This window comes from Rhizobium oryziradicis, from assembly GCF_001939045.1.
GTDB classification, from domain to species: domain Bacteria; phylum Pseudomonadota; class Alphaproteobacteria; order Rhizobiales; family Rhizobiaceae; genus Allorhizobium; species Allorhizobium oryziradicis.
This window is the reverse complement of record NZ_MKIM01000023.1, coordinates 1-56,724: the sequence shown is the minus strand read 5'-3', so window position 1 is coordinate 56,724 and position 56,724 is coordinate 1. Positions and strand designations below refer to the sequence as shown.

Sequence of the window (56,724 nt, the reverse complement as noted above, 5' to 3'; positions counted from 1 at the left end):
CGAATGGTCAGCGGACGGCGCAAGAATGCTGCGAGAACGAGATACAACACAGGAAAACTTGCTGCGACAATGGCAATGGTGGCAATTGCGCCCCCGCCCAGCCCTGTCAGGGCTTCTGCATCCTGCGGACGCAGCACCAGTGCCGCTGCACCGAGCGTGGAGAGGCCCAACACCACCGTGGTGCCGCAAAAGATGACAACCAACCCCACATCACCGGATGAAAATCCCCAGCGGGAATAGAACCGATAGCGGATGGCAGCACTGCTCAAGGCCGCCATGCCAACATTATGGCCAATGGAAAGGCTGATAAATGAGGTGAGGCCGGTTTTCCAAAGCGGCAGAGGCTTGCCGATATAGCGAGTTGCCAGCCCATCAAACAGCGAAAGCGACGCATAGGAAAGGCCCGCAAACAGAAATGCCAGCCCCAGACTGCCAAGAGGCAGTGCAAAAAGCGCATTGATGATCTGTGCGACGCTATAGTGCTGTACGGTTTGAAACAGCAGATAGGCCGCAACCCCGATGCTGATCACAATAACCGCTTTGAAAATCATGTTTAAAAACATCGTGCTGCCATTTGTTTGTTCCTGGTGGGAACGAAAAGGCGAAGGAATAGTTCCCCTTCCATGAGCCAAATATCTTGCGATCCATCCGATGCTGCGACCTTCTCAGTGCTGACCTATAATGTGCACAGTTGCATTGGCACGGATCGGCGACTGGACATCCGGCGTGTTGCCGATGTCATTCTTGAAAGCCGGGCCGATATTGTGTTGCTTCAGGAACTGGATGTGGGACGCATCCGCACCGGGCGGATGGACCAGGCCGCCGAAATCGCCGCCTTCGTGAGTATGAGCCCGCATTTTCATGCCGCCCTGCATGTCGAGGAAGAGCAATATGGCGACGCCATTCTGACGGCTTTGCCGTCACGCAGGGTTCGCGCCGCAGCCTTGCCCTCTCTGGGCGAACAACGCGGGGCCATTTGGGTAGAGGTGGAGGTGTGTGGACAGCCTGTTCAAGTGATCAACACGCATCTTGGGCTGAGCCGCAAGGAACGGATGATGCAAGTCAATCACCTGCTGGGCGATGATTGGCTGGGGCATTCCACGCAACGCGGCAAGCCGAGGATTTTTGGCGGCGATCTGAATGCCGTGCCATCTTCCGCCGCTTTCAAAACCGTGAGAAAAGTGCTGCACACGGGGGACAAGCCGAACGGCTTACGCCCGACCTTTCCGTCGCGCTTTCCTCTTTTACGGCTTGATCACCTGTTTTGCGACAATGGCGTGGAGCTGCTGGACATCGCCGTTTTATCAACGCCACGAGCGCGCGTCGCATCGGACCATCTTCCGCTTTTGGCGAGGTTTCGATTGCGAACGTGAACAAAAGCACGGCGCGATGTCATTTCCGGACATCAGCCCTCATTGCGCGCCGTTTCGGCGTCCGATCGCCCCGACGGGATGCGGCGATAATGCCTTTCGACAAAATTAGAAAAACGTTATTGTTTATATTCGATACTCCACATGCGTGTGCATTTAACGAGCCATACGAGGGGGACCAATGCGCAATTATCTTGAGCATATTTTGGAAAATCTTGGTCAAGGTATTGTTTTGCTCGACTCTCGTAACGTTGTTACATTTTTCAATTCGACCGTTTTAGAGATGATCCAGCCATTGAAAGCCACCCTCCGTACGGGAATGATGGGGGAGGTCTTGCTAAATGCGGAGAGTTACCAATCTCCAAGAATTGAAATGCGCGATGGGCACATCGGTTTTCTTGAAAAATTGAAAGAAAAATACGGAATAGTTCTAAAAAAATTCGAAGATTCGCATAAAAAAACGCAGGATAGTGACACTTCAATGTCCTACGCCGCCTATCTGGAGAAACAGATATCGCGCTCGTTTCAGTTTTCTCTTCCAGACGGGCGAACCATTTCCTTAGCCTGCGTTCCTCTGCAGGACGGAGGATGGCTTTTAACCTATGATGACGTCTCGACACTCACCCGCAGTCAATCCAATTTGGCCCGGCAAAACAGCAGGTTCGATGCTGCGTTAAACAACATGCCGCATGGATTGTGCATGTTTGATGCGGACACAAAACTCATCCTGTGCAATGCCTCTTACGCACGAATGTATCGCTTGCCAAAAAGGTTGACGCGGCCCGGCACAGCATTGGCCGACATTCTGGCCCACCGCCATCAGATTGGCAACGGCCCGGCCAATAGTGCGCGCTATTTTGATGTTGTTGCCGAAGCCGCCTTGAAAGGCATGTCCGCCAGCCAGAACACGGTGTTGGAAGATGGACGGGTGATCAAAATTTCGCATACGCCCATGCAAAGCGGCGGCTACGTCGCAACCCATGAGAATGTGACCGAAACTGTGCGCATGTCGGAAAAATTGATGGAGCATCGCAGCGAACTCGAAGCAACCGTTCGCGCCCGGACAGCCGAAATAGAGCGACAGGCGCAAGAGTTGGAACGAATGCTGGATCATGAGCGCAGCATCAACGAGTTGCAGCGACAATTTGTAGCCATGGCGTCGCACGAGTTTAGAACGCCGCTGGCAATCATAGACGCCGCAGCACAGAGACTGGATCGCAAAAAGAAAGACCTGACGCCTGAATTCGCCAGCCAGAAGATCGAGCAAATCCGCACATCGGTGTCTCGCCTTGTTGATCTGATGGAAAGCATTCTGGCAGAAGGCCGTTTGGACAGCGGCAAGATCACCATACGTCACGACGCTTGCGCCTTGGCACCCCTGATAAAAAAATGTTGCGACCGTCAGGCAACAATCAAAAACACCCATAAATTCCTTTTGGACATCAAGCACTTGCCGGACTTTATCGAGGCCGATCGCCAGGCGCTGGAACAGGTGGTTACCAATCTTTTGTCAAATGCCGTGAAATATGCGCCCGGCGCACCTGATATCCGCATTGCTGGCTGGCAGGAGGGGGAAACTGTCAAAATCGCAATCAGCGATCAGGGCCTTGGAATCGATGAAGACGACATTCCCCAATTGTTTCAGCGCTATTTCAGGGCAAGAACATCGGTAGGCATCGCAGGTACGGGCCTCGGTCTCCATCTGGTGAAACACATTATCGAATTGCACCAAGGTTCCATTGCGGTTTCAAGCACCCGCGGCTCTGGCACCACATTCACAATCACACTTCCTGTCAAAGCAGGAGGCCCATCAGCGTCGGTGTCTTCGCATATCGATGCAGCCTAAAATGAGGGTATTATAAATGGTTACCATTCTGTGCATCGACGATGAAGTCGACATCCGCAAGCTAATTGTTGAAGAACTGGTGGATGCCGGTTTCAACACGCTGGAAGCCGCCAACGGTCGCGAAGGGCTGGAGATCATCACCACGAAATGGCCGGACATTGTCATCTGTGACATCACCATGCCGGAAATGGATGGCCACGCACTTTTGGCCGAAATTCAGATCAACTACCCGGAACTCAGCAATATTCCCTTCATCCTTTTGACAGCGTTGGCAGATCGCGACAACATGATCGCAGGTCTGAAAGGCGGTGCCGCCGATTACCTCACCAAGCCTATTGATTTTGACGTGCTACTGGCAAAAGTTGCAGGTTGCGTGGTCCGGCTCGAGAATGATCATAAAACCGGCCGGAGTTTTTGAAAGTGTTTTTAAAAATGGCGCGGGCCTTTTGCCCTCAATGGCCCGCTACGGATTTCATCAGCTTGCGCATGGCGCTGGTTTAAAGCCTATCGGGCAACAGAGCCATGCGTTTTATCAAAGATAAAATCATGGCATAACGCCTTGAATGAAATGGGTAATTTACACCGTCAACTCCGATTCACGACATTCCGCAGCCGAAAGCGCAGGCGTGATCAGCATGATCGTCAACACAATCTGCCGCTCAATTGCAATCTCATCATCGGTGCCGGTCAGTCGCCAATAGCTCCAATTGGCATTCACCAGCGTGTAGAGGCTGATTCCGAGATCAAAGAGTTGCTCCTGCGCCCAGCAAGACCCCAGCCTGCGCAACAATCTGACATAGTTTGAGGCAATCAGCCTCGCATGTTGCTGGGCAATTGGAAACAATGCCTCGTAGTAATAGGCGGCATCCACAATGGTGCGGTCCAGGCCGATGGATAATTGATACGCCCATGTCTTGCGAATGACGGTTGCCAACTGCATTTGCCAATCATCGGCCTCGATTTCTTCAAAGCCGGATTCAAAAAAACTGCGCACCTGCGCCAGCTTTTCCTCGTAGATTTCGGCAATGATCGCTTCCTTGTTGGGAAAGTAATCATAGATCGATCCGACTTTGATGCCCGAATGCGCAGCCACGGCATTGGTTGTCACCGCCCGCACCCCTTGCTCGCGCATCACAGCATGGGTCGCTTCTTTAATCGCCGTTCTGGTTTTTTGCGATCTTGCCTGAACCGGCCTGCGTTTGATGTCTGCATTCGTCACCATCCCCTCCTCCGTCATCATCACTTTTGCTGAAAAACATCGGATAAATATCCGCCTTGCGCAAATGAAAAAACCGGATAATCATTCGGATTATATCAACGAGGTTTTGTGCTGGAGATCCAAACATTTTTTCAAAAAAGCGTGATGCTGCGTATCCTGGCAAAATACAGCCAAATTAATTGGAAATGAATGCATACATCATCCATGCATCTGAACCTTCGTTACTTTGCGACCACTAAAATAAAAAAAGGGGAATAAAATTGAAAAAAATCCTTCTGCTCACAACATGCCTCGCCTTTTCATTGAACGGTCTTGCTTTTGCAGATACGGGCATGAAAAATGGCGAAAAACTTGCTGAAAATCAAAATTATACCTATCGCGAGCTGGATTCCTTCAAGACGCTGGATCCGCAACTCAACGCCGACACCAGCGGCTCAGATGTCATTCGCAACCTGTTTGAAACCTTGATGAATGAGGATTCGCAAGGCAATCTGGTGCCCGGCGCAGCATCGAGCTTTGATGTCTCCAGCGATAAATTGACGTACACGTTTCACCTTCGTCCCGAGGCGAAATGGTCTGACGGCACGCCTGTTACCGCAAACGATTTTGTTTACGCATGGCAACGGCTGGCCGATCCCAAGACGGCGTCCGAATATGCATCCTATCTTGAAATGATGCAGGTGGAGAACACCAAGGATATTATTGCCGGTAAAAAGCCGCCGCAGGACTTGGGTGTGAAGGCGGTGGACGACCATACATTTCAGGTCAAGCTCATAGCGCCCATCCCATATTTTGTGAAAATGACCGTGAATGCGTCCATGGCCCCGGTCAAGAAATCGGTCATCGACAAGTTTGGTGATGACTGGACCAAGCCCGGCAATCTGGTCGGCAATGGTGCCTATGTGTTGAGTGAGCATGTGCCCGGTGAAAAGCTGGTGATGAAGCGCAACCCGAACTATTGGCACAATGCCAATACCGGACTGGATATCGTCACCGCCCTGATTATCAATGATAGCAATCAGGCCATGACCCGCTATCTTGCGGGTGAGGTGGACAAAACCGACATTCCGGCTGGTCAGTATCCGCGCCTGAAAAAGGAATATCCGGATCAGGCGATTTCCACTCCAAAATCCTGCACTTATACCTATTTGTTCAACGTGTCTGAAAAAGGCCCGGCAGCGTTGAAAGACGTGCGCGTGCGTCAGGCTTTGTCCTACGCCATCAATCGCGATGTGATTGTGAACAATGTCCTGCAAGGTGGCCAAAAGCCAGCCTATAACTGGGTGCATTGGGCCACCGCTGGCTTCAAAATGCCAGACATCCCAGCCGCGCATATGAGCCAAAAGGAGCGCGACGAAAAAGCCGTCGAGTTGCTGAAAGAAGCGGGCTACAGCCCCTCACATCCGCTCAATCTGACCTTGAGCTACAATACGGATGAAGGCCACAAGAAGATTGCCATTGCTGTTGCGCAGTTTTGGAAAAAAGTCGGCGTCAACTTGACCCTCACCAATATGGAATGGAAGGTTCTGACCGATAAGTTGAACCATCAGGATTTTGACGTCGCCCGCTACGCATGGTGCGGTGATTACAACGAAGCGTCGACCTATCTGGACGTCTTTACCACCACCTCCAGCAACAATTATGTCAAATATTCCAACCCTGCCTATGACAAACTGATGAGCGAAGCCAAGAGCGCCGCCGATCCTCAACCGCTTTACACCCAGGCAGAGGAAATTCTGGCAAAAGATGCACCGCAAGCGCCGATCTATCAGTATTCTGCGGTGATGATGCTGAAGCCGGATATTCACGGCTATCCAGAAAAGAGCGTGATGGGCAATTGGTACGCCAAGGACATGTACCGCGTTGCAAAGTGATGCGGTAATGTGACGTCGTCGCGTCGGATCTTTCCGACAACCGGCTTTTCCGACGCGATCCGATGCTTTACAGCGCCGTGCGCCATATATGGCGCACAAAGGACGCTGTGTGCTGCCCCTCATGCCAAGGCGATCCAGAATGTTTTTATACATCATAAGGCGGCTGGCCATTGCCGTACCGACGCTTCTTATCCTGATTGTTGCCTCTTTCCTGCTGATGAAAGCGGCACCGGGCGGTCCCTTCACCATGGAACGGGCGGTTCCACCGGAGGTTCTGGCCAATCTCAATGCCAAATATGGGCTTGATGCGCCCCTTTGGCAGCAGTTGGTCAATTACGTCTGGGGCGTCATTGCCCATTTCGATTTCGGCCCATCCTTTGTTTACAAGGATCGCACCGTTAACGAAATCATCGCCCAAGGGTTTCCCGTCACCTTGACCTATGGTGCCATTGCCTTTGTGGTGGCCGTGCTGGTTGGCGGCGCACTCGGCATTTGCGCAGCCGTGTGGCACAATAGCTGGCTGGATTATCTGGCGGTCGGCGTGGCCATCGGCACCCATGTGTTGCCGAGCTTTGTGCTGGCCCCCATTCTGGTTCTGGTCTTCACCCTTTGGCTCGGCTGGCTGCCGGGCGGTGGCTGGGAGGGCGGGCAATGGCCTTATGTGATCATGCCGGTGATTTCGCTTTCCGTGTTGTTCATTGCCTCCATCTCAAGGCTCACCCGCTCGTCCATGCTGGAAGTGCTGAACACCAATCACATCCGCACGGCGCGGGCCAAAGGCATTCCGGCAAGAGTGGTGATTTTCCGCCATGCGCTCATTCCGGCGCTGCTTCCGGTGATTTCCTATCTAGGCCCCGCCTTTGTCAGCATGATCACCGGCTCGGTGGTGATTGATATGTATTTTTCCACCGGCGGCATTGGCAAATTTTTCGTCGATGCGGCATTGAACCGCGACTATGCCGTGATGATGGGGATCACCATTCTCGTCGGCGGCCTGACAATTCTGTTCAACCTTGTGGTCGATCTTCTCTATGCGTGGATTGATCCGAAAATCCGGTATTGATGCGATGATGGTTGAAAGAGCACAGCTGCAAAAGCTGGCAGAACACATGACGGAACAAGCCGTCAAAGGTCGCTCGCCCTGGGCCGATGCAAGACGGCGCTTCATGCGCAACAAGGCCGCCGTTGCAGGCCTGATCGGCCTCTGTCTTGTCGTCCTCTTTGCCGTTTTCGGCTCCTATCTCGCCCATTGGTCCAATGACGAACTGGATTTTTCGGTGATGGGTCAGGTCGCGGATCTGGGCGGGCCATCCTTTGAAAATGGCCATTATTTTGGCACCGACGATCTGGGACGCGATCTGTTTGCCCGCACGGTACAGGCAACCCAGGTGTCCATGTCGGTCGCCTTGATCGGCAGCTTCATCGCAGTGGTGGTTGGCACGCTCTATGGCGCGATCTCGGGCTATGCAGGCGGCATTGTCGATAGCATCATGATGCGCATGGTCGATATTCTGATGGCCATTCCTTACATGTTTGTGCTGATCCTGCTTCTGGTGATGTTTGGTCGTTCCACCACCATTTTGTTTGTCGGCATTGGGCTGATGTCCTGGTTGGATATGAGCCGCATTGTGCGCGGCCAAACGCTGAGCATCAAATCCAAGGAATATATCGAGGCGGCACAAGCCACGGGCGTATCCTCCATCAAGATCATTTTGCGGCATATCCTGCCCAATCTGATGGGGGTTGTGACCGTCTATGCCACCCTGCTGGTGCCGATCATGATCATGACCGAAAGCTTTATCAGCTTTCTCGGCCTTGGTATTCAGGAGCCGCTGACAAGCTGGGGTGCCATGATTTCCGAAGGGGCGGGCAGCATGACCCATGGCACTTTGTGGCAGCTGGCGGCACCGCTGTTTTTCTTCGTTATCACGCTGTTCTCCTTCTATTTCGTTGGAGACGGCTTGCGCGACGCGCTGGACCCGAAGGATCGTTGATATGACGCTTTTGAACATTACCGATCTCTCCGTCAGTTTCGACACGTCAGACGGTCAGGTGCAAGCCGTACACGGTTTGAATCTCACACTGAACAGGGGCGAAACACTCGGAATCGTGGGCGAAAGCGGCTCTGGCAAAAGCCAGGCGTCTTTCGCCATCATGGGCCTTCTGGCCCGCAATGGCCGGGCCAGCGGTTCGGTTCTGTTTGACGGTCAGGAAATTCTCAATGCGCCGTCTTCAATGCTCAACCCTATTCGCGGGGCGCGCATTGCCATGGTGTTTCAAGACCCGATGACGTCGCTCAACCCTTATATGCGCATCTCCGATCAGATGGCGGAGGTGCTGATCTATCAAAAGGGCATGTCCAAACGCGACGCTATAGTGGAATGCACCCGCATGCTGGACGCGGTGAAAATCCCTGATGCCAAATCTCGCATCCGGCTTTATCCGCATGAGTTTTCCGGTGGCATGCGCCAGCGGGTGATGATTGCCATGGCGCTGCTCTGTCGCCCCGATCTGTTGATTGCCGATGAGCCAACGACCGCCCTCGATGTGACCGTGCAAGCCCAGATCATGCGGCTGTTGCGCGATTTGCAGGCCGAATTTGGCATGGCGATGATTTTGGTCACCCACGATCTCGGCGTGGTAGCAGGCTCGTGCGAGCGGGTTCTGGTGCTGTATGGCGGGCGCGTCATGGAGACGGGGCCAGCGGAGGCGCTGTTTGCATCCCCATCCCATCCCTATACCCAAGGCCTGCTGCGCGCCATTCCTCGGGTAGACCGTGAAGATCAGCGGCTGCGCACCATTCCCGGCGTGCCACCCAATATGATGAACATGCCGCGTGGCTGCCCGTTTTCGCCGCGCTGTGATTATGCCATTGCCACCTGCAATGAGGCACCGCGCCCGTTGGAAAGTTTCGCGCCAGACCGCGCACGGGCTTGCACTCGTCCTGTGGAGGAACTCGTATGACCGCCCCTCTTCTCAAGGCTGAGAATCTGCATGTGTCCTTTGCACTCAAGGGTGGCGGTTTGCCGTGGCAAAAGCCGCGCACACTTCATGCCGTCAATGGCGTCAATTTCGAGCTGCGCGCTGGCGAAACGCTGGGCATTGTCGGCGAATCCGGCAGTGGAAAATCCACTCTCGCCCGCGCCATTATCCGCATGCTGGATGCCACCGGCAGCGTGATCTGGCAGGGCAACACAGATCTTCTGCGCCTCTCACCACGCGAAATGTTAAAACATCGCGCCGACATCCAGATGATCTTTCAAGACCCTCTGGCCAGCCTCAACCCGCGCATGACGGTTGGCCAGATCATCTCTGAGACGCTGATCACCCATCACCACGGCCTGTCCTCCAAGGAGATCAAGGCGCGGGTGCAGGCGGCGATGGATCAGGTCGGCCTGCTGCCCAGCCTGATCAACCGTTATCCGCACGAGTTCTCCGGCGGCCAGTGCCAGCGCATCGGCATTGCCCGCGCGCTGATTGTCGAGCCAAAGCTGATCATCTGCGATGAGCCGGTCTCGGCGCTGGATGTGTCCATTCAGGCGCAGGTGATCAACCTGTTGATGGATTTGCAGAAAAACTTGGGCCTCGCGCTGGTTTTCATTGCCCATGACCTCAGCGTGGTCAAACATATCTCTACGCGGGTGATGGTGATGTATCTGGGCCGCACGGTCGAGATTGCTGATCGGGATGCGCTCTATGCCAACCCGCAACATCCCTATACGCAGGCGCTGCTCTCGGCGATTCCCATTCCAGACCCCAAGCTGGAGCGCGAAAAAATCGTCATTCCGCTGGAGGGAGAATTGCCAAGCCCGATGGCTCCCCCTTCCGGCTGCGTCTTCCGCACGCGCTGTCCCCGCGCGCAAGCGCGCTGTGCTCAGGAGGTTCCGGTCTTGCAAGCGGCGAGACATTCGGTCGCCTGCCATTTTCCCGGTACCGCTTAGAATGAGCAACACCACGTTCCACGAGAGTGTTCTTTAGAGTTTGTCAGGGAAAAGTGGAATCCGGTTTTTCTGATCAGACAAACTCAAACAAAGGAAGCTAGAGTCTGTCTGGTTCAATTTGAACCTGACAGACTCTAGCATAAGGCCATGAGGCTCTGTGGCACGGGATTGCTCCATCATACGTGCGTGAACAAAGGCTTGCCACTGCCGCAAAATTGCGTAAACCCGATGCAGATGCACTCGTGTAAGGAAGCCCCATGTCTCCCGCGACCGCCCTCGCCACTCATGTTGCTGCTTTCAGCCAGGCCAAAGTCCTTTGCATTGGCGATGTGATGATGGATTGCTTTGTCGACGGTCAGGTATCGCGCATATCGCCCGAAAGTGCCGCTCCCGTTTTTGAATATCGCGCCGAGCGTGTGTTTCCGGGCGGAGCTGCCAATGTGGCGCGCAATATCAGCGCGTTGGGCGGTCAATGCACGCTGATTGGCGTGGTCGGCGATGACGATGCCGCCACGCGCCTGGTGGGCAGCATGGCCAGTAACACGGATATCACAACAGTCTTGCTGGTCAGTGATGACCGGCCCACGACGGTCAAAACGCGCTTCGAAGTGCGTGGCCATCACTTGCTGCGCGTTGACCGCGAAATAACGTCACCCATTGATGTTGCCAGCGAAAATGCCTGCCTTGACGCCATCCGTGAGCACATGCAAGCCCATGACATTCTGATTGTTTCAGATTATGCCAAGGGTGTCGTCACGGAGAGATTGCTTGCCGAAGCCATCAAAATTGCGCGGTCACGGAACAAGCCCGTCATCGTCGATCCCAAATCGCCTGACCTTGGTAAATATGCGGGCGCAAACCTCATAACCCCCAATGCCCATGAGACCAGACAAGCTTGCGGCATTTATCCGGACACGGACGAAAAAGCGGAAGACGCTGCCGCGTTATGTCTGAATGCCAGTCATGCCGACGCCGTGCTGATCACACGCGGCTCGCAAGGGATGACGCTGATGCTGCGGGACGGGTCAATCAGCCATATTCGCAGCGACGTGAGTGAGGTTTTTGATGTGGTTGGGGCCGGCGATACCGTGATTGCAACGCTTGGGATCGCACTTGCGGATGGCATGGCCATCACTGAGGCCGCGCATTGCGCCAATGTGGCAGCAGGTCTTGTTGTTGGCAAACGCGGCACCGCAACAGTATCACCACAAGAGCTTGTTGCGGCTCTGGAACAGCAAACCGATCACGGAGCCCGCAAGGGGCAGCCGCTTATATTGACACAGCAGGAAGCCTCGCATCATGCTCAGCACCATCGGATGCAAGGCAAGGTGGTGGGCTTTACGAATGGATGCTTCGACATTCTCCACCCGGGTCATATCTCGCTTTTGAAATTCGCCCGTGATCGGTGTGACTGGCTGATTGTTGGGCTGAACAGTGACGCCTCTGTGACCCGGCTGAAGGGTCCCACCCGCCCGATCAACACTGTCACAGACCGCTCCATTGTTCTTTCGGCCTTGGGCATGGTCGATGCCGTGGTGATCTTTGAAGAGGATACACCACAAGAGCTTATCAGGGCGATCCAGCCAGATGTGCTGATAAAAGGCGCAGATTACACGCTTGAAACCGTTGTTGGTGCAGACCTCGTGATGGCCAGGGGCGGCAAAGTGTTTCTGGCACCTCTTGTTGCGGGCAAGAATTCCACCACCACCATCGAAAGGCTTGCCCAATCCGATGTCTGAGAGGTTGCATGAAGGGTTGGGAAGATTTAGCCAGAGAGCGTTTTTTGACGACGGCTCGCAATTACACGCTGTTGGCCGAGCAATCCCCTTTGATCGTGGCTGCCGCTTTGGCCTGCTGCGATCGATTGCGAAAGGGTGGTAAAATCATCTTTTGCGGCAATGGCGGCTCAGCCGCTGATTGTCAGCATCTGGCCGCAGAGCTTGTTGGACGTTTTATCCTTGAGCGCCGCCCGCTGCCTGCCCTCGCGCTCACCACCGATTCCTCCATTCTGACCTCGATCAGCAATGATTACGGCTTTGCCGAGATTTTTGAGCGGCAGGTCAAAGCGCTTGGACGAGCGGACGATGTTCTCATCGGACTGACGACAAGCGGCCGCAGCACAAATGTTATTCGCGCCTTGAATTGCGCACGCGCTATGGGCCTGTTGACCATCGGTCTGTTCGGAGCAAAGCCCACCGACAGCGCTCTTGTTTGCGACCATGCAATTCACGTTCCGGCCGAAGAGGCGGCGCGCGTGCAGGAGATGCATATTGGCGTCGGGCATTTGTTTTGCGAAATCATCAAGCGCGAGTTGCGATAATATTGGCGCGCTGCATCATTCCTTCGATCGTTTCCGATGTGCGGAATGATGCACCGATTAAAAACGTCAGAGCGCCGTGCACCACATCAGGCGCACGGCGCGATAGCTCAGTTATGGACAGGACCGTTCAGACGATCGATCACCTGAAGCAAGATATCAGCGCATGCCTTCATTGGTTCATCGTCAGCGCATTTAATGTCTATTCTGGTCTCGCCATCCTCAACCCGGAAGTGGGCGGCCTTCGATGGTGGCGGTGGTGGTGGGGGGCGATGACCATGAGGCCCCATTGGGCCTTCAGGGCCTCTTGGCGGCGGTGGTGGTGGGGCTGCGCGATCCTGCGGATCGGCTGGGCCACCGGGCGGAGGTGGAGGCATAACCGCGTCCGCAGCCGGAGGAGCAGCAGCAGGTGCGGGTGGTGCGGGTGGCTGCTGGGCAAAGGCGGATCCGGTCAGAGCGGCAAGCGCCAGGGCAGAAATCAGATATCGTTTCATGGTGTTTCTCCTTTAAGGACATGGAGCGGGCATCACATAACGTGACAAACCGCTTTTGGTTCAACCTGGTCCCAAGACAGCCGAAGGAGACCGTCGAGGAAGACCGTTGAAAAGGCTATTCAGGGGCAGGTCTGCGCATAAAATCGCCAACCTCGCCGTGTGGTGGCGGTGGCGGAGGAGGGCCAGCCGGGCGAAGAGCTTCCGTTTTGCCGTCTTTATCCACCAGATAGCTGGCATGCACGAAGCCATCATCAAACCGGCCCTGAATGGTCACAACGTCATCCTTGGTGACAAGCTTGCCACCGTCTCCGGCCCGGCCCGTCTCAACCAGCGTCTTGCCGCTATCGTCTTGCAAAATGAATTTGTTGCCGTAAATCTCTGCAACCTTTCCCTTGATGGTGACCAGGCTGGAGGCAGGCATCGCGGCAATGGCCACCGGAGACAGGGGAGCCATTTCGGGCGCCGGGCGCATCAGCTTCATGGCTCCGGCACCGCCCACGGCACCAATGGTCAATGCAACGGCGATTGCTGGAAGAACCATCCAACGGCGACGGCGGCGCTCATGCGGTGGTGTTGGCTTTTCGCCCTTGTGCGGGTGAATATGTGTGTGGGTATCATCATCGTTTGTCATCATTCAGTCTCCGTGGTGATTGACAATCCGAACCTACGCCCTGCCAGCTATCACCTCGCTGAACCTTTTGGTTCAGATTCAGTTCAGCCGTTTCCGATAATTCTGCTTCTCCTCTTGCACCTCATCTCCTCTTGCAAATGAAAGCCATTGTTCCATGCGCATACTTCTCGTTGAAGATGATGACGATCTCAGCAGCCGGATCGCAACGGCGCTCAGAGCAGAAAATTTCGTCGTTGACATTGCCCGCAATGGAGAAGATGCGCTGCACGCAGGACTGACCGAGCTGTTTGATGTTGCCGTTCTTGATCTTGGCTTGCCAAAAATAGATGGCGTGACAGTTTTGAAGGGCTGGCGCGACAGCGAGCGCAATCTCCCGGTGCTGGTTTTGACGGCGCGCGACGGATGGCCCGATAAAGTCTCCAGCTTCAAGGCGGGTGCCGATGACTTTCTGGCAAAGCCCTTCAAGATCGAAGAACTTGTTTTGCGGCTGCGCGCCCTGGTGCGCAGATCAACGGGCCATGCCTCGTCGCGTGTCAGCTGCGGTGCGCTGGTGTTTGATGCGCAGCTGGGCACCTTTGAGCTCAACGGACTTCCCGTCAAGCTGACCGCGCTGGAATGGCGGGTGCTGTCATGCCTGATGTTGCGAAAAGAAACGGTGGTGGATCGCCGCGAGCTGAACGAGCGTGTCTATGATGGCGACGCGGAGGTGGATTCCAACTCTCTCGAAGTGATCATCGCACGATTGCGCAAGAAGCTGGGCGCGGATGCGATCGAAACTGTCCGTGGCCGGGGCTATATGCTAAGCGCAGCGGTATCGTCATGAAACCTGCTCTCTTCACCGGACCAAGGTCGATTGCCGGACGGCTGCTGATTTTTTCCGGCATTTTTGTCACGCTTGCGCTTGTGGTCGCCTCTGTTGTGCTGTGGCTGGCGCTGAAAACCGTGATCCGCGAGCAGATTGATCAGCGCCTTGATACCCAGATCAGCGCGCTGGCAGGTGCCGTGATCAAAGACGCTGGCGGCAAGCTTCACCTGTCCACGCGCATGGATACACCACCGTTTGATCGGCCAGGTTCCGGCTGGTATTGGCAGATCGATAGTGCGGGACAGCGATTGACCTCGCGCTCGCTGTTGGGCGAAAGCATCAATGCTCCTCCTTTGCGCCAAAGCTTTCTGCAGATGATGACCGCAACCCCCTCTCCCGGCGAGGGAGACGATCACGGGCGAAAACTTTATGTGCGCCAAACCACCCGCGATGTGGGTGGCATCATCATGACCATCACCGTGTCAGCGCCACAAGCCGCTTTGGCAGATCCCGCCATCCGCGCGTTGCTATGGCTGATCCCCAGCATTTTGCTGCTGGGCGCTGTGCTCATCGCTGGTACCTTGTGGCAAATCCGTTTCGGCCTGCGTCCCCTCACATCCATGGCTGGCGATATTGACGCCATCAATCGTGGCGAAAAATCGCGTTTGGCGGACATGCCGATCCGTGAGCTTGCGCCCTTGGTCTCCAAGACAAATGCGTTGATTGAAAGCAATGAAGAGAGGCTTGCCGCAACCCGCATCCAGTTTGCCAACCTTGCGCACGGATTGAAAACCCCCGTCGCCAGCCTGCTGCTGGCGCTCAATGGCACCAACGATCCAGACAGCACCTTGCGCAACCTCGTTATCCGCATCGACACCAGAATCAAACATCATCTCAGTGCGGCCCGCAAGGTCATGGTGTCGGCTGGCACGCCTGCCCGCACCGATCTGGCCCGTTGCATGCAAGACGTGAGTGGCGCTGTCAGCCTGATCCATGCGGAGAGACAGATCAGCCTGCAAACCGACATTGCCAAAGGCGCCTATCTTGCCTGCGATGAAAAAGATGTCGAGGAAATGCTTGGCAACCTGATCGACAATGCGTTCAAATGGGCGGCAACGCAGGTGTGCATCACGGCGGTGCATGAGGGGCCAACGATGCGGATCACCATTGACGACGACGGCCCCGGCATTCCGCTCGAGCGCCTTCAGGCCGTTCTACTGCCGGGCGTGCGCGAGGATGAGCGCATTCCGGGCGATGGCTTTGGTTTGAATATCGTCATGGAAATGGCCGCTCTTTACGGCGGATCGTTTGAACTCGCGCAACGCGCGCCCACGGGCCTTAGGGCAAGTCTGGTGCTGCCCGCCGCCCAAAGGCATGAAACCAAGCAGGACAACGGGCAAAAAAGCGCAGCGCGTTGATCACCGAGATCCACAAAACCTCCACGTAACATCCACACAACGACGAAGATTGACTGATATGGGAAGGATTGAAGGTTCACAGGAGAAGCTATTTTGATCGTGCTTCGCGCCACTCAAACAGGTCACCATGATGGATAAAGAAACACGAGATAGGGCGGCAAAATATCCTCTGCCTATTCGGGTCGTTCATTGGGTGCGGGCCTGTCTGGTGCTGGGATTGCTGGCCTGCGGCTGGTATATGTCCGGCCTTCCCGAAGGCGATTTATCATCTTTTTTATATATCAATCACAAAAAATTCGGCATTCTGGTGTGGCTGATCGCCGTGCTTCACCTTGGCCTGCGCTGGCAGTACAAGTCCGTTCTCCCCACCGCTCCACAGGCGTTGGCCGCATGGGAAAAATTGCTCTCCCACACCATGCATCGGCTCATCATTGCGTTGACACTGCTGGTTCCGATGATGGGCTACCTTCTGTCGAGCACATTCACCCAAAGCGATGGCATCCCATTCTTTTTCATTGCGCGACTTCCTGATTTTCTGCCAAAAAATGATGCCGCATTCGTGGTCTTCCAGGCCCTGCACAAATACAGCGCCTATCTTCTGCTGGCATGCGTTGTTCTTCACGTCGCAGGCGCGCTCAAGCACCGGTTTCAAGACAAGGGCGGAAAAACCGATGTGTTGCCGCGCATGATGTAGGACAACGAACCATCAATAGACATTGGCCCCCGCACCGCCCTTTGCGGGCTCCACCGTTTTGAAATCGGCAAGCAGCCTGCTGGTTGCCGTGGCAAACAGGGTAACATCATTGCCAATGGCAACAAAGGTCGCACCGAGATTGGCATAGCGTTTGGCCAAAGCCAGATCGCCGCTCAAAATGCCGGCGGCCTTGCCATGGGACTGGATTTGCACAAATGCCTTTTCAATTGCAGCCTGCACCTCAGGTGCGGAAGGATTGCCAAGATAGCCCATATCGGCTGCGAGATCGGCGGGGCCGATGAAAATGCCATCGACACCATCAACGGAGGCGATGTCATCAAGAGCTGCAAGCCCCGCTTTGCTTTCGATTTGAAGCAGCAGGCAAATTTCGTCATTGGCAGTTTGAAGATAATCTGGAATGCGATTGAAATTTGAGGCTCGGGCAAGAGCAGCCCCCACCCCACGCACGCCATGCGGCGGATAGCGCACCGCTTTGACCATCGCTTGCGCCAGTTCTTTGCTATCCACCATGGGAATAAGCAGGGTCTGTGCGCCAATATCGAGCATTTGCTTGATGATATAGGTCTCACCAATCGGTGGGCGAATGATGGCATGGCTGCGTGAGCCCTTCATCGCCTGCAACTGCGCCATCAACATCGGCACGTCATTGGGCGCGTGCTCTCCATCCAGCAACAGCCAATCGTAGCCCGCGTCTGCACAAATTTCCACAGCATAGGGACTGGCAAGCGCCTGCCAGAAACCGATCTGGAGACGCTTGTCTATGAGCGCCTGTTTGAAGCTGTTTTTGGGAGCTGGCATCATATCTTCTCTCGTTATTCAAAATACAGACTGACCGAACCATAAGGACCGAAATCAGCAACAATGGCATCCCCATGACGGGCTTCACTCGGGCCGATAAAGGAACCCGCAGGCACCATACTGCGCCAAGCAATTGGCACCCCAGGCGATCGCGCGTACAGGCTGGATCAAAACAGAAGCACCCAGCCCGATTTCCTCCACCTCGGCATTGCCCGAGACGATAGCACCCATCCGACACATGTCAATTTGGTCTCGACGCATCGCCAGCCCTCCACTTTCATCTCAGCTCCTCCCTTGACGCTGATCAAACCGTAGCCCTTGTCATTCCAGTCAACCATGGACAGAATGACAAAATAAATTGTACTTTTTCGGCGGATATCCTTCCATGACTGTTCCGAGCTTTTTCATTTACGGCGAACCCGACAAGCAATTGGACATCGGCTTTATGCATGTCGAGACCGTCATGGAGCGCAGACATATGCATTATGGCCGTGTCGATGCCCATAAACACGACAAAATGGCGCAAATAACACTGTGGACCTGCGGCCAGGGCAGTTATTTCATCGAAGATCAGAAATTGGATTTTATTGCGCCCGCCGCCTCCTTTATGCCCAGCGGAGTGGTGCATGGTTTTACTGTCGATGCAGATTGCTCTGATGCCATCGTGGCCTCGATTGCAGATAGTGCGCTGCCCCCCATCGCCGCTCTTTCGATGTTGAATTTTGATCAACCGGTGATGGTGCGGGGCCAGCGTGATCATCGAAACTGGCAAAATCTGCTGACGATCATGACCCGCGTGCATGAGGATTATCGACAAGGTGCTGCAACATCCCTTGCCGCCCTCATCGCCGTTGCCACCAATGATATGGCCACTCTTGCCAGCCTTGATCATGCATCAACGCAGGGCGGCAATGATCTGGCACAAGCATTTCGGCGCTTGGTAGATAGCCATTTTCGTAAAAACTGGCCCGTTGAACACTATATCTCGGCCCTTGGCACCACACCGCATTTGCTTGGAAAAGCCTGCCGTCAGGCCTATGGCGTCTCGGTGAAAATCTTCATTGATCAGCGGCGCCTTCTGGAAGCAAAACGGCTGTTGTTATTCACCGTGCGCTCGGTTGAGGATATTGCCTATGAAATCGGCTTTCACGATCCCGCATATTTCTCGCGCTTTTTCAACACACGCACCGGCCTGCCACCCGGAGAATGGCGCAATGGGCAAAAAAACCGACCGGCCTGAGACTGCCAAGTCTTGCGATCCTGGCCGGAATGGCACAATGAACGTGTTAAGATCATAAGAGTTCGATGAAAATGGCTGACGCGCCCCTGAAACCGCATGAAAACGCAGACACGCTGGAAGGTGAGACAGCGCCACGCGCCACGCGCCGTTCGCTGCCCATCACGCTGTTGCGCGCCCGTGAGGCGGTGATGAGCCACTTTCGACCCATGCTGGCGCAGCATGATGTGACCGAACAGCAGTGGCGGGTTATTCGCGTGCTGCATGAGGCGGGCATGCTGGATGCGTCAGAGGTGGCCGAACGCGCTTTTATTCTGGCCCCCAGCCTGACACGGATGATCCGCTCGCTGGAAGAACGCGGCTTTATTTCCAAGCACAAGGACAGCGCCGACGGGCGGCGCGTGCTTCTCAAAATTGCCCCGGCGGGCGAAAAGATCATCCGCGAGGTGCTGCCAGACAGCCGCAAGATTTATCAGGATCTCGAAAATCGCTTCAGCCGCGAGCGGATGGATATTTTGCTGGAACTGCTGGATGAACTCGCCTCCTATCGCAACGAGGCCGGTGGATCTCTGCAAGACGAATGATCGTCAACCGGGGGTGGCAGGTGGAAGCATCGCCGTTTTGCGCATGCGCTTGCGTTCGACCACCATCAGCATATCAATGAAGGATCGCACCTTGGCGGGTCGAAATCTGGCCGGTGGAAGCACCGCGTAAATGCCGCCCTGTGGCAGCGTCCATTCCGGCAGCAAGTGCACCAGTTTCCCTGCCCGCACATCAGCCTCCACCATGTAATCGGGAAACACGGCAATGCCGACACCTGCCGCCACGCAGGCGTAGGCAGCTGGTGTTTTGTCTGTGGTCACGATAGGTTGGGCTTCGATGGTGACCGTCTCCGCCTTGCCACGGGAGAAGGTCCAGCGAGATGCGTTTTTCAACGCTCTGTTGGCAATCCAGGGGAGATGTGCGGCACCAGCCGGGGTAAGATCCGCCGTGAGACTGCTGGCAACTGCCGGTGTTGCAACAAGAATTTGTTCGAATGTGCCAAGCCGTCGTGCCTGATGGCTGGAATCCAGCAACCAGCCGACCCGGATGGACAGATCGATTTTTTCGGCAATCAAGTCACTGACGCTATCATCAAAGATGACATCGACATGCATTTGGGGATTGGCTTTTCGATACTCCGCAATTGTCGGGGCCACAACGGCGGCCCCATAATCGAGCGGCGCGGTCAGTGTCAGCGTTCCGGATGGCTCGGCACTGCGCAGCGACATTTCTCCATAGGCGGCTTCGGCCTCGCGCAAAATCAGCACGCAGCGCTGATAGAACAGCTTGCCATCCTCTGTCGTGTGCAATCTGCGGGTCGTGCGCATCAGCAGCGTCACGCCCAGTTCTTCTTCCAGCCTTGCGATCTGGTGGCTGACAACGGCCTTGGCTACGCCCATGCGATCGGCTGCCGCAGTAAAAGACCCCGCTTCGACAACAGCCGTAAAGAAGATCAGCCGATTAAGATTCAGCAGGTCGCTCATCATTGTCTCATTCAATCATACAGTCTGTATGATTGAATGATATTTATTGACGATTCAAGACCTGAGATAGTGATGCACGCCAATTCACCATCGAGGGACTTCCCATGATTACACGCCGCGAAACCTTCAAGCTTACCGCCGCAGCCGGCCTTGCAGCCGCCCTGCCCCTGACCATCGCCCGTGCGGCTGGAAGCCCGCTGGCATGGACATTTTTTCAGGCCAATGAAGCAGGCTTTCGCCGCACACCTGTGCTGCTCACGGGCAAGAAAGATGCAGTCCTGATTGATGGTGGCTTTACCTTTGCCGATGGCAAAACAGTTGCGGATGCTATCAAGGCAACCGGCAAGCGTCTGACCACAATCTACATCAGCTGCAATGATCCGGATTATTATTTCAGCCTGCGTCCGATTGTTGAGGCCTTTCCCGAGGCGAAAGTCATTGCCAAACCAGTCACCGTTGAGGCCATCAAGACCAATGTCGAAGAAAAATTGAAGGTTTGGGGACCGCAACTCAAGGAGAATGGCCCACAAACGCTGGCCGATGTGGTGATCCCGCAAGCCTCCGACGCCACCTCGCTCGATTTAGAGGGCAATGCAATCGACATCATCGAAGTGCCAGACATGCATGATCGTCGCTATCTTTATGTGCCATCGCTTGAGGCCGTGTTCGGCGGCGTTCTGGTCGATTCCGGCAACCACGTCTGGGTCGCTGATACGGCAACCGTTGCATTGCGTGCGGCCTGGATCAAGGCGCTTGACGGCATCATTGCCCGCGCACCCAAAATCGTCGTGCCCGGACATCAGGTTGAAGGTGCGCTGCAAGGTCTCGAAGCTGTCAAATTTACCCGCGACTATCTGGTTGCTTTCGAAGAAGAAATGGGGCGCACCAAGGACAGCGCCGAGCTGATCGCAACCATGACCAAGCGGTATCCGAACCTGGCAGACACATCAACGCTTGAGCTGGGTGCCAAGGTAGCAAAAGGCGAAATGAAGTGGGGTTGATGAAAGGCAGAGCATGCCGTTTCAGTTAGGCCGATGTCATTAAAACGGTAGCATGTCTGAGGATCTGTCAGGGTCGCAGTGAACTCCACAGATCCTCAATCATGGCAGAATCGTCGACCAAGGCCAATGTATCCGCTTTATAGCGCTGCAATCGCTCCATTGCGTCTGGCATGTCGTGCCGTTCTCCAATCCAGCCTATATAAGTGACGCTGCGCAACACCATGAACAGCGGCAGGGTCAGCAACGCGCTATCTGGCAACACCCTCACGCGGCGATACCCTTCAATCAATGCGGCTTTGATCACAAGATAGTCAGGTTCCGCACGGCTTTTGAACAGGGCGGTGGCGATATCGAACATGCGATAGCCAAGGCCGCCATCATCAAAATCAATCAGTTCGATCCGGTTGCCATCCACCAGAACGTTTTTCCGTACGAGATCGGCATGGATCAGGCCATAGTCGAGGCAAGAGCCTTTTGAGTAAATTACGTGAAGCCAATTCTGTGGCCCATTTCGCAGCAGTGCTTGTTCAGGCTGCTGGCTGAACGTTTTTGATGACTTTTGGCTTGGCAGCGCCGCGAGCGCCTTATCGACCTCGCGACGTTGCCTGCAGACGCTCTCGATTGTTGTTTTCGCATCGGACCCAAAACCGGTTCCCACGTTTCGGCCAAAGCTCTAATCAATCACCGCCTTAAGGAATTCGCGGGTGCGTTCCTCAGTGGGATCTGTAAACAGCTCTTCCGGCGTGCCCTCCTCGCGGATCTGGCCTTGATCGAAAAAGCAGACACGGTCCGAGATTTCTCGAGCAAACCGCATCTCATGTGTCACCAGCAGCATCGTCAGGTCATGCTCTTCGGCAAGTCCGCCAATCACGTTCAACACCTCTCCCACCAATTCGGGGTCTAGCGCCGATGTCGGTTCATCAAACAACAAGATCTTGGGCCGCATGGCCAAGGCGCGGGCGATACCGACGCGTTGTTGCTGACCACCGGAGAGTTGATGCGGATATTTATCGGCCTGATCGGCCAGACCAACGAGATCCAGCAGCTCGCGCGCCCGCATGGACGCCTCCTTTTTGCCAAGGCCCAAAACCCGCACGGGCGCTTCGGTGATATTGCGCAACACCGTCATGTGGGGAAACAGATTGAAGCTTTGAAACACCATGCCCAGCTTCATACGCATGGCGCGCAAATGCGCCTCGCTGGCCGGTTTCAAACTGCCGTCCTGGCCTTTCTCGTGCCACAGCGGTTCACCATCCACGCTCACCATGCCGCCGTCAATATTCACCAGCGTCATCAGAATGCGCAGCACGGTGGATTTGCCCGAGCCGGATGGACCGATGATAGACACTTTTTCGCCGGGATTGACTTCGAAATCCAGCTCGTTGAGCACAGTCAGGTCACCAAATCGCTTGATGACCTTGTCAAATTTGATGATCGGTTCTGTCATTTGAGAGCAAGCCCCTGTTTGGGAATAGCGGCATCCAAGGCACGAACGCCAGCCGAGGCCACCATTGTCATGATGAGGTAAAGCCCGCCCACAATGGAGAGCGGAATGAGATAGTTGAAGGTGCGATCACCAACGATTTTCGCAACGTTGAGCATTTCCAGCACAGTCACGACAGACAGCACCGGAACGTCCTTCATGATTGACACCAGATAATTGCCCATAGCCGGCACAATGCGCGGAATGGCCTGCGGCACAATGATATGGGTGAAGGTGCGTGCCGATGACAGGTTCAACGCCCTCGCCGCTTCGCGCTGGTCTGCCGCCACGGCTTCGATCCCGGCGCGGTAGACCTCAGACATATAGGCACTGTATTGAATGCCCAGCGCCAAAGCCCCGGTCATGAAAGCTGGCAGCACGATGCCGTAATCCGGCAGAACATAGTAGAGGAAAAACAGCTGCACCAGCAGCGGCGTGTCCCGAATAAATTCGCTGATCAGGCGCGCCGGCCATGAGATGATCTTTAAAGGAGCCGCCTTTAAAACGGCAAAAACTAGACCCAGCACCAAGGCCACGCCGAAGCCGACAATGGTGGCATGCAAGGTCACCAACATGCCGGTCAGCAAGATCGGCAGAATGGACACGGCAAAGGCAAGTGGGCCGGATGTATCCCAGGAATATCCAAACAACATGGCTCAGCTCCTCACTGTGCGCCAGCGACTGACGGCATGTTCTGTCAAGCGCATGATTGCGGTCAGCACCAGCGCCATGCCGAAATACATCACCAGCAGGATCGTGTAGACGGTTGTGCTGTCCTGGGTGAAATTGCGGATCTGTTCGGCGCGAAAGCTCAGATCCCCAAGGCTCACCAGTGAGACAAGGGCGGTGTCTTTCAGGTTTTGCACCGCCAGATTACCAAAGGGCGGCATCATTTCTGGAATGGCCTGAGGGATGGTGATGTGAAACAATGTCTGACGCGGGCTAAAATTCAGCGCGGTTGCCGCTTCATGCTGGCCGCTTTCCACCGATTGAATGGCACCGCGCACCACTTCAGCACCATAGGCACCAATGTTCAGGCCGAGGGCAAGAACACCCGCCGCAATCGGCGGCAGGCGCAAATCCATACCAATCGCCTGGCCGACCAGCGGCAATGCGAAATAGAGCCAAAACAGCTGCACCAACAGGGATGTGCCGCGAAAAATTTCAATATAGGTGATGGATAGGCCACGAATGACGAAACTGCTGGAGAGTTTGCCGATGCCGGAAACAAAGGCAAGAATGCCACCGAGCAGCATCGAATACACGGTCAGCTGTATCGTCACCCATGCGCCCTGCATCAGGGGGTCTAGATATTCAGTCCAATCCATAGGCCTGTCCGAAAATCAAAGGGGTTCAAACCGAAACAAGGGAGCGCAGGCGCACTCCCTTGCGAGACAATGATGGAAGAGGTTCAGGCTGAGCCTGACAGCCTCTCACACGCGCTATTCACTTTTGCACAATTGTGCTGTGGTGCGCTCCATTGAGCCTTTCAGGTCCGCTTCGGTAAAGCCGTAGCCGGTCAGACTCTTGGTCCATTCCGGCGTCTTCTTATATTTGGCCAATGCCGTATTGACGGCCTTTTGCAGGCTTTCATTGCCGCTGGCAAAGGTAAAGCCACCCCAGCTGCGCACAGCCTTGCCATCAATCATCGGGTCTTTGAAGTCGCTGGCCGTTTCAACTTTCTTGCCCTTCTTGGCAAGGCCGCCCACCGTCAAACTGGTCGCGGCATAGGCATCAGCGCGACCTGTGGCAACAGTTGAAATTGCATCGGCGTTGGAGGCAATCGTCACCATATTTCCGTCTTTCACGCCCAGCTTCTGCATCATCTCCAGCTGATCGGCACCCGCCATAATCGCTACCTTCAAATCAGGCTTCTTGGCAAAATCGGAAAAAGCATGAATGCCCTTGGGGTTGCCCTTGGCCACCAACAGCCCTTCCCCGTAGGAACTATTGGGCTCCGAAAATAGAACCTGCTTGCAGCGGTCAGGCCGGATTGCCATTTCAGCAGCAACCATATCAAAACGGTCAGCTTGCAGGCCAGGAATGAGCGAGGAGAAATTGGTGGTCACCCATTTGATGTTCTTGATGCCAAGCTCTTTCATGATCGCCTTGGCAACATCAGGCCCCGCCCCTTTTGCCTTGCCCGCCGGCGTCATGTAACCGTATGGAATTTCATTGGCAACAGCGATGCGGATTGTGCCGCTTTTCTTGATTTGCTCAAGCGTTGCGGCATGGGCGGATGCGCTTGCAAAACCTGCCATCGCGACAGTACAAATCATTGCTTTTGTTAAAGTCTTCATAAAATCTCTCCTGATTTCAACGATTAAAAGATCTCGTCCTGATCTTGAGGCAGGCGGCCTCTCATTCAATGTCTCTCAAATTTTGAGATGTTCAGGCTGCAACATGCAGCAGGTTTGCGTTGGGTGCGGTTTCGCTCACTCCGGTTTCACTCATTCCGGTTTCACTCATTCCGGTTTCACTCAGGCCGGTTTCATTCAGGCCGGTTTCGACCAACCCCCGATGCAAGGCGACCACAGCGGCATCAAAATCACGCTCTTCGACCACCACCTGCAAATCCACCTTGCGCAACAGGTCATGAATGCCCAGCACACCGATGCCGGCCTCATTCAAAACGGCAATCGTGCGGGCCAGAACCAAAGGATCACGCAGGTTTCGGCCAATCACCGACACCAGCGACACCTTGTGCAGCGACATGCTGGCGTCGGGGAAGGTCACGGACAAATCGGCCTCCACCCGCTTGATGGCATTCATGGAGCCTTTGAGAAAATGGGTGATGGTATTGGCATTGGAGCTTTTGGAGACAATCCAGACTTTGTGGCGCTGCAAGGCCTCCAGAATGGCAGAATCATACCCTTTCACGCCGACCATATCCTGATCGAAAAACTCGAAGGCATAGACCGATTTCAATCCGGTGATGATTTCCACCTGTGCCTTTGCCGATGTCAGATCAGAGCGGATGAGCGTGCCTTGATGCTCGGGCTCAAACGCATTTTTGACCCGAAGTGGAATATTGGCCTGACGCAGACTTTTGGCGGCCCTGGGATGAATAGCCTCCATGCCCATATTGGAGAGCTGATCCGCCACATCATAATTGGTTTCGCCAATCACCCGCACCGCATCGACGCCGACAACATTGGGATCCGCCGACGACAGATGGAATTCCTTATGGATAATCGCCTCGCTGGCCTTGGTGACAACCGCGATGCGCGACAGCGTCACTTCACTGTAGCCGCGATCATAGGTGCGCATCAGCACCTCCTGGCACTGGGCATAGCCGGTGACAATCGGCAATTCCTCGCTCAGTTCAATATCCGCGAATGCGCGGGCAATGCAGTCATCCAGACTGTATTGCTTATCCTCGCGCCAGCCGGTCAGATCAACGAAGCGCGCTCGAATACCGTGCTGGCGCAACAAAAGTGCCGTGTTGAAAGCGGAATGAGCCTCTCCCAAAGACGACAGCATTTCCCGAACCGACATCAAATGCTGCTCGAGCTGAAAATGACCAAAAGAACACAGACGCGACAAATCAAACAGGCATGAGCGAACGCCTTCGACACGCTCGCGAATAAATCTGTTGGCCGATTGACGCGACCCTTCATCGGCAAAGATTTCACTGTTCAACGCCAAAAACCGATCGGTCAGATCGCGCAGCGCATCGCTCCATGCGCCACTGCCCATACCGCGGCAAAACAGGGCGTAGACACCCGGCTCACCACTCTTTTTATGCTCCAAAAGGGCATCCGTGATACCGGAATAGGCCGACACCACGAAAATCCGATTATAAAGGGCCTGACCTTGCCGATCTCCTATCAAAACCGTGTCCAGCAATTCGCGCCAGCGTGACATGGATGTGCCGCCGATTTTCTCAACCGTATGGCCTTGATCTTCATGGCTGGGATCTTCAGCGCCGTTGGGCAGTTCAAAAGTCATGGTTTCTCCAGACGTCTTTGCGTGTAGCGAAGACGGCGTGTTTTTCTTTTCGGTTGAAACGGTGAAGGGCGGACGTCTTTATGCCGCAGATATAGAGTATTACAGCGAACCTTCGTGCGCCATATATGGTGCCCGACGCTGTAGCCTGCCGCTTTCGATTTTGATCGGCTTTTGCGGATCGCGAGCGCTCAAAAACGCGGGCCGAGGAGCCTTGGCCGCATAGGGCTGCTGCAAACGGTTCGACCAGGCATTGTAGACGAAGAATGCGTTTGAGCGCGGAAACGGCGTGATATTGCCATTGGAGCCGTGCAGCGTGTTGCAATCAAACAGAATGACGGTGCCAGCATTGCCTGCCGCATAATCAATCCCGTATTTGTCAGCCATTTTCCCAAGGCTTTCAGGGGATGGAACACCGATTTCCTGCTTCTTCAAAGAACGCGCATGGTTGTTCTCGGGTGTTTCACCGGCACAAGACACAAATGTCTTATGAGAGCCGGGGATCAACATCAAAGGACCGTTCAGCGCGTCATTGTCGGTGAGCAAGACGGAAGCCGAAATGGCCCGCATGCGCGGCATCCCGTCTTCTGCATGCCAGGTCTCGAAATCGGAATGCCAGTAGAATTCCTTGCCGTTGAAGCCGGGTTTATAATTGAGGCGCGACTGGTGGAGATAAACCTCATCATCCAGCAGATAGCGCACCCGTCCCGCGATGCGCTCATCGCTGGCGAGACGTTCAAACAGGTGGTTGTGCTCATCCAGACGAAACACCGTACGCACCTCATCCGAATCCGGCTCCGTGATCACGTCTTCAGCCGGAATGGACATCTCGCCTGAGCGCATACGAAGAGAATCGCGCTGAAGGGCTGCGATTTCGTCGGCTTGGAACACATCGCGCAAAATCAGATAACCGTTGGCTTCGAAAAACTCGGTTTCCTGACGGGTCAGCGGGGCCTGCGGCGTCCATTGACCCCAAACGACGGGATCTTTACGCTCCGACCAGATTTCCGTGGCAAGTCTTGTCGGATAATCATCGTGATTGGCGGAGTTTTTGGCAGTTTGTAACATGTCTACGCCTTTCGTTTGTTATTGGAGGGTCGGACTTCAAGCGGCTGCACTTGCTGGCGCATAAGAGCCATCTTCGCGATGCACTTCCTGACCGGTGACCGGCGGATTGAAGCAGCAGGCCATAACCATTTCTGATTTCGTCGTGAGGCGGTGGCGATCATTCTGATCCAGCGCATACATCACGCCGGGGCGGATCTGATGCACCTTGCCGGTGTCCAGTTCCTCGATCGTGCCCTCGCCGGATACGCAATACACGCTTTCAAAATGGTGTTTGTAGTGAAAAACATGGCTGGTGTTTTCATGAATCCGGGTGATGTGAAAGCTGAAACCCATGTTGTCATCAGCCAACAACAGACGGGTGCTATCCCACCCTTCGGCATTGACCAGGCGTTCTGTCTCGCGGGCTTCGTTCAAATCTCTAACAATCATCTTGATCTCCTTGATTTATTCAGCAGCAATGCGATGGGCACCGAGGGCTGCATCAAACGCATCCTCCAGAATGTCCAATCCATCATTGAGTTGCTTGTTTGAAATGGTCAGCGGAGCCAGAATCTTCACAACTTCATCGTGGCTGCCGGATGTTTCGATAATCAGGCCATTGGCAAAGCAGGTGCGGCAAATGCTGGCGGCAAGTTGGCCGGTGCCGACTTTCAAACCGCGCATCATGCCGCGGCCCATCACGGTCAAGTCATAGCGATCGGCAATAGCCTGCAAACGACTGCCCAGATCATCGGCTTTGGCGGCGACCTCCCGCTCAAAGGCATCGTCCGCCCAGAATTTTTCCAGCGCCGCCTGCGCCGTCACAAAGGCATGATTGTTGCCGCGGAACGTGCCGTTGTGCTCGGCTGGTTTCCAAACATCGTATTGCGGGCGCATCAAGGTGACAGCCATCGGCAATCCCATACCGGACAGGGATTTGGCCAGCGTAATAATATCGGGCGAAAGCCCCATGCCCTCAAAGGAGAAGAACCCGCCTGTTCGACCGCACCCCGCCTGAATATCATCGATTATGAACAGCGCGCCGTGCTTGCGCGCAATTGCCTCGATCTTGCGCAGCCATGGGGCCGATGCTGCATTCAATCCGCCTTCGCCCTGCACTGTTTCCACAAGAATTGCCGCAGGCGCATCAATGCCGCCAGAGGGGTCCGATAGCTGCCGGTCCAAAAGCTGTGCCGTATCAATGTCCGGGCCATAATAGCCATCAAAAGCCGCCCGCGTCACACCAGAAAGGGGGGTGCCAGCACCGCCGCGATGTTTGCCATTGCCCGTGGCAGCCAGCGCCCCGAGGGTCACACCGTGAAAGCCATTGGTGAAGGCGATAATGGTGTTGCGGCCCGTGACTTTACGTGCCAGCTTCATCGCGGCTTCAACGGCATTCGCGCCGGTTGGGCCTGTCATCTGCACCCGATAATCCATCTTCCGTGGCTTGAGAATCAATCGATCAAAGGTGGAGAGAAAGCCTTCCTTGGCATCCGTGAACATATCCAGCCCATGGGCAATGCCATCTGCCGAGATGTAATCAACCAGCGCAGCCTTCAGGTCTGGATCATTGTGGCCATAATTGAGGGTGGAGCAGCCCGCCAGAAAATCGGTATAGGCTCGGCCCTCAATGTCGTAGATTGTTGCCCCGACCGCCTTGTCAAACATCTTTGGAAAGCTGCGCGAATAGGAACGCACCTGGCTTTCAACACGCTCGAATGTGGCGATCGAAGCTGGGCGGTTTGTCTTAGATATTGTCATTGAAGATTATCCCAATAGTATGAATGGAAGGCCCCGAAAAAGGGAAGAGGTCATGCCGCCTTCGAGAAATGCGTATTTGGCTGTTCAAACGGTCCGATCACCACTTCAAATTCGGTGTCATGCAGGCCGCGAAAATGCTCAGTGCTAGAGAAATGCTCATGGCTTGTGATGGATGCCTTCAGCTGGCGAGCAACAGATTCAAACAATTTCCAGGAAGCTGCATTGTCCTTGGTAATGGTGCAGCGCACATGCCGCACAGCGGCGCAATCTCCGCGGCTTAAAACATCCTCAATCAGCCCCTGTGCCAAGCCGCGGTTGCGCGCTTTGGGGCTGACACATACCTGCCAGACAAACAGAGCATCGGGCTGTTGCGGCGGTATATAGCCAGACATCCAGCCAACAACCTCGCCGTCGAGATGGGCAATGGCGCAGGTGGGGGCAAAATGACTGCATTGTAGCAGATTGCAATATAATGAGTTGTTATCCAGGGCGGCGATGTCACCCACCAATTGCCAGACATCTGCACCATCTGCAGATTCTGGAGCCCGGATCGAGATCGGACTTTTGCTGGAATCCGTTGATCGTCCTTCGGTCGCTTGCACGTATAATCCCTCCTTATCATGGCCATATAGTTAGTTTTTACGAACTAACTGTCAACCGTGTTTTTTTGGGATTTTTTCACATTTTTGATAAAAAACATCATTAAAATATTGATTTTACGAAGAAATATCTTGTTATATAATTTCACTCTCCGTCGTTATTCAATCAAAAAATCAGAATATTATTTTAATTAACAAAATATTATTTCCACACGCCCTCGCGGGACGCCGCTTGGCTTTGACGCCTTCGAAAGTTATGGTGTGGGTTCATTGGAACATGGATTCTTCAGGTGGAAAATCGAACCAAGCTTGCCTTGACGGCCATGCGCAGAATTTTGCGCACCGCAGAGCACAATAGCAAAGCTGTCATGCAGCAAACCGGGCTGACATCCTCGCAATTAATCTTCCTGCAGATGCTGGAAGGCGAACAGGAACAGACCGCCGGTTTGATTGCCAGCCGCATGGGCATTACCCAGGCAACAACCACGGCGCTGATACAAAAGCTGGAGACCATGGGCGTCATCAACCGTCGCAAGGGCGAGCAAGACAAACGTCAGGTTTGGCTATCCCTGACGGAAAAAGGCCGTCAGGTGCTCAGCATCGCCCCGGACGGTATCCATGCACGGTTTCATGCACGATTTTCAAAACTCGAAGATTGGGAGCAAACCATGCTGGTCGCCGCCCTGGAACGGGTGGCCTATATGCTGGATGACGACAAAGACAGCGTCGCGGCCATTCTTGACACCGCACCCATTCTTGCACCGGATGATGCGGAAAACTCAGCACCATAGTCCTTGCCCACCATGCCGTGTGGCAGCCTATTGGCCTCCTCAAAGCACGCACAAAAGGAAGGCACCCATGATGTGAGACGTGCGTTACAAGGGTGGTAACCGCTTTGGCGTCTTGCAATCCTTTGGAAGGTTAAACCGCATTGAAATCTGCGCGCAACTGGCTCGTGGCATTGGCAAACAAGGTTACATCGTTACCAATCGCCACAAAAATTGCGCCCAGATCAACCGTATAAGGGCTGAATGGGCATCTCTCTTTATTCGAAATAAAGACTGACGGATCCGTAAGGCCCGAAATCGCCAACAATAGTGTCGCCATGCCTGGCTTCAATGGGGCGAATGAACGAACCTGCCAAAACGATCTGTCCGGCCTCAATCCCATCACCATACTGCGCCAATCGATTGGCAAGCCAGGCAATGCCGCGTGCGGGTTGATTTAATACCCCTGCCCCAAGGCCGGTTTCCTCAACCTCGGCATTGCGCGAGACAATTGCCCCCATCCAGCGCATGTCGATCTGATCGGGTCGCACTGCCCGCCCGCCGGTGACAACTCCGGCATTGGCAGCATTGTCGGCGATGGTGTCGAATACGCTGCGGGTTTTCTTCGTCTTCGGGTCAACACGCAGAATACGGGTATCGAGAATTTCCAATGCAGGCGTCACGTAATCCGTTGCATTGAGCACATCAAACACCGTTACACCGGGGCCTTTCAGGGGAGCCTTCATCACAAAGGCAATTTCGACCTCGATGCGTGGCTGAATGAAACGATCTTTTGGCACGGTGGCACCATCTTCAAACACCATATCATCAAATAAAACCCCGGAATCGGGAATGTTGATGTTCAGCGCATATTGCATCGCCTTCGAGGTGAGGCCAATCTTCCAGCCAATCACCTTTCGCCCACGGGCGATTTTCTGCTTCACCCATGCGCCTTGAATGGCATAGGCGTCATCCATCACCATGTCAGGGTGTTTCAAGGACAAAAGCCCTGTCTGGACACGGCTTTTTTCGGCCTCATCGAGGCTCATGGCTGCGGCTTCAATTTGATCGCGTGTCAGCATCCTAGAGCACCTCATCTGCAATTGTGTTGCGCAACAAGCCAATGCCTTCGGCCTCAACCTCAACCACATCGCCGGGCTTGAGCCAAATCGGTGGATCGAAGCGTGCGCCCGCGCCGGTTGGCGTGCCACAGACAATGACATCGCCCGGAACCAATGTGGTAAAGGTCGAGATGTAATTGATAATCTTGCGGAACGAGAAAATCATCCGGCTGGTACGATCGCTTTGGCGCACCTCTCCATTCACACGGGTTTCAAGCCTGATGTCGGCCAATTGGCTTTCATCGGTAAATGGCACCAACCAAGGACCGATAGAGCCTGAAGCATCGAAATTTTTGCCCTGTGTGACGTTAAACTTGGCATGACGCACCCAATCGCGCAGCGTGCCTTCATTGCACAGCGTCAATGCTGCAATGTGTGACAAGGCCTCGGCTTCGGCAATACGGCGTCCGGCTTTGCCGATGACAATGGTGATTTCACCTTCATAATCCAGTTGGTGACTTTCCGGCGGGCGGATCAACGGCCGGTCATGACCGGTGAAAGAACGGGGAAAGCGGATGAACAACGATGGATTTGTCGGAGCCGCCTGCCCGTCCTTATATTCCTCATTGCGATCGGGAAAATTGACGCCAACACAGATCAGTTTTTCCGGGTTGGCAAGCGGAATATCAAAGGTGATGGCACTGAGTGGAAAATCCGGCTTCAGATCAGCAGAAGTCTCCAGCACTTCGTTGAATGCATTGGCCACCACCACATCCATGAGCGTCGGATAGCGCGTGGCAAAGCGGGCCGCGAGATCAATCACACCGCCATCGATGATGAGGCCATAGGCCTGTCTTTGCCCGGTGGTAAAGCTGGCAAATTTGGGGTGGTTTTTCATGGGTAAATTGCCTTTACACAATGCCGCCGAGGCAGACATCCTTGATTTCAATGAAGTCGCCGATTCCATGTTTGGCCCCTTCGCGACCAAGGCCAGAGGATTTGACACCGCCAAACAGCGCTTAAGGCGCGATGATCGGCTGCGCCTTGAGGTCGGAGTGGCGCACATCCGTCCCGGCAAATGTGCTGCCATGTTCAAACCACGAGCGTGGTGCAGCGGCACCCCAAAGGGTCTGGCGCTGCGGGTCTTTCAGATCCCATTTGATCGGCTCAAGGTCAGGATCAACCGTCTGATAATCCGAGCAATAGATCTCGATGCGGTGGCCATCCGGATCGAGAATGTAGAGGAAGAAGGCATTGGAAATGCCGTGGCGGCCCGGGCCGCGCTCGATATTGGCAACCCAACCGGTGGTCGCCATCAAGTCGAGCAGATCAATGATATTGAGCGGCGTTGGCACCCAGAACGCGGTATGGTGCAGGCGCGGGCCGGTGCCATTGGTGAAGGCGATGTCGTGTACGCCGCCCTTTCGGTGGGTCCACGCGGCCCACAGGCGGCCGGTTTCTTCATCAGCGGTATATTCTGTAACGCGAAAACCAATTTCGTTGTAGAAGGCAACGGATTCATCCACGTTGGAGGAGAAGCAGTTGAAGTGGTCGATGCGCAGCGGCTTGACGCCCCGGTAAAGGGCATATTGCTGGTGAATGGGCGGCAAACGATCCATCCGGGCATAGAACTCCAGCGGAATACCATGGGGATCACGCGTGCGGAACGTGCGCGCCTGATAGGGCCGCTCAACCCATTCCACTGGCAGGCCCTTGGCCTTGAAGAAATGCGCGGCCTTATCCAGTTCCTCCTCATCAAAAACCTTGAAGCCAAGGTCACGCGCTTCGGAAAACGCCGATTTGCGCAGCACGATGCAATGATGGCCGCGCTCTTCCATGGCGCGCAGATAGATCACCTCGGATGTTTCATCCGTCACCTGCAAACCGAGCGTATCCACATAAAACGCCCGCGATTTGGCCAGATCCTTCACGCCAAATTCAACATGGCTCAGACGCACGATATTGAAGGGTGGATAAAGATTGGGTGTGGGTAGTGCCATGGTCAGTTCCTCCGTCCATCTGTTGTTCAAAACAGACACTCATATGTGTTCTTGATTGTTGATCAGCCGCCGAGTCTGGGAATGGCATGAGCCGTGGTCGCAAAGGCGATGTTCTTGGTTTCCATGTAGAAATCGAACGACCAGTCGCCGCCATCACGGCCAATGCCGGAATTTTTAACACCACCGAACGGCGTTGGCAGATGGCGTACATTCTCGGAATTCACCCAGATCATCCCGGCCTCAAGATGATCGGTGAAGCGGAAGGCGCGGGTGACATCGGATGTCCACAGATAGCCGGTCAGGCCGTATTGAACATCATTGGCAATCGCAAGCGCTTCGGCCTCATCGGTGAACGGAATGGCTGTCAGCACCGGGCCAAAAATTTCCTCCTGGGCTATGCGCATCTGGTTGTTGGCACCGGTAAACAGGGTTGGCGAGACATAACAACCGCCGCCGGGACCGTCGAACTTCGTGCCACCGGCCGCAACTGTCGCCCCTTCCGACTTGCCAATGGCGATATATTCGAGCACCTTCTTCTCATGCACAGGATGCACCAGCGGCCCAATCACCGTTTCCGGGTCCAGCGGATGACCAACCTTGATGCGCTTGGCTTTTTCCGCCACCAGCGCGGTGAATGTGTCGTAGATACTGGCCTCGACCAGCAAGCGTGACGACGAGGTGCAGCGCTCGCCGTTCAGCGAGTAAATCATGAACACGGCAGCGTCCGCTGCCCGCTCCAGATCGGCGTCGGCAAAGACGATCACCGGATTTTTGCCCCCCAGCTCAAAATGCACGCGCTTGAGCGTATCCGCACCCTGTTTCATGATCATCGATCCGGTGCGGCTTTCGCCAACAAAACCAATCGCCTTGATCAGAGGATGCTCGGTCAGCGCCTTGCCTGCATCCTCTCCCAAACCATTGACCAGGTTCCACACACCCTTTGGCAGACCTGCCTCTTCAGCAATCTCCACCAGAAGGCGGGCGGTGAGCGGCGAAAACTCTGCCGGCTTATGAACAATGGTGCAGCCGGCGGCCAATGCTGGCGCAATTTTCCACGTGGACAGCATGAACGGCGTGTTCCACGGCGTGATAATGCCCACCGGACCAATGGGCGCGCGGGTGGTGACATTGACCTGACCGGGTGCGCGAATGCTCTTGCCATCCCGCGCTTCCGGGGCGCGATCGGCGAAAAAGCGAAAGTTTTCTGCCCCGCGCAAAGCGGCTTTCGCCATGAATTTCAGCGATTGTCCGGTGTCCATCGCCTCGACAAAGGCGATTTCTTCGGCGCGCGTCTCAATGGCATCGGCAATTTTGTGCAGCAGCTTTTTGCGCACATCACCTGCCATGGCCGCCCAGGCCGGAAATGCCGCCTTGGCCGCCTTGGCCGCCAGATCTATATCGGCGGCCTTGCCGTGGGCGACTTTGCCTAAGGGTTTAAGATCAACCGGCGAGATCGTTTCAAATGTCGTGCCATCAAGGGCCGCAATCGCCTCACCATTGATGTGGTTCAAAACACCATCTTGCGCAAAACGGCCAAGGTAATTCTTCGCCTTTTGAATATTGTCGTCAAGCTTGGACATGGTCTCTCCGTATTCTTGCTCCAGCAACAGACAAGCCAGCCTACTGTCGCCCTGTTGCGCATCAATCTTTGTTGAAAGGGGGACAAAATGGGGTGGTCAGCCGGTCTTTTGTCGCAACCTCGGATGGATGGTGTTCTTTTTCCAGCTCAGGTCCGGATCGATCTCACGGATCTCCAGCGTCAGCGCGAAATGCGGCGTCTCAAACAAGGTGGCGAGTTCTTCGGTCACCGCGGCAAAAATACGCTCGCCCACCCGCTTTTTATCCTCGGCACTGCGCCCGACACCAACCCGCAACGACATGTCGATAAAAGCATTTTCGGGCAACCGGTCGGCAATGGCATAGGCTTGCGCGCCAAAGGCGCGAACCCGCACGGCACCGGTTTCAAACAGGCCGGTTGCCAAAAGCTCATCCAGAATACGCACACAGAGCGCATTGAAATCGACGCGGTCAACGAGGTTGGCCGAATATTCGATGTTAAAATGCGGCATAACTCCTCCACCGCTGATCGCTTGGCGCTTTCGCCAATATATTTATCATGTTAAGTATATTGGCGACGGTGTCAAGCCACCACAGTTCATTCAGCCATCATTATTGCTCCAAAGCCATGGCAAGGGATGGACCATTGACAAAACTGCGGTCGACATAAAGCAGCGCATGGCCATCACGACGGGCACGGATTTCAACGACCTCGCCGATCAGGATATTGTGTGTCCCGACCAGACGGGCTTCCTTCAAAAGGCAATCAAACGACACAATCGCATCGGCCAAAGCCTGATTGCCGGAGGCAAAGTCCACCCAGTCACCGGCTGCAAAGCGGGACGCCATATCCGGCTCGCGTCCGGCAAAAAAGCCCGCCAGATCCTTGTGATCACCTGTGAGGACATTCACGCAAAAGCGACGGTTTTCCATAAACAATGCCGTCTGGGCCGAGCGGCTGTTCATGCACACCAGCAAGGTTGGCGGCTCATCTGTGACCGGGCACATGGCGGTGGCGGTAAACCCGCCGCGCCCGGCAGGTCCATTGGTGGTGATGATATTCACCGGCGCGCAGACCCGCGCCATCGCATTACGAAACGCCGCTTGAGAAACAGGAGCATGGAGCATCATACCCTCTCCTTATTCCGCAGCATCACGTATGGGATCTGCACGGCCATCAAGAGGTTGGAGCCAGGTGTTACCCGTCCAGCCGTGCTCGTCATAATCGCTCATGCAGGTGTCCACCAGCGCTTCCATATCGCGCAGAACCCTGCCTTTCTCGGCACCCTTCAGCACCTGAAGGCGCACATCTTCCGGCGTGCCCGCATAGTTCAACTCGTAGAGCGCGTGACGGCCACCAAATTCCGTGCCGGTCGCATCCCACAGCAATTTCATGATCTTGATGCGCTCCTTGTGGCCCATATCATTGGAGCCGCGCACATATTGCGCCAAATAGCGATCAATCTGCGGGTTGGCGAAATCCTTGGCCGATGACGGCAGATAAATCAGGCCCGACGCCACGGAGCGGCGGATCAGGTCGATAATGCGCGGATAGGCATCCGACATGAAAGCACGGTAGCATAGGGCCGCTTCGAGGTTGGGCAGCTTCGCACCGCCCACCCAGTCTTGCGGATTGCGTGCCATGGCATCATAAAACGCCTTGAACTTGTGGCGCAGGGCAATCACCTCGCCCAGCATGGCCTGATTGCCGCGAAACGCATCGCCGCCAGTGGCGCGCAGCGCCTTGGCCAGCAGACCCGCCAAAAACTCCAGCTTGACGATAAAGCGACCGCAGCCCTGAAAGCAGAAGCCCTGCATAAACCCGGACATGACCGTAAACGACAGGATACGCTTGGCATCCTTGTAAATCAGAATGTCCTCCCAAGGCACAAACACGTTATCAAGCACCAGAATGGCATCATTCTCGTCAAAGCGCGACGACAGTGGGTAGTCAAACGGCTGACCCAGCCGGTTTGACGCTTCCTCATAGGATGTGCGGCAGAACATCTTGATGCCCGGCGCATTCATGGGCGCGATGAAGGTGAGCGACAAGGATGGGTCTTCTGTCACGGTGGCCGATGCCTGGGCCAGAAGATTGTAATGGGTCAGTGCCGATGAGGTGGCCACCACCTTGGCACCAGAGACATAAACGCCCGCATCAGTCTCTTTCGTGACGTGCACGAAAACGTCCTTCACATGCTCGGCGGGTTTATGCCGGTCAATGGGCGGATTGACGATGGCATGGTTGAGAAACAGCGCCGATTCCTGGGTGCGCTTGTGCCATGCGCGGGCATTATCGGCATAATCGCCATACCATTCGGCATTGACGCTCAATGTGTTCATCAGCGAGGCTTTATAATCGGCCGTGCGGCCCATCCAGCCATAGGTCATGCGCGCCCATTCCGTGATGGCACCCTGCTGACCAACCAGATCATCGACCGAACTGGCATGCTTGAAAAATTTATGGGTATAGCCGCCGTTGCCGGTATCGGTGGGTGCGGTCAACACATCCTTGGTGGCCGGATCGTGCAACGCGTCATAAAGCCGTGCCAGAGAGCGCACCGAATTGCGCATGGATGGATGGGTGGTGACATCGTCAACGCGCTCACCATTGATATAGACTTCGCGGCCATCGCGCAGCGACACGATATATTCGGCCCCTGTCAATGGACGTGTGGTTTCGCTGCGGAAATCTTCGGCTTTCATCTCAGTTCCTCCCTTGAGATGATCAAACCGTAGCCCGTGCCATTCGCGTCAACCATGGACAGAATGACAAAATCAATTGTACTTTTTTCGGCGGATGGGCACCGCGTGCGTCTCAAAATTGCCAAGGATGGTGAAAGGATCATCCCCGATGCGCTGCTGGATGAATCCGCCTCCTATCGCAACGAAGCCGGTCTTTTATTGCCTGAAAAACAAACCACACGCGCGTTTTGCCATGACTGCATGTGGTTTGAGGCCCCGTCACCCTCTGGCGGCGCGGCAAGCCTTGGTCGCTTGCTCATCAACCTCATAATTTGACATCAGCAGGACGCCAAACAAATGTTCGGCTTGATCGGGTGTATAGCGGCCCATGCGCACATCTCGCGCAACACTTTCGCAATCGCGGCGCAGCGGATCGCCATAACCGCCGCCGCCCGGCGTCATGACCCGCACACGATCACCGGGGGTGAGCGGAATATCCTGGGCCTTGGACAAATGCACCGGTACGATCACCTCGCCATCCTTGAACACCTGCACGCAGTTGGGCGCACCATCCTTGCCACCCAGCGCACCGGGTGGGCCAAAGCGGCCGTGATCCATGACAAAGCTTGCGGTTGCCTGCCCGCGCCGCAGCTCGATCTCATAATCAAGGCCAAAGCCGCCGCGATGGTAGCCCGCGCCGCCGGAGCCTTCGCGCAGCGCATAGCGGTGATAGAGCACCGGATATTGCTGCTCCATGATTTCCACAGGCGGAGCCTTGGAAATGCCAATGGTGGAGCAGCCATTGGCCAGCCCATCATGATCAGAATTTCCGCCATAACCGCCGCCGGAAATTTGATACATCACATAACCCTGATTGCGCTCTTGATCGAAACCGCCCAGCGCAAAATTGCCGGAGCTACCGGCAGGCGATGCGGTAACGCGATCGGGCAAGGCCTCAACAAGGGCGGCAAACACCGCTTCGGCAATGCGCTGGCTGACTTCTGCCGCACAACCAGACACCGGTCTTGGATAGTGCGCGTCTAAAAAGGTGCCGACGGGTCGGATCACGTTCAGTGGCTCAAATGCGCCTGCCGAAATAGGCACATCCGGGAAGATATGGCGCATGGCCAGATAGACCGAAGACAGCGTCGTGGCCAAAACCGAGTTCATCGGGCCAATACACGGCTTGGACGAGCCGGTAAAATCGAAGGTCAATTCGCCAGATTTGGCGGTGATGCTCAAGCGAATTTCCAGTGGTTCATCCACCACGCCATCGCTATCGACATAGGCGGTGGAGGTGTAGGCACCATCCGGGATCAGCTTGATGCAAGCCCGCATCTGCTCCTCTGATCGGCGGCGCAACTCGGCAATCGCCTCGTTGACCGTCGCATCACCATAGCGGTCCAGCAGCCGCGTGAGGCGTTTTTCGCCAACCAGAAGGGCGGCGGCTTGCGCCTTTACATCGCCAATCCGCTGCTCGGACACCCGGATATTGGAGCAGATGATGGCGTAAATCTCTTGATCCAGCACGCCTTGCTTGAACAAGCGCACCGGCGGCAGGCGCAATCCCTCTTGCTCCACCGAGGTGGCAGAAGCCGAAAAGCCACCCGGCACCGCCCCACCCGTATCCGGCCAATGGCCGGTGTTGGACAGCCAGCAAAAAATTTCTCCATCCCGATAGACCGGCATGGCAAAGCGCACATCCATCAAATGGGTGCCGCCAAGGTAAGGATCATTGACGATATAGATGTCACCGGGCTGGGGTGCTGCGGCCTTGCCATTGGCAATCATCTCAATCAGCACGCGGGTGGAATATTGCATGGTGCCAACAAACACCGGCAAGCCGCTGGAGCCTTGGGCAATCAGCGCACCATCAATGGCCGAATAAATCCCGTCCGAGCGGTCATTGGCCTCGGCAATCACCGGCGAAAAAGCAGCGCGTGAAAAGGAAAGATCCATCTCGTCGCACACCTGTTGCAGGCCCGACTGGATGACGGAGAGGGTGATGGGATCAACGCTCATATCAGCCTCCAATGCCGTTTTTCAAGGTGATGATAAGATTGCCATCCGCATCCTGATGGACATGATCGCCCGGCTCGATGATAACGGTGGTGTCCATCTGCTCGACGATGGCGGGGCCAATTAACGTAGCATCGGCAGGCAGGTGGTCGCGCCAATAAATCGGCGTATCAACAAAACCATCAAACCACACAGCGCGAGTGCCTGTCTGGGCATCAGTAAGGCTTTGCTTACGGCCCTTGCTGTCAATCAGCGCTGAAAGATCAATCTCCTCACGACGGCCAATCACCGAAGTGTTGACATTGACGAGATTGGCGCGAATTTCCGGCAAAGCCACGTGGAATCGGGCGAAATAGGCTTCCTCAAAGCGCTGTTGCAATTCTTCGCGGGTGGGTGTCGCATTGGGCAAAGGAACCCGCAAAAGATGCGTCTGACCAATAAACTGCATATCCACCGAGTAGATCTCGCGGATCTCGCGAATGAAGACTGCTTCCTTACCAATCAGACGATGCCCCTCGTCTCTTTGGGTTTTGAACCGCTCATGCACCGCATCCATATCGACAATGGCCAGAGGCCGGTTGATGGTATTGACAAAATCATGACGCAGATCGGCCACCACACAGCCCAATGCATTGGTGATGCCGGGGCGTGATGGCACCAGCACCTTTGGAATACCCAGCTCGCGGGCAATGGCCGAGGCATGCAGCGGCCCTGCCCCGCCAAAGGCAAACAGCGCAAAATCGCGCGGGTCTTCACCAAGGCTGACAGACACCATCCGCACCGCATCGGCCATGCGGGCATTGGCAATGCGCAGCACGGCCGAGGCGCTGGCAATGGCATCAAGGCCCAAAGGCTTGCCCAGCTCCGTTTCAAAAATCGCCTTCACGTCATCCAGCGTCATACCGCCGGGCACTTTGTTCAGCCGCGACGGGTCGAGCCTGCCGAGCAGCAAATTGGCATCTGAAATGGTCGGCTTGGTGCCGCCACGGCCATAGCAGATTGGTCCGGGCAAAGCCCCCGCACTCTCTGGCCCAACCTGCAACAGGCCAGCAGCCGTGATGCGCGCGATCGAGCCGCCACCCGCACCCACCGTGCGCACATCCACCATCGGCACATGGATCGGCATGGCATATTCAATCTCGATCTCATTCGAGACAGTGGGTTCTGCATTGCGGATCAGCGCCACATCGGTGGAGGTGCCGCCCATGTCATAGGTGATCAAGTTGGGCATGGCGGCTCTGCGTCCGGTATAGGCTGCGGCCATCACACCGGATGCGGGGCCAGACATCACGGTTTTGGCGGCTTCACGCGCCACGTGGCGTGCAGACACCATGCCGCCATTGCCGTTCATCACCAGCACATCATGCTTATAGCCGCGGGCTGCCAAGGTGTCGGCCAAACGCTCAACATAGCGCCGCAGCAAAGGCTGCACAGAGGCATTGACGGCAGCGGTCACGCCGCGCTCATATTCGCGGCTTTCCGACAACAGCGCGTGGCCAAGGGTGATGTTGTCATTGGGCCAAAGCTCAGCTGCGATTTCGCCAGCCCGAAGCTCATGGGCCGGGTTGGCATAGGCGTGCAAAAAGTGAATGACCAGCGCCTCACAGCCCATATCGATCAGGCGTCGAAGCGAGCTGCGCAGGCTTTGCTCATCCAAGGGCGTAACAACATGCCCTTGCGCATCCATGCGCTCTGGCACTTCAAGCCGCAGATCGCGCGGAATAATCGGCTTGAACTCACCTTTCATGCCATAGGCTTGCGGGCGGGTCCGTCTGCCAAGTTCCAGCACATCGCGAAACCCCATGGTGGTGATAAAGCCGGTTTTGCACAATTGGCGCTCCAGCACCGCATTGGTGGTGGTGGTGGTGCCATGCACAATCAGATCCAGTGCGGCAATATCGGCCCCTGCCGCATCCAGCGCGTTGATGACGCCAAAGGCTTGATTGTCCAGCGTGGTCGGGGTTTTCGCCAGCCGCACGGTGCCATGGGTGGCATCAAACAACACAAGATCGGTAAAGGTGCCACCCACATCAATGCCGGCCACCACCGATTGTGTGCCCTTGCCATCCGCTGATTTGGCTGATTGATCCACGCTTGTTCCCTTCTTGTTTTTTTTGCAAAAGACGCCCCGTTCTGCGCGGGGTCATCCCAATAACCTCATCTGTCCCGGCAGATTTTCACCGCAACCCGTCCCGGCCCTCAATTTCGGACACTTGCAGCCCGCCAATACGCGGCAAAGGCCTGCCGCTATCAGTCAAGGCCACCGCCACCATGATTTCGTCGGCGCGGGGGCTGTCGTTGATAGAGATGCGCATGGCATCGAAATGGCTGCGCACATAGGCAGCGTCTTTGTGGCCCAGCGGCACATCCAGCACCTGCCCCGGACCGCCCATCGCCTTGGAAGATGGCACAAGGGCCGCGCCTTTTTCCACCGCATCGCGCAAAGGCTTGCCCAAGGCTGGGTGCAAAATGGCAGCAGCATGCTCCAGCTCGCCATGTTCGCCCACCATCGCGGCCTTGCCATAACTCTCGGCTTTTGCGGGTGAAATGCCCAAGGCGTCTACGCAACGCTTGCCCAGCAATCCGCCAAGCTCGGCCCCGATCTCGATCAGCTCCGACAAGTCCTCTTGATAACGCCCGGCGTAAGGATTGCGAATAATCGCCACCGCACAGGCTTTGCGGGTGGCCGGGGCAATGTCCTTGCCCATCTCGCGCCGGGTTTCATCCACAAAGGTCACAAGCTTGCGGATCTGCGCTTTCATCGCAATCCGTCCTCGCCCTTGATGTCCGCCGCATTGAGGCCGCCGACGCGGGCATGGATGCGGCTGCCGGTGGTCATGACCAGGATAAACGCCAGTTCATTGGCGCGTGGACCATCGGGCACACCCACTTCCATGGCGTCAAAGTGGCTGCGCACATAGGATGCGTTGATGTGGGTGATTGGCACATCCAGACGGGTGCCGGGGCCGCCAACCTTCTTGGTGGATGGTACAATGGCTTTCGCATTGCCCAACACATCGCGCATGGCATAGCCGCCCGGCGCATGCCACAGTGCGCCGTGTTCCAGTTCCCCTGCCTGACCAATAATAGAGCCCTTGCCATAGCCCTGAATGGCCTTGGCATCGCCGCCGAGAGCGTTCAAAAGGCGGGTTGCCATTTCAAGACCCAAGGGCTCAAGATCTTTCATGAAATCGGCTATGTCTTCGTGGTAGCTGCCAGCAAAAGGATTTTCGATCACGGCAATCACCGCGCCGCGCTTCAAAGGCACCTCCGACACGGGACCGCCTTCGTGGAAAATGTCTTCAACAATGGTCAGGACTTTGCGGATTTTGGGTTCAGGCATAGTGTCTTTCCTCCAGGATAAAAGCTGCCGCCTTCGAGCTAAGCATGGGAATGGGTTTGGGCGTAACAATACGCGACCGCCCTTTGAGAAAAAGCGCGCACCGCGCCATCAGCCCTTGCGCCATGAAATGGCGGGCGAGCGCTTCACCAGCGTTAAGCGCTTGCGCGATATCGTCGTCATCAAGCGCGCCGCAGGCGGTCACCACCAGCCGCTCGCCCAGATCGCTATCGTCCTTGATGCTATTGGCCGCAGCCCGCACAATTGCGGCGTGGCCGGGTAGATCCACGGCATTGCCAATCAAGGTCGCCGCCGCATCGGCCATCGCCGCTGAGCGGGCAATGACCGTGACGCTATCGGCAATGCCCATGGATAGGCTGCGGCCACCGCGCCCGGATGTGGCAATGCCCCGGTTTGGTTCCTGACCACTCACCCGAAAACGCCCCAGGGCCGAGCCGGATTCATCAGCAATGCCAATCTCGAATGCTTCCTCGCCCGCCAGATGCAGCGCAATATCGCCACCATTGTTGACATAAAGCCGGGATGGCCGATCATCACCTTGGCAAGCGGACAGAATGGCACTGACAATTTCATCGGCAACAGAACCCGCCACAGCCGCCATGGGTGTGATGAAATGGTGATTTGAAAAATGCGCCACAGCATCGACCATGCGCTGCGCAACCGGCGAGCTTGGGCGCGGATTTGCCGCAAGATGGGGCATTTTCAGCAAGCTCAGTTCACCCACAAGCTCATCAAGCACCGTTGCAAACCGAGCATAGGCCGCCTGAAAAGAGAGGGCACGCTGGCGCTGCACGGCGGCATTGCCGACGTGGTCGCGATCGCCAACGCCAATCACCAGATCAATCGGGCCGTGCTGCAAATGCAGCCGTCCATTGCGGTCTCCATCCAGATAAGATGCTGCTATGCTGCCATTCATCCGCTGATCTTTCGCTTGCTCACGCACCCCACCGAAAATTCGTCTCATCCATCGGCCAGGGCGCATCACTTTGCCGGAAAATGCGCCGCTCTGCCTGCATTAACGCCTCTTCCAGCGGCACAATTGCCTCCATATGGCCGCCAAGCGCTCGGTAATCCTCAAGCCGCATGGTAAATTCAATCGGGGCAACAATGGCAGGGGTTGGCACATAGCCAAAGCTGTTCGATGGCATTTTGCTCACGTCAGCCATCACGGTGATACCGCCGCCGGGCCACAGATAGGCAGGCGCACCGCCGCAGGTGACATTGGTCAGCGCTTGCCGCACCGAATTGGTCAACCGCACCGGATTGGTGGTCACGCCTGCCCGCAGGCTGCCGCCAGCGCCGCCCATAAATAACACCGACACCATGGCCGGTTCGCAGTTCTCGGCAACAATGGCCACTGTTTCTTCCACGGCACTTGGCAAAACATCCTGTTTGATCGGACAAAGAGCATCATCCAGCACGTAATAGCCATATTGCTCGCCCGTGGTCGAAACCATCAACAAGCGCAGGCCCGGATAGGCAATTTTGGGGTCAAAATCGCCCAGAATATCCAGCGGATCGGAAATATTGGTGCCGCCCCAGCCGGTGCCCGGCTCTGCCACCTGAAAATAGCGCCCCGGCGTGGAGCGTCGGCCTTTAATTTTAATGCCTGTGGGTGCAACATCGAGCAGCTTGCCCGCCTGATGCTCGGAGAGGACGCCGGTAATATGGTCATCCACCACCACCACCTCATCGACCATATCTTTCCATTGGCGCGCAAAAATGCCAATGGTGGCCGAGCCGCAGCCAACCCGCATGCGCTCTTCCGGCGTGCCATTGATGATGGGGGCGGCCCCAGCTTTCAGCAGCAGCGTCGCGCCGCCATCCACTACCATTTCCAGTTGTTCACCATTGCAAAGGCGCATCAGCGTGTCACAGGTCACACGGCCCTCTTTTTTCGAGCCGCCCGTAAGATGATGCACACCGCCCAGCGAGAGCATTTGCGAGCCATATTCACCGGTGGTGACATGGCCCACGGCCTCGCCATCGACCCGCACCAGCGCCGTCTCCGGCCCGATGAAACGATCCGTGTCGATTTTAACCTTCGCACCGCAATAGGAAAAAATGCCCTCGGTCACAACCGTGACCATATCAACGCCATTTTGCTTTTGCGAAACAATGAAGGGCGCTGGCTTATAATCAGGATAGGTGGTCCCTGCACCAACCGCCGTGATAAAGGTTGATCCGGCGTGCACAAGATCGCCATCCCAATCAGCACTGTCGTCGGGCAGGAAGGGGACAATTTTGCCACCCTCAGATGCGGTTTTCTCGATCACAGTAAACGGATCAACCCGCACCAGATCACCGCCATGATTGGCATAGCGATCACACGCGCCAGACCTGCCATCGGCGATGTAGCACATTACCGGACAGGCATCGCATCGGATTTTGCCGTTTATTGCATTGGCGACTGGCTGCGTAACCATAACCTGCTCCCGATTATGACGATATCGGATCGTCCGCCGTGTTCCCGTTCATCGTTTTCGATGATATTGTTTGTATACGAATGACTATCCACGGACGAAAAGGAATGTCAAGAGAGAGTCCATCCAATCGCGCCGACCATTTGATTGACAATTCAGACCAAGCCGATAAACGACGCCCAACACAGTGAGGAGACATGTCCAACAACCACAGCAGCACGGATACGGATCAGCAACCGGGCAGCGTTACGCTGACAGACCGGCTTGAGACCTATCGTGTCGACCGGCAAATCGGCTTTTATCTTCGCCAGGCCAACCAGCGCCATGTGGCCCTGTTTGGCGAACACATGAGCGAGCGCCTCACAACTACCCAATGGGCGGCACTGACCAAGCTCAGAGACATCGGCCCGACCTCGCAAAATCAGCTGGGCCGCGATACGGCCATGGATGTGGCCACCATCAAAGGTGTGGTGGATCGACTGGTGGCGCGCGGCTATGTCTGCTCAAGCCCAGACCCCAACGACGGCCGTCGTCTGCTGCTCAGCGTGACCAAGGATGGCGAGGACGTCATTCAACGCAACCTTGCCAGTGCGCTGGCAGTGACCGACGCAACCCTGGCCCCCCTGACCTCCGGCGAACAGATGATGCTGATTGAGCTTTTGAAGAAGATCTGTTGAGAGGGCCTGGCCTCTCAACCCACAAAGGCGCGCTCAACCACAAAACTCGCGGGCGCATTGTTGGCCCCCTCGACCAGGCCAAATCCTTCCAAAATTGATTTTGTCTCATTGATCATCGCCATAGAGCCGCAAATCATGGCGCGATCCACCTCCGGGTTCATCGATGGCACACCAAGATCAGCAAACAGCTTGCCGCTGCGCATCAGGTCCGTCACCCGCCCCATGCGCTCAAACACCTGCCGGGTTGTGGTGGTATGGAGCCGCAAGCGACCAGCTGCCATTTCTCCAACCAGAGGATCTTCCATGAGATTGGCAACCAGCTCCGTTATATAGGTCAGCTCGGCAATGTCGCGGCAGGTTTGCACGACAATCACGTCCTCAAACTTCTCATAGGTTTCCGGGTCGCGCACCAGACTGGCAAAAGGGGCAACGCCCGTGCCGGTGGACAGCATGTAAAGCCGCTTTCCGGGTGTCAGCGCATCCAGCACCAGCGTGCCCGTCGGCTTTTTGCGCATCAAAACGGTATCACCGGGCTTGATCCGCTGCAAATGCTCGGTCAGTGGGCCATTTTCGACCTTGATCGAGAAAAACTCGATCTCGTCATCCCAGGATGGGCTGGCAATGGAATAGGCCCGAAACACCGGCTTATCAGCGTTTGGCAGGCCAATCATCACAAACTCGCCAGAGCGAAACCGAAAGCTTGCGGGACGGCTGATGCGAAAGCGAAACAGCCTGTCGGTGTAATGCTGCACATCCAGCACAGTCTCAGCAAACACATTGTCAGGGATGGCAAAGGCGGGCGCTGCATTCGGAGCAATATTTGGCGGAGCAATGTTTGGATTGGTCATCATGGTCCCCTTATGATTTTCATTTGTATACGAATGAAAATCATAAATTTTGTCAATCGTCTTCCAATTCCTTTGCATCACTTTTTTGCTCATCCGGCTCGTCCAGCAGCCGCTTGAGCAGATAAATCAGGGCGACACGCTCGGCCGGGTTTAGCGATCCCATGGTCAGTTCGGAAATGGTTTGCGCACTGGGAACCATATTATCGAGCAAGGCGTCAGCCTCCGGGGTCAAGGCCATGATAACCTTGCGGCCATCCTGCTCATCGCGTGCCAGTGAAATCAATCCCCGCGCGGTCAGGCGCTCGATAATGCCGCGAATGGTGCCTTGATCGATGGCGGTTGCCCGCACCAGCTCGCTTTGTGAGCTTGGGCCCCTGTCGCGCAGCACGCACAGCGTCATAAATTGCACCGAGGTCATGCTCGGATCAAAGGCATTCTCTTGAAAAATGGCCAGATGCCGCTGATAAACCCGCCGCAGGAGATGGCCAACCTGTTCTGTCACGTTGTACGCTGCGTTCATGCCTTTGCCCTCTTCGCCCATAAATCGGCGCATAAAATAGAGTACACACCCTAAATAGCGCGAATTTATGTGATGCGAAATCGGGCATTTCGATCATTGCGTCAAAAAATGTGCAAAAAATATCTTGCTTTTAGAGTGGGTACACTCGAATATGCCTTTAGCGGGTCGCACAAAAACAAAAAGAAGCGCCGCACCGCCCTATAAAAATAAAGGCTGTTATAAGGTCTGGAGTTGTCGGGGAAAAGGAATTGTCGTTTATCTCCGAAGACAAACTCATAAAAGGAACCGTGAGCCCGTTTGGTTCTCGCTGAACCCGACAGCTCTAAGCCAGAGAGAGAACAGTGATGAAGCGCATTTTGGCCGTCATGGGAACGGCTCTGAGCCTTTGCGCCGGAGCAAATGCATCTGCTGCCGATATTAAAATTGGCGAAATCAATAGCTATTCTGGACTTCCTGCCTTCACCGAGCCCTATAAAAAGGGTTGGGAAATGGCGGTTGATGAAATCAATGCCGCAGGCGGCATCCACGGCAACAAGCTTGTGGTGATCTCCAAGGATGATGGCGGCAAGCCGGGCGATGCCATCACCGCCGCCAATGAACTGGTTTCCAAAGACGGCGTTGTGATGATTTCCGGATCATTCTTCTCCAACATCGGCCTGGCGGTCTCGTCTTTTGCCCAGCAAAAGAAAATCTTCTATCTGGCGGGCGAACCGCTGACCGATGCGATGACCTGGTCGAAGGGCAATGATTATACCTTCCGCTTGCGTCCATCCAATTATGTGCAGGCCGCCATGCTGGCAACGGAAGCCGCAAAGCTGCCCGCCAAGCGCTGGGCCACCATTGCCCCCAATTATGAATATGGTCAAAGTGCTGTTGCCGTTTTCAAAGAGCTTTTGAAAAAAGCCCGGCCTGATGTGGAATTCGTGGCCGAGCAATGGCCACCACAGGGCAAGATTGATGCGGGATCGGTGGCGCAAGCCATTGAAGCGGCAAAGCCGGACGCCATTCTCAATGTTACCTTTGGTGCAGATCTGGTCAAACTGGTGCGTGAGGGCACAACGCGCGGCTTGTTCAAGGATCGCTCGGTTGTCTCGTTTTTGACCGGCGAGCCGGAATATCTTGATCCGCTGAAGGGCGACACGCCAACCGGCTGGATTGTCACCGGCTATCCTTGGGACAAGGTCACAATTGCCGAGCACAAGGCATTTCTGGATGCCTATCAGAAGCGCTATAATGACTATCCACGTCTCGGCTCCGTGGTGGGCTACACGCTGATCAAATCAGCCGCAGCCATCCTCACCAAAGCCAACTCCACAGACACCGATGCTTTGATTGCCGCCGCCAAGGGTATTGCAGTCGATACGCCCTTTGGACCCATCACCTACCGTGCTGCCGACCATCAATCAACGCTTGGGGCCTTTGTTGGCAAAACTGCTCTGGTCGATGGCAAAGGCACCATGGTGGATTTCAAATATGAAAGTGGTGCAGACTTCCTGCCAAGCGAAGCGGATGCCGCAAAAATGCGCCCTTGATGGAAAGCTGCCGCGCCCCTGATGGGATCGTGGGCGCGGCACGCCTCTCAATCTGGCTTTTCTGCCGCAGCGTTTGAGACCACGCTCTCATGCGGCAGAGCAACCATCCACTTTCGCGCCAACATATCCGGGGAAGGAACCTCTCTTGGATCTCTATTTCGCACAATTCCTGACCGGACTTGCGAATGCCGCCTCGCTGTTTCTGGTGGCCAGCGGCCTATCGCTGATTTTTGGCGTGACCCGCATTGTCAATTTTGCCCATGCCGCCTTCTACATGCTGGGTGCCTATCTGGCCTATAGCCTGACAACCCGCTGGGAGAGCGCTCTGGGCTTTTGGGCCGCGCTGCTGGTTGCCGCCGCCATTGTGGCCGCAGTTGGAACGGTGATTGAAATGTTATTGCTCCGGCGCATCTACCATGCACCGGAATTATTGCAGCTTTTGGCAACCTTTGGTGTGACGCTGATCATCGAAGATCTGGTTCGGCTTATCTGGGGGCCGGAAGATCTGGTGGGGCCACGGGCACCTGGCCTTGAAGGCGCATTCAACGTGTTTGGTCATCAGCTACCGGTCTATGATTTTGTGCTGATTGGCCTGGGGCCAGCCGTGCTTGGTGGGTTATGGTTGCTGCTCAACCGCACCCGCTGGGGCACGCTGGTGCGGGCCGCAACCCAGGACCGCGATATGGTCAATGCGTTGGGCGTTAATCAAAAATGGTTGTTTACCAGTGTGTTTGCGCTGGGCGTTTTTCTGGCCGCCTTTGGTGGAGGCCTGCAAATCCCGCGCGATGCGGTCAGCCACTTTATGGATCTCTCAGTGATTACCGAGGTTTTCGTGGTTGTTGTCATTGGCGGGCTTGGCAGCATTCCCGGCGCGTTTTTGGCAGCAGTGATTGTATCTGAGCTGAACGCCTTTGGTATTTTGGTTATGCCGGGCATTTCGCTGGTGTTGATTTTCATTGTCATGGCGGTGGTGCTGGTGGTGCGCCCCTTCGGCCTGTTGGGCAAGCCCATGCCCAAATCACGCACCAATCTGGTGACGTCCGCGGTCTGGAAGCCCCTTGGCACAAGCGCGCGCCTTGCGGCGGCGGTCTTGGCCATTGCCATGGTCTGCTTGCCGCTGGTGCTGGGCAGCTATGGCATCGGCGTGGCAGCCGAAGTGATGATCGCCGTGACCTTTGCCATCAGCTTGCAATTTTTGATGTCGGTGGGCGGGCTGGATTCCTTTGGCCATGCCGCCGGTCTGGGGCTTGGTGCCTATGGCGCGGCTTTGTCGGTGCGGTATTTTGCTTTACCAATGGAATTGGCGCTGTTCGTTGGTCCGCTTCTCGCCGTTGCCGTCTCAGCCATTGCAGGTTGGTTTTGTGTTCGGCTTTCCAATATCTATTTCGCCATGCTGACATTGGCGTTTGCGCAGATTGTCTGGTCGGTTGCTTTCCAATGGGTGGATGTCACCGGCGGCGATAATGGCATCATCGGCGTGTGGCCATCCGCCTGGGCCAGCAGCGCGCAAGCCTTTTATTGGTTGACGTTGGCCGCCGCCGTGCTCACCATTGGCGTCTTTCGCCACCTCACCTTTTCGCCGTTTGGTTATGCGTTGCGGGCGCTGAAAGATTCACCCATGCGGTCGGCATCCGTGGGTCTTTCCCAGCAAAAGGTGCAGCATCTGGCCTTCACCATCAGCGCTTTGTTTGCTGGCTTGGCTGGCGCTCTGCTGGCCTTTCAAAAAGGCAGCGTTTTTCCCGACAGCCTTGGCATTTCCACCTCAATTGACGCCCTGGTCATGGTCCTGCTGGGCGGTTTTGGAACAGTATCGGGCAGCGTGGTCGGCGCGGTGGTTTACAAAACCGCATCCATCTGGCTGATGAGCAATACCGATTATCCGCGTCTGATCCTGGGCGTACTGATCATCACGCTGGTCATTGCCTTCCCAGAGGGTATTGTCGGCACGGGCGCACGGCTGATGCGCTGGTGGCAATCGAGAATGACGATGGCCAAAACCATTCGCCAGCCCCAAGGCCAACGTCAGGGAGATGTGGCATGAGCGCACAGTTACCCCTTCTGTCTGTCGAAAGCTTGAGCAAGAGCTATCAAGGTGTGCATGCCGTGCGCGGCGTATCGTTTCAGGTGCAGCGCGGTGAATTGCTGGCCATGATTGGCCCCAACGGAGCCGGAAAAAGCAGCTGTTTCAACATGATGAACGGCCAGATCCGTCCCAGTGCAGGACGGGTGATGATTGAGGGTGTCGATACCACGCACTATTCCCCGCAGAAAATCTTTCGCCTTGGCGTTGGCCGCACATTCCAGATTGCCGAGACATATCTGTCGATGACGGTGCGTGAAAATGTGCAAATGGTGCTGCAATCCCATCGAAAGGGTGGCTTAAGCCTCTCAGCCTTTTTCGGTCGGCTTGGCGCACTCTACCGCGACGATGCCATGGCGCTTTTGGCCCTGATTGGCCTTGATCATCAGGCTGAACGGCTCTGTCGCGAATTGCCTTATGGCGATGTGAAGCGGCTGGAGCTGGCTATTGCGCTGGCTGGCGAGCCAAAATTGCTGCTGATGGATGAGCCAGCCGCAGGTATGGCCGCCAAAGAGCGTGTGGCATTGATGGAGCTGACGGCAAAGGTTGTGCGTGAGCGGCACATTGGCGTGCTCTTTACCGAACACGATATGGATATTGTGTTTGAACACGCCACCCGCGTGATCGTGCTCAACCGTGGCGAAATTATCGCCACCGGCACCCCCAATGCCGTGCGGGCCGATCCGCAGGTGCAGGCGGTTTATCTCGGCTCTGGAGCCTTATATTCCCATGGAGAGGCGCATTGATGCTCAGTATTTCCGGGTTAAACAGCTGGTATGGTCCGGCCCATATTCTCTTTGGCGTAGATCTTGAGGTGAGCGCTGGCGAAGTTGTGGCTCTGCTTGGCCGCAATGGCGCTGGCAAATCCACCACCTTTAAATCCATCATTGGCCTTTTGGCCCGCAAAACCGGCACAATCCGCTTTCAAAACGATGACATCACCGCCCTGCAACCCTTTGAGATTGCTCGCAAAGGGCTTGGCTACGTGCCGGAAGAGCGCCGGATTTTCACCGAACTCACCGTTGAGGAAAATCTGGAAGTGGGCCGCCAGCCAGCCCGTGGCAAAAATGCAATTTGGACGCCTGAGCGGGTTTACGAGATTTTTCCCAACCTCGCTGAAATGCGCAAACGCCCCGGCGGTGCCATGAGCGGCGGTGAACAGCAAATGCTAACCATTGCCCGTACCTTGATGGGCAATCCGTATCTGGTGCTTCTCGACGAACCATCGGAAGGCATTTCACCAAAAATTGTCGAGCAAATGGCGCAGGCCATCACGATCATGAAGCAATCCGGCATTTCCGTTCTTTTGTCTGAACAGAACCTGCCTTTCGCCCGCCTGATCTCTGATCGTGCCTATGTGCTGGAAAACGGCACAGTGCAATTTTCAGGCACAATCAAGCAGCTCACCGAGCGCGATGACATTCGCACGGCCTATCTCGCTCTTTAGAGTTATCAGCGATAAAGCGGACTCCGGAGAACAAACGAAAACGAAGAAATCTAGGGTCCATGAGAGAGGAATGTAAAAATATGCCAAAAGCACAATGGCAGGCAAAAGCCCGCCATTGCGCGAACCGGCCTAGGTCAATTGAAGAAAAAACGCATCCGGGCTGTCCACTTCGATCAGCCGTTTGCGATCTATCATCCAAAACCGGTTGGCAACGGCATGGACAAAATATCGATCATGGGAAACAAGCAAGCAGCTTGCCCCTTTGGTGCATAATTCCTGTTCCAGAGCCTCTTGTCCCTCAATATCAAGATGGTTGGTCGGCTCATCCAGTACGAAAAAATTGGGGTCGGCCAAGCGCAAGATCAGCATGGCCAGCCGCGCTTTCTGCCCTCCCGACAAGCGATCAATCGCTCGAGATTGCATATCGAGGTTGATGCCAGCACCGGCAAGCAATGTTCGCGCCTTTTGGTCTCCAATATCATAGCGGTTGACAATCGCTCCCATCGGCGTGTCGCTGCCTCGCAGATTGCTCAAACCCTGATCAATTGTGCCAAGGACAAGAGACGGCGTTGCTTTGATGCCGGCACCCTGGTGGTCCGGCCGCTCAATCGCGCCGCGCAACAGACTGATGAAGCTCGATTTTCCGGCACCATTGCCACCCAGCAAAACAATGCGGTCGCCTTGGCGGATAAATTGCTGGCCGGTTTTAAAAAGCAATCGTCCGTCAGGTGTGCATACCTCCACATTGTCCAAAGTCACGAGAACTTTCGCATGGGTTCCGCTGTTCGTGAGCCTGATCGCACCGGCAGAACGCTCCTGATAAGCCGGTTTTGCCGCCCCTTCCAGCTTATCAGCCCGCTCCTTCAGTTGTTTGGTTTTAATCACCAGCAAATCGCTGCCAGAGTTCATGCCAATATTTTTCAGCTTTGCTGCCTGTCGGCGCAATTGGTCGGCGGTTCTCATATCGCGCTCAAACTGCCTTGCATCGGTGGCATCCACGCGCGCTAACTCGGTCCGCGCGCGGGAATAGGGCAGAGAAAAGAGCGGGCTTTGCTGCTGACGCAGGAAAAGCGTTTTGTTGGTCACTGAATCCAAAAAGCCCCGGTCATGACTGGCAATAATCACAGGCACATCTCTTTGTAATGCATTGAGCCAGCTTTCCAGCGCCGCGATCTTGCCAAGATCAAGGTGGTTTGTTGGCTCATCCATCATCAAGACATCTGGCTCTGCAACCCAGACATGGGCCAACATCATCATTCTTTGCCAACCACCACTGAGCGCCTTCACCTGCTGGCATCGAAGCGCCTCTGGCACATCCAGCATGTCCAGCACAATGTCCACCCGCCAGCTTTCCGTCTCCATCTGCTCTGGGCTAAGAGCAGAGAGAACCGCATCATAAAAAGAAAGGGAATGCAGGGCTAAAGGCACATTTTGCTCAACGTAACCGACAATAAGCCCACGGGTCCTTGTAATCTCACCCTCGCTTGGCTCAACTGTACCAGCGATACATTGCAAAAGCGTAGACTTTCCACCGCCATTGGCGGCAACGAGCCCAATACGGTCTCCCGCATTGATCGTAAAGTGGAGGTTGGAAAACAGCGGTTGGGCGCGCACAACGCCAAGATTGCGAATAGTGATAAGCGACATTTTGGTCTCTGCTCATGTCCGCATGGTTGCGCTGCACATGGCAAAGCCACAGCGCGACACCAATCAAATGCGGTGAAAACCCATTGCCAGCAGCTCAAGCATAGCAGCTTAAGCGCCAGCGCCACAAAGGGCAGACCAGAAACGTCTTAAACGAGATGTGGTCAGCCCTGCAAACGCATCTGCAGGGCATTGACGGGGCCACGTTGCTGGTAGAACCGGCAATAAAAATTATACACGTGACCCTCCTTTCTCTCAATTGGTTGCACAGCGATCTTAACGGCGTGATTTTTGGGTTGCAAGGATTTTTAGATGATATGCCAGCAATCATCCCAAGGTGCCCGCACAAGATGATCCCCTGAGTGACAAATCTTGTGCGATGAAGCTTGAATAAGATTACCGCGCAGGCATCGCTATGCATATATTGCATAGCGGGCGTGAGGTCTTGTGCCTTATCAACAAGGGCGTGAAAGCCTATATTCAAATCATCGAAACGACGTTGGAACTGAAGCAAAGTTGCTGGCGTCACAGAGGACCTTGAAAAGGGGATCATTATGAACGTAGCTCGCTCTTTCAATACATGGCGCAAATATCGTCAAACCGTCACCGAACTGGACCGTATGAGCTCGCGTGAGCTTCAGGATCTCGGCATCAACCGTGCCGATATTCGCAGCGTTGCTCGCGCATCCGCCGCTCGTTAAACGCTAGCGCCATAAATTGAGTGCTTGATAGCAATGCCCGCCAACAACGCGGGCGTTTTTGCGTTTTCCATGCCTGCAGTTTGACAAGATAGAGAGATGGACTTTTTTTGCATATCTGCACTGCAACAAAGTCTATTTTCTAAGCGAAAAAATAAGCTATCTTCAATCCCAACGAAGCAATGTACCTCCTCCCGCAAAGCTTCGGTTTCAGACGCTCCTCTCCTCCTCCCTAGGGACGTCTGATGGAACAACAGCACTCCTCCTCCCAGCTGCTGTTCGGTTCTTTTCGAAAAGCCTGCCGCACCTCCTCCCGCGGCAGGCTTTTTCGCTTTCAGAACCGCACAGTTCAAAGACCCAACTCAAGCCGCTATTTTCGCTCCCAGTTCTGTGCCGAGCGGTGAAGAGGTGGCGCTCACACGAAGAGATAAAGCCAATCTCTCGCAGCAACGTTCGAGCGAAACCGCTCGCGCTCGACACCTCCGCTTTGCGACACCCCGCCTATTCATGATTGCCTCTAGACGCTGCATATCTCTAGGTGGCACAAGCCATCAGTTTATTTGGAACGTGAAAACGATAAAAGCCCCTAAATTTCAGCTTGGTTGTGCTTGAAAGACCGGAACCTGCGGCTTGATGGTTTTGGCACCTCACTACTCGGCGGATTGGGTTTGGGGATCTTTGTCGTTATGACGTGCCCCCCATAAATTATGCCATTTAGACCTGGAATTTTCCACTTATGATGCCTGCAGGGCAGAAGAGGAGAATTCGATGAAAGCCTCGAAGTTTACGGAAGTGCAGATTGCATTTGTGTTGAAGCAGGCGGCGGATGGAACATCGGTTGGCGATGTTTGCCGCAAGGCTGGAATATCTGATGCGACATTCTATAACTGGCGTAAGAAATATGCAGGACTGATGCCCTCGGAGATGAAGCGCCTGCGCCAACTCGAAGAGGAGAACGCCAAGCTAAAGCGGATCGTTGCCGACCTTTCGCTAAACAAAGCTATGCTTCAGGACGTTTTGTCAAAAAAGCTCTGAGGCCTGCTCGCAAACGTCAGCTTCTCGACACAATCAAAGCGGATTGGAAGGTCTCAATCCGGCGTGCATGCGCCGTCTTAAAGATCGACCGGTCCCTTTACGTCTACAAGTCCAAACGCGGCGATCAGGCCGAACTGAAGCTGAAGATCAAGGATCTCTGTCAGACGCGAGTGCGCTATGGCTATCGTCGTGTGCATGTCCTGATCAGGCGTGACGGGTGGCCCGTGTACCCAAAGCGAATCTACCGCCTTTACAAGGGCATGGGCCTCCAGCTTCGCAACAAGGTTCCGAAGAGACGTGTCAAGGCGAAGCTGCGGGCTGACCGCACCGCACCTGCACA

Annotated in this window: 55 protein-coding genes and 3 pseudogenes (1 of these 58 only partly in view); 24 read left to right on the top strand and 34 right to left on the bottom strand. The window is 55.3% G+C overall.

Annotated elements, in window-relative coordinates; genetic code table 11:
• Positions 1-551: the 5' portion of a lysylphosphatidylglycerol synthase domain-containing protein gene (locus BJF95_RS05410; RefSeq protein ID WP_083638707.1), read on the bottom strand. 382 nt of this gene lie to the left of the window's left edge; the window shows 551 of its 933 coding nt (coding positions 1-551); its start codon is at positions 549-551; its stop codon lies beyond the left edge, outside the window.
• A 72-nt stretch (positions 552-623) separates the two neighbouring features.
• Between BJF95_RS05410 and BJF95_RS05405 the strand changes: the two genes are divergently transcribed.
• The 3 genes from BJF95_RS05405 to BJF95_RS05395 all read left to right on the top strand — a co-directional run bounded on the left by BJF95_RS05405 (position 624) and on the right by BJF95_RS05395 (position 3,634).
• The gene (locus BJF95_RS05405) at positions 624-1,373 is read left to right on the top strand and encodes an endonuclease/exonuclease/phosphatase family protein (RefSeq protein WP_075638446.1); all 750 of its coding nucleotides are present in this window, start codon (positions 624-626) and stop codon (positions 1,371-1,373) included.
• A 178-nt stretch (positions 1,374-1,551) separates the two neighbouring features.
• Positions 1,552-3,216 (top strand): sensor histidine kinase, encoded by a 1,665-nt coding sequence (locus tag BJF95_RS05400; protein WP_075638445.1) that lies wholly within the window; start codon positions 1,552-1,554, stop codon positions 3,214-3,216.
• Positions 3,217-3,232: 16 nt separating this feature from the next.
• Positions 3,233-3,634: a response regulator gene (locus BJF95_RS05395; RefSeq protein ID WP_075638444.1), complete on the top strand. Its 402-nt coding sequence runs from the start codon at positions 3,233-3,235 to the stop codon at positions 3,632-3,634.
• A gap of 159 nt (positions 3,635-3,793) precedes the next feature.
• Here the strand turns inward: BJF95_RS05395 and BJF95_RS05390 are convergent, their stop codons facing one another.
• The gene (locus BJF95_RS05390) at positions 3,794-4,435 is read right to left on the bottom strand and encodes a TetR/AcrR family transcriptional regulator (protein ID WP_245297237.1); all 642 of its coding nucleotides are present in this window, start codon (positions 4,433-4,435) and stop codon (positions 3,794-3,796) included.
• A gap of 260 nt (positions 4,436-4,695) precedes the next feature.
• On the opposite strand from BJF95_RS05390, the gene BJF95_RS05385 reads away from it, so the two are divergent.
• The 7 genes from BJF95_RS05385 to BJF95_RS05355 all read left to right on the top strand — a co-directional run bounded on the left by BJF95_RS05385 (position 4,696) and on the right by BJF95_RS05355 (position 12,570).
• Positions 4,696-6,309 carry a peptide ABC transporter substrate-binding protein gene (locus tag BJF95_RS05385; RefSeq protein ID WP_175577202.1) on the top strand — a complete coding sequence of 538 codons (1,614 nt, stop codon included), beginning with the start codon at positions 4,696-4,698 and terminating at the stop codon, positions 6,307-6,309.
• 139 nt (positions 6,310-6,448) lie between these two features.
• Positions 6,449-7,372 carry an oligopeptide ABC transporter permease OppB gene (gene oppB, locus BJF95_RS05380; protein WP_075638442.1) on the top strand — a complete coding sequence of 308 codons (924 nt, stop codon included), beginning with the start codon at positions 6,449-6,451 and terminating at the stop codon, positions 7,370-7,372.
• Between the two features lie 4 nt (positions 7,373-7,376).
• Positions 7,377-8,303 (top strand): ABC transporter permease subunit, encoded by a 927-nt coding sequence (locus tag BJF95_RS05375; RefSeq protein WP_175577204.1) that lies wholly within the window; start codon positions 7,377-7,379, stop codon positions 8,301-8,303.
• 1 nt (position 8,304) lies between these two features.
• Positions 8,305-9,273 carry an oligopeptide/dipeptide ABC transporter ATP-binding protein gene (locus BJF95_RS05370; protein ID WP_075638441.1) on the top strand — a complete coding sequence of 323 codons (969 nt, stop codon included), beginning with the start codon at positions 8,305-8,307 and terminating at the stop codon, positions 9,271-9,273.
• Positions 9,270-10,250 (top strand): ABC transporter ATP-binding protein, encoded by a 981-nt coding sequence (locus tag BJF95_RS05365; RefSeq protein ID WP_075638440.1) that lies wholly within the window; start codon positions 9,270-9,272, stop codon positions 10,248-10,250. Before BJF95_RS05370 ends, BJF95_RS05365 begins: the two co-directional genes overlap by 4 nt.
• A gap of 257 nt (positions 10,251-10,507) precedes the next feature.
• On the top strand, positions 10,508-11,989 hold the full coding sequence (gene rfaE1 / locus BJF95_RS05360; protein WP_075638439.1) for a D-glycero-beta-D-manno-heptose-7-phosphate kinase: 1,482 nt from the start codon (positions 10,508-10,510) through the stop codon (positions 11,987-11,989).
• Between the two features lie 44 nt (positions 11,990-12,033).
• Entirely contained in the window at positions 12,034-12,570 is a 537-nt protein-coding gene (locus BJF95_RS05355; RefSeq protein ID WP_075638490.1) for a D-sedoheptulose-7-phosphate isomerase, read from the top strand.
• Between the two features lie 107 nt (positions 12,571-12,677).
• Here BJF95_RS05355 and BJF95_RS05350 read toward each other — a convergent pair whose 3' ends face one another.
• Both BJF95_RS05350 and BJF95_RS05345 read right to left on the bottom strand, forming a co-directional pair.
• On the bottom strand, positions 12,678-13,061 hold the full coding sequence (locus BJF95_RS05350; RefSeq protein ID WP_075638438.1) for a hypothetical protein: 384 nt from the start codon (positions 13,059-13,061) through the stop codon (positions 12,678-12,680).
• Between the two features lie 115 nt (positions 13,062-13,176).
• Positions 13,177-13,692 carry a hypothetical protein gene (locus tag BJF95_RS05345; RefSeq protein ID WP_075638489.1) on the bottom strand — a complete coding sequence of 172 codons (516 nt, stop codon included), beginning with the start codon at positions 13,690-13,692 and terminating at the stop codon, positions 13,177-13,179.
• Between the two features lie 154 nt (positions 13,693-13,846).
• Between BJF95_RS05345 and BJF95_RS05340 the strand changes: the two genes are divergently transcribed.
• From BJF95_RS05340 to BJF95_RS05330, 3 genes are all read left to right on the top strand, one after another.
• Positions 13,847-14,515, top strand: a complete 669-nt coding sequence (locus BJF95_RS05340; RefSeq protein WP_075638437.1) for a response regulator transcription factor — start codon at positions 13,847-13,849, stop codon at positions 14,513-14,515.
• Positions 14,512-15,915 (top strand): sensor histidine kinase, encoded by a 1,404-nt coding sequence (locus BJF95_RS05335; protein WP_075638436.1) that lies wholly within the window; start codon positions 14,512-14,514, stop codon positions 15,913-15,915. Before BJF95_RS05340 ends, BJF95_RS05335 begins: the two co-directional genes overlap by 4 nt.
• A 130-nt stretch (positions 15,916-16,045) precedes the next feature.
• Positions 16,046-16,609 (top strand): cytochrome b, encoded by a 564-nt coding sequence (locus BJF95_RS05330; protein WP_075638488.1) that lies wholly within the window; start codon positions 16,046-16,048, stop codon positions 16,607-16,609.
• A gap of 12 nt (positions 16,610-16,621) precedes the next feature.
• Here BJF95_RS05330 and hpaI read toward each other — a convergent pair whose 3' ends face one another.
• Together hpaI and BJF95_RS23620 are read right to left on the bottom strand one after the other, a co-directional pair.
• Positions 16,622-17,428 carry a 4-hydroxy-2-oxoheptanedioate aldolase gene (gene hpaI / locus BJF95_RS05325; RefSeq protein ID WP_075638487.1) on the bottom strand — a complete coding sequence of 269 codons (807 nt, stop codon included), beginning with the start codon at positions 17,426-17,428 and terminating at the stop codon, positions 16,622-16,624.
• A 14-nt stretch (positions 17,429-17,442) separates the two neighbouring features.
• Positions 17,443-17,701 (bottom strand): annotated as a pseudogene (locus BJF95_RS23620) (2-oxo-hepta-3-ene-1,7-dioic acid hydratase); the annotation flags it as partial.
• Between the two features lie 112 nt (positions 17,702-17,813).
• On the opposite strand from BJF95_RS23620, the gene BJF95_RS05320 reads away from it, so the two are divergent.
• Both BJF95_RS05320 and hpaR read left to right on the top strand, forming a co-directional pair.
• Positions 17,814-18,668: a helix-turn-helix domain-containing protein gene (locus tag BJF95_RS05320; protein WP_075638435.1), complete on the top strand. Its 855-nt coding sequence runs from the start codon at positions 17,814-17,816 to the stop codon at positions 18,666-18,668.
• A gap of 71 nt (positions 18,669-18,739) precedes the next feature.
• The gene (gene hpaR / locus BJF95_RS05315; RefSeq protein WP_075638486.1) at positions 18,740-19,249 is read left to right on the top strand and encodes a homoprotocatechuate degradation operon regulator HpaR; all 510 of its coding nucleotides are present in this window, start codon (positions 18,740-18,742) and stop codon (positions 19,247-19,249) included.
• 3 nt (positions 19,250-19,252) lie between these two features.
• On the opposite strand, the gene BJF95_RS05310 is transcribed toward hpaR, so the two are convergent.
• Positions 19,253-20,191 (bottom strand): LysR family transcriptional regulator, encoded by a 939-nt coding sequence (locus BJF95_RS05310; RefSeq protein WP_075638434.1) that lies wholly within the window; start codon positions 20,189-20,191, stop codon positions 19,253-19,255.
• A gap of 104 nt (positions 20,192-20,295) precedes the next feature.
• Here BJF95_RS05310 and BJF95_RS05305 point away from each other — a divergent pair, with 104 nt between their 5' ends.
• On the top strand, positions 20,296-21,192 hold the full coding sequence (locus BJF95_RS05305; protein ID WP_075638433.1) for an MBL fold metallo-hydrolase: 897 nt from the start codon (positions 20,296-20,298) through the stop codon (positions 21,190-21,192).
• A 67-nt stretch (positions 21,193-21,259) separates the two neighbouring features.
• On the opposite strand, the gene BJF95_RS05300 is transcribed toward BJF95_RS05305, so the two are convergent.
• From BJF95_RS05300 to ectA, 10 genes are all read right to left on the bottom strand, one after another.
• Positions 21,260-21,850, bottom strand: a complete 591-nt coding sequence (locus BJF95_RS05300) for a phosphotransferase (RefSeq protein WP_083638703.1) — start codon at positions 21,848-21,850, stop codon at positions 21,260-21,262.
• A 15-nt stretch (positions 21,851-21,865) separates the two neighbouring features.
• Entirely contained in the window at positions 21,866-22,639 is a 774-nt protein-coding gene (gene ehuA, locus BJF95_RS05295; RefSeq protein WP_075638432.1) for an ectoine/hydroxyectoine ABC transporter ATP-binding protein EhuA, read from the bottom strand.
• Entirely contained in the window at positions 22,636-23,328 is a 693-nt protein-coding gene (gene ehuD / locus BJF95_RS05290; RefSeq protein WP_075638431.1) for an ectoine/hydroxyectoine ABC transporter permease subunit EhuD, read from the bottom strand. Before ehuD ends, ehuA begins: the two co-directional genes overlap by 4 nt.
• A gap of 3 nt (positions 23,329-23,331) precedes the next feature.
• Positions 23,332-24,003, bottom strand: coding sequence for an ectoine/hydroxyectoine ABC transporter permease subunit EhuC (gene ehuC / locus BJF95_RS05285; protein WP_075638430.1), 672 nt, complete (start codon positions 24,001-24,003; stop codon positions 23,332-23,334).
• A gap of 114 nt (positions 24,004-24,117) precedes the next feature.
• Positions 24,118-24,975 (bottom strand): ectoine/hydroxyectoine ABC transporter substrate-binding protein EhuB, encoded by an 858-nt coding sequence (gene ehuB, locus BJF95_RS05280; RefSeq protein WP_075638429.1) that lies wholly within the window; start codon positions 24,973-24,975, stop codon positions 24,118-24,120.
• A gap of 91 nt (positions 24,976-25,066) precedes the next feature.
• Positions 25,067-26,626 carry an aspartate kinase gene (locus tag BJF95_RS05275; RefSeq protein WP_083638702.1) on the bottom strand — a complete coding sequence of 520 codons (1,560 nt, stop codon included), beginning with the start codon at positions 26,624-26,626 and terminating at the stop codon, positions 25,067-25,069.
• A 99-nt stretch (positions 26,627-26,725) separates the two neighbouring features.
• Positions 26,726-27,691: an ectoine hydroxylase gene (thpD, locus tag BJF95_RS05270; protein WP_075638428.1), complete on the bottom strand. Its 966-nt coding sequence runs from the start codon at positions 27,689-27,691 to the stop codon at positions 26,726-26,728.
• A 36-nt stretch (positions 27,692-27,727) separates the two neighbouring features.
• Complete coding sequence (locus tag BJF95_RS05265; RefSeq protein ID WP_075638427.1) at positions 27,728-28,120, bottom strand: ectoine synthase; 393 nt, start codon at positions 28,118-28,120, stop codon at positions 27,728-27,730.
• A gap of 15 nt (positions 28,121-28,135) precedes the next feature.
• Positions 28,136-29,431, bottom strand: a complete 1,296-nt coding sequence (gene ectB / locus BJF95_RS05260) for a diaminobutyrate--2-oxoglutarate transaminase (RefSeq protein WP_075638426.1) — start codon at positions 29,429-29,431, stop codon at positions 28,136-28,138.
• Positions 29,432-29,481: 50 nt separating this feature from the next.
• On the bottom strand, positions 29,482-30,033 hold the full coding sequence (ectA, locus tag BJF95_RS05255) for a diaminobutyrate acetyltransferase (RefSeq protein WP_075638425.1): 552 nt from the start codon (positions 30,031-30,033) through the stop codon (positions 29,482-29,484).
• A gap of 287 nt (positions 30,034-30,320) precedes the next feature.
• Here ectA and BJF95_RS05250 point away from each other — a divergent pair, with 287 nt between their 5' ends.
• Positions 30,321-30,821 carry a MarR family winged helix-turn-helix transcriptional regulator gene (locus BJF95_RS05250; RefSeq protein WP_075638424.1) on the top strand — a complete coding sequence of 167 codons (501 nt, stop codon included), beginning with the start codon at positions 30,321-30,323 and terminating at the stop codon, positions 30,819-30,821.
• Between the two features lie 130 nt (positions 30,822-30,951).
• Here the strand turns inward: BJF95_RS05250 and BJF95_RS24625 are convergent.
• The 14 genes and pseudogenes from BJF95_RS24625 to BJF95_RS05185 form a co-directional block, all read right to left on the bottom strand.
• Positions 30,952-31,047, bottom strand: a pseudogene (locus tag BJF95_RS24625) (2-keto-3-deoxy-L-rhamnonate aldolase); the annotation flags it as partial.
• Positions 31,048-31,075: 28 nt separating this feature from the next.
• Positions 31,076-31,879 (bottom strand): 2-oxo-hept-4-ene-1,7-dioate hydratase, encoded by an 804-nt coding sequence (gene hpaH / locus BJF95_RS05245; RefSeq protein WP_075638423.1) that lies wholly within the window; start codon positions 31,877-31,879, stop codon positions 31,076-31,078.
• Position 31,880: 1 nt separating this feature from the next.
• Positions 31,881-32,756 carry a fumarylacetoacetate hydrolase family protein gene (locus tag BJF95_RS05240; RefSeq protein WP_075638484.1) on the bottom strand — a complete coding sequence of 292 codons (876 nt, stop codon included), beginning with the start codon at positions 32,754-32,756 and terminating at the stop codon, positions 31,881-31,883.
• A 121-nt stretch (positions 32,757-32,877) separates the two neighbouring features.
• Positions 32,878-33,858 carry a 3,4-dihydroxyphenylacetate 2,3-dioxygenase gene (hpaD, locus tag BJF95_RS05235; RefSeq protein ID WP_075638422.1) on the bottom strand — a complete coding sequence of 327 codons (981 nt, stop codon included), beginning with the start codon at positions 33,856-33,858 and terminating at the stop codon, positions 32,878-32,880.
• A gap of 62 nt (positions 33,859-33,920) precedes the next feature.
• The gene (gene hpaE, locus BJF95_RS05230) at positions 33,921-35,438 is read right to left on the bottom strand and encodes a 5-carboxymethyl-2-hydroxymuconate semialdehyde dehydrogenase (RefSeq protein ID WP_075638421.1); all 1,518 of its coding nucleotides are present in this window, start codon (positions 35,436-35,438) and stop codon (positions 33,921-33,923) included.
• Positions 35,439-35,534: 96 nt separating this feature from the next.
• The gene (locus BJF95_RS05225; RefSeq protein WP_075638420.1) at positions 35,535-35,927 is read right to left on the bottom strand and encodes a 5-carboxymethyl-2-hydroxymuconate Delta-isomerase; all 393 of its coding nucleotides are present in this window, start codon (positions 35,925-35,927) and stop codon (positions 35,535-35,537) included.
• A 100-nt stretch (positions 35,928-36,027) separates the two neighbouring features.
• Complete coding sequence (locus tag BJF95_RS05220; protein WP_245297236.1) at positions 36,028-36,546, bottom strand: flavin reductase; 519 nt, start codon at positions 36,544-36,546, stop codon at positions 36,028-36,030.
• Positions 36,547-36,555: 9 nt separating this feature from the next.
• The gene (locus tag BJF95_RS05215; RefSeq protein ID WP_075638419.1) at positions 36,556-38,121 is read right to left on the bottom strand and encodes a 4-hydroxyphenylacetate 3-hydroxylase N-terminal domain-containing protein; all 1,566 of its coding nucleotides are present in this window, start codon (positions 38,119-38,121) and stop codon (positions 36,556-36,558) included.
• Between the two features lie 258 nt (positions 38,122-38,379).
• Positions 38,380-40,122, bottom strand: a complete 1,743-nt coding sequence (locus BJF95_RS05210) for a hydantoinase B/oxoprolinase family protein (protein ID WP_075638418.1) — start codon at positions 40,120-40,122, stop codon at positions 38,380-38,382.
• Position 40,123: 1 nt separating this feature from the next.
• Complete coding sequence (locus BJF95_RS05205) at positions 40,124-42,211, bottom strand: hydantoinase/oxoprolinase family protein (RefSeq protein ID WP_075638417.1); 2,088 nt, start codon at positions 42,209-42,211, stop codon at positions 40,124-40,126.
• Positions 42,212-42,296: 85 nt separating this feature from the next.
• On the bottom strand, positions 42,297-42,881 hold the full coding sequence (locus BJF95_RS05200) for an amino acid synthesis family protein (RefSeq protein WP_075638416.1): 585 nt from the start codon (positions 42,879-42,881) through the stop codon (positions 42,297-42,299).
• On the bottom strand, positions 42,878-43,462 hold the full coding sequence (locus tag BJF95_RS05195; RefSeq protein WP_075638415.1) for an amino acid synthesis family protein: 585 nt from the start codon (positions 43,460-43,462) through the stop codon (positions 42,878-42,880). Before BJF95_RS05195 ends, BJF95_RS05200 begins: the two co-directional genes overlap by 4 nt.
• Positions 43,455-44,444 carry a UPF0280 family protein gene (locus BJF95_RS05190; RefSeq protein ID WP_245297235.1) on the bottom strand — a complete coding sequence of 330 codons (990 nt, stop codon included), beginning with the start codon at positions 44,442-44,444 and terminating at the stop codon, positions 43,455-43,457. The genes BJF95_RS05195 and BJF95_RS05190 overlap by 8 nt, the downstream gene beginning before the upstream one ends.
• Complete coding sequence (locus BJF95_RS05185; RefSeq protein WP_075638414.1) at positions 44,416-45,906, bottom strand: 6-hydroxynicotinate reductase; 1,491 nt, start codon at positions 45,904-45,906, stop codon at positions 44,416-44,418. The genes BJF95_RS05190 and BJF95_RS05185 overlap by 29 nt, the downstream gene beginning before the upstream one ends.
• 194 nt (positions 45,907-46,100) lie before the next feature.
• Between BJF95_RS05185 and BJF95_RS05180 the strand changes: the two genes are divergently transcribed.
• Positions 46,101-46,580: a MarR family winged helix-turn-helix transcriptional regulator gene (locus BJF95_RS05180; protein ID WP_083638701.1), complete on the top strand. Its 480-nt coding sequence runs from the start codon at positions 46,101-46,103 to the stop codon at positions 46,578-46,580.
• 14 nt (positions 46,581-46,594) lie between these two features.
• Here the strand turns inward: BJF95_RS05180 and BJF95_RS05175 are convergent, their stop codons facing one another.
• Positions 46,595-47,428, bottom strand: coding sequence for a ferredoxin--NADP reductase (locus tag BJF95_RS05175; RefSeq protein WP_075638480.1), 834 nt, complete (start codon positions 47,426-47,428; stop codon positions 46,595-46,597).
• 52 nt (positions 47,429-47,480) lie between these two features.
• Positions 47,481-47,948, bottom strand: a complete 468-nt coding sequence (locus BJF95_RS05170; protein WP_245297234.1) for a MarR family winged helix-turn-helix transcriptional regulator — start codon at positions 47,946-47,948, stop codon at positions 47,481-47,483.
• Positions 47,949-48,292: 344 nt separating this feature from the next.
• Between BJF95_RS05170 and BJF95_RS05165 the strand changes: the two genes are divergently transcribed.
• The 4 genes from BJF95_RS05165 (at position 48,293) to BJF95_RS05150 (ending at position 53,007) form a co-directional block, all read left to right on the top strand.
• Positions 48,293-49,480 carry an ABC transporter substrate-binding protein gene (locus BJF95_RS05165; protein WP_075638412.1) on the top strand — a complete coding sequence of 396 codons (1,188 nt, stop codon included), beginning with the start codon at positions 48,293-48,295 and terminating at the stop codon, positions 49,478-49,480.
• Between the two features lie 145 nt (positions 49,481-49,625).
• Complete coding sequence (locus tag BJF95_RS05160; protein ID WP_083638700.1) at positions 49,626-51,521, top strand: ABC transporter permease; 1,896 nt, start codon at positions 49,626-49,628, stop codon at positions 51,519-51,521.
• Positions 51,518-52,306, top strand: a complete 789-nt coding sequence (locus BJF95_RS05155; RefSeq protein ID WP_075638410.1) for an ABC transporter ATP-binding protein — start codon at positions 51,518-51,520, stop codon at positions 52,304-52,306. The genes BJF95_RS05160 and BJF95_RS05155 overlap by 4 nt, the downstream gene beginning before the upstream one ends.
• Positions 52,303-53,007 (top strand): ABC transporter ATP-binding protein, encoded by a 705-nt coding sequence (locus BJF95_RS05150; protein ID WP_075638409.1) that lies wholly within the window; start codon positions 52,303-52,305, stop codon positions 53,005-53,007. Before BJF95_RS05155 ends, BJF95_RS05150 begins: the two co-directional genes overlap by 4 nt.
• 129 nt (positions 53,008-53,136) lie before the next feature.
• Here the strand turns inward: BJF95_RS05150 and BJF95_RS05145 are convergent, their stop codons facing one another.
• Positions 53,137-54,654, bottom strand: coding sequence for an ABC-F family ATP-binding cassette domain-containing protein (locus BJF95_RS05145; RefSeq protein ID WP_075638408.1), 1,518 nt, complete (start codon positions 54,652-54,654; stop codon positions 53,137-53,139).
• Between the two features lie 551 nt (positions 54,655-55,205).
• Between BJF95_RS05145 and BJF95_RS05135 the strand changes: the two genes are divergently transcribed.
• Positions 55,206-55,352, top strand: a complete 147-nt coding sequence (locus tag BJF95_RS05135; RefSeq protein ID WP_075638406.1) for a DUF1127 domain-containing protein — start codon at positions 55,206-55,208, stop codon at positions 55,350-55,352.
• Positions 55,353-56,117: 765 nt separating this feature from the next.
• Positions 56,118-56,724, top strand: a pseudogene (locus BJF95_RS24325) (transposase); the annotation flags it as partial.

What these genes read in the sequence shown, in the direction of transcription:
- BJF95_RS05405 (WP_075638446.1), top strand. Translation starts at nt 624, where the DNA reads ATGAGCCAAATATCTTGCGATCCATCCGATGCTGCGACCTTCTCAGTG.
- BJF95_RS05400 (WP_075638445.1), top strand. Translation starts at nt 1,552, where the DNA reads ATGCGCAATTATCTTGAGCATATTTTGGAAAATCTTGGTCAAGGTATT.
- BJF95_RS05395 (WP_075638444.1), top strand. Translation starts at nt 3,233, where the DNA reads ATGGTTACCATTCTGTGCATCGACGATGAAGTCGACATCCGCAAGCTA.
- oppB (WP_075638442.1), top strand. Translation starts at nt 6,449, where the DNA reads ATGTTTTTATACATCATAAGGCGGCTGGCCATTGCCGTACCGACGCTT.
- BJF95_RS05375 (WP_175577204.1), top strand. Translation starts at nt 7,377, where the DNA reads ATGATGGTTGAAAGAGCACAGCTGCAAAAGCTGGCAGAACACATGACG.
- BJF95_RS05370 (WP_075638441.1), top strand. Translation starts at nt 8,305, where the DNA reads ATGACGCTTTTGAACATTACCGATCTCTCCGTCAGTTTCGACACGTCA.
- BJF95_RS05365 (WP_075638440.1), top strand. Translation starts at nt 9,270, where the DNA reads ATGACCGCCCCTCTTCTCAAGGCTGAGAATCTGCATGTGTCCTTTGCA.
- rfaE1 (WP_075638439.1), top strand. Translation starts at nt 10,508, where the DNA reads ATGTCTCCCGCGACCGCCCTCGCCACTCATGTTGCTGCTTTCAGCCAG.
- BJF95_RS05350 (WP_075638438.1), bottom strand. Translation starts at nt 13,061, where the DNA reads ATGAAACGATATCTGATTTCTGCCCTGGCGCTTGCCGCTCTGACCGGA.
- BJF95_RS05345 (WP_075638489.1), bottom strand. Translation starts at nt 13,692, where the DNA reads ATGACAAACGATGATGATACCCACACACATATTCACCCGCACAAGGGC.
- BJF95_RS05340 (WP_075638437.1), top strand. Translation starts at nt 13,847, where the DNA reads ATGCGCATACTTCTCGTTGAAGATGATGACGATCTCAGCAGCCGGATC.
- BJF95_RS05335 (WP_075638436.1), top strand. Translation starts at nt 14,512, where the DNA reads ATGAAACCTGCTCTCTTCACCGGACCAAGGTCGATTGCCGGACGGCTG.
- BJF95_RS05330 (WP_075638488.1), top strand. Translation starts at nt 16,046, where the DNA reads ATGGATAAAGAAACACGAGATAGGGCGGCAAAATATCCTCTGCCTATT.
- hpaI (WP_075638487.1), bottom strand. Translation starts at nt 17,428, where the DNA reads ATGCCAGCTCCCAAAAACAGCTTCAAACAGGCGCTCATAGACAAGCGT.
- BJF95_RS05320 (WP_075638435.1), top strand. Translation starts at nt 17,814, where the DNA reads ATGACTGTTCCGAGCTTTTTCATTTACGGCGAACCCGACAAGCAATTG.
- hpaR (WP_075638486.1), top strand. Translation starts at nt 18,740, where the DNA reads ATGGCTGACGCGCCCCTGAAACCGCATGAAAACGCAGACACGCTGGAA.
- BJF95_RS05310 (WP_075638434.1), bottom strand. Translation starts at nt 20,191, where the DNA reads ATGAGCGACCTGCTGAATCTTAATCGGCTGATCTTCTTTACGGCTGTT.
- BJF95_RS05305 (WP_075638433.1), top strand. Translation starts at nt 20,296, where the DNA reads ATGATTACACGCCGCGAAACCTTCAAGCTTACCGCCGCAGCCGGCCTT.
- ehuA (WP_075638432.1), bottom strand. Translation starts at nt 22,639, where the DNA reads ATGACAGAACCGATCATCAAATTTGACAAGGTCATCAAGCGATTTGGT.
- ehuD (WP_075638431.1), bottom strand. Translation starts at nt 23,328, where the DNA reads ATGTTGTTTGGATATTCCTGGGATACATCCGGCCCACTTGCCTTTGCC.
- ehuC (WP_075638430.1), bottom strand. Translation starts at nt 24,003, where the DNA reads ATGGATTGGACTGAATATCTAGACCCCCTGATGCAGGGCGCATGGGTG.
- ehuB (WP_075638429.1), bottom strand. Translation starts at nt 24,975, where the DNA reads ATGAAGACTTTAACAAAAGCAATGATTTGTACTGTCGCGATGGCAGGT.
- BJF95_RS05275 (WP_083638702.1), bottom strand. Translation starts at nt 26,626, where the DNA reads ATGACTTTTGAACTGCCCAACGGCGCTGAAGATCCCAGCCATGAAGAT.
- thpD (WP_075638428.1), bottom strand. Translation starts at nt 27,691, where the DNA reads ATGTTACAAACTGCCAAAAACTCCGCCAATCACGATGATTATCCGACA.
- BJF95_RS05265 (WP_075638427.1), bottom strand. Translation starts at nt 28,120, where the DNA reads ATGATTGTTAGAGATTTGAACGAAGCCCGCGAGACAGAACGCCTGGTC.
- ectB (WP_075638426.1), bottom strand. Translation starts at nt 29,431, where the DNA reads ATGACAATATCTAAGACAAACCGCCCAGCTTCGATCGCCACATTCGAG.
- hpaH (WP_075638423.1), bottom strand. Translation starts at nt 31,879, where the DNA reads ATGCTGACACGCGATCAAATTGAAGCCGCAGCCATGAGCCTCGATGAG.
- BJF95_RS05240 (WP_075638484.1), bottom strand. Translation starts at nt 32,756, where the DNA reads ATGAAAAACCACCCCAAATTTGCCAGCTTTACCACCGGGCAAAGACAG.
- hpaD (WP_075638422.1), bottom strand. Translation starts at nt 33,858, where the DNA reads ATGGCACTACCCACACCCAATCTTTATCCACCCTTCAATATCGTGCGT.
- hpaE (WP_075638421.1), bottom strand. Translation starts at nt 35,438, where the DNA reads ATGTCCAAGCTTGACGACAATATTCAAAAGGCGAAGAATTACCTTGGC.
- BJF95_RS05225 (WP_075638420.1), bottom strand. Translation starts at nt 35,927, where the DNA reads ATGCCGCATTTTAACATCGAATATTCGGCCAACCTCGTTGACCGCGTC.
- BJF95_RS05220 (WP_245297236.1), bottom strand. Translation starts at nt 36,546, where the DNA reads ATGATGCTCCATGCTCCTGTTTCTCAAGCGGCGTTTCGTAATGCGATG.
- BJF95_RS05215 (WP_075638419.1), bottom strand. Translation starts at nt 38,121, where the DNA reads ATGAAAGCCGAAGATTTCCGCAGCGAAACCACACGTCCATTGACAGGG.
- BJF95_RS05210 (WP_075638418.1), bottom strand. Translation starts at nt 40,122, where the DNA reads ATGAGCGTTGATCCCATCACCCTCTCCGTCATCCAGTCGGGCCTGCAA.
- BJF95_RS05200 (WP_075638416.1), bottom strand. Translation starts at nt 42,881, where the DNA reads ATGAAAGCGCAGATCCGCAAGCTTGTGACCTTTGTGGATGAAACCCGG.
- BJF95_RS05195 (WP_075638415.1), bottom strand. Translation starts at nt 43,462, where the DNA reads ATGCCTGAACCCAAAATCCGCAAAGTCCTGACCATTGTTGAAGACATT.
- BJF95_RS05190 (WP_245297235.1), bottom strand. Translation starts at nt 44,444, where the DNA reads ATGAGACGAATTTTCGGTGGGGTGCGTGAGCAAGCGAAAGATCAGCGG.
- BJF95_RS05185 (WP_075638414.1), bottom strand. Translation starts at nt 45,906, where the DNA reads ATGGTTACGCAGCCAGTCGCCAATGCAATAAACGGCAAAATCCGATGC.
- BJF95_RS05180 (WP_083638701.1), top strand. Translation starts at nt 46,101, where the DNA reads ATGTCCAACAACCACAGCAGCACGGATACGGATCAGCAACCGGGCAGC.
- BJF95_RS05175 (WP_075638480.1), bottom strand. Translation starts at nt 47,428, where the DNA reads ATGACCAATCCAAACATTGCTCCGCCAAATATTGCTCCGAATGCAGCG.
- BJF95_RS05170 (WP_245297234.1), bottom strand. Translation starts at nt 47,948, where the DNA reads ATGAACGCAGCGTACAACGTGACAGAACAGGTTGGCCATCTCCTGCGG.
- BJF95_RS05165 (WP_075638412.1), top strand. Translation starts at nt 48,293, where the DNA reads ATGAAGCGCATTTTGGCCGTCATGGGAACGGCTCTGAGCCTTTGCGCC.
- BJF95_RS05155 (WP_075638410.1), top strand. Translation starts at nt 51,518, where the DNA reads ATGAGCGCACAGTTACCCCTTCTGTCTGTCGAAAGCTTGAGCAAGAGC.
- BJF95_RS05145 (WP_075638408.1), bottom strand. Translation starts at nt 54,654, where the DNA reads ATGTCGCTTATCACTATTCGCAATCTTGGCGTTGTGCGCGCCCAACCG.
- BJF95_RS05135 (WP_075638406.1), top strand. Translation starts at nt 55,206, where the DNA reads ATGAACGTAGCTCGCTCTTTCAATACATGGCGCAAATATCGTCAAACC.